The sequence below is a fragment of the Kitasatospora sp. NPDC001309 genome (assembly GCF_042896295.1).
In the GTDB taxonomy this organism is placed as follows: Bacteria; Actinomycetota; Actinomycetes; order Streptomycetales; family Streptomycetaceae; genus Kitasatospora.
In genome coordinates, this window is the sequence record NZ_JBIAXC010000051.1 from 593 (window position 1) to 58,263 (window position 57,671).

Genomic DNA, 57,671 nt, shown 5'->3' on the forward strand with positions numbered 1-57,671 from the left:
CCTTGACTGGTGGTTGCGATCCTTGGTCGCCCCGGGGCGACCGCCACTCCGGACTCGCCCGGGCGGGGCAGCTCGTTCCAGTCGTTGCGATCCTCGACCGCCCGGGAGGGCGACCGCCACCCGCAGAGGTAGGAGCGCTGGCGGCGGTAGCCAAGGAGGTTGCGATCCTCGGCCGCCCGGGAGGGCGACCGCGACGGCTATGACACCGAAACCACCGGCCTTGACTGGTGGTTGCGATCCTTGGTCGCCCCGGGGCGACCGCCACTCCGGACTCGCCCGGGCGGGGCAGCTCGTTCCAGTCGTTGCGATCCTCGGCCGCCCGGGAGGGCGACCGCCACGTGCTGGTCGCTCCAGATCGTCTCTTCCAGGTGGAGGTTGCGATCCTCGGCCGTCCCGAAGGGCGACCGCCCACGCCTCGGCTCCGGCGCGTGCGCCAGCTGGCGCATGTTGCGATCCTCGGCCGACCCAGGGGCGACCGTCACGACCCATGACGGTGGGTCCGTCCTGGCCGATGGTCTTGTTGCGATCCTCGGCCGCCCCCGAGGACGACCGCCACTGGGCCTGCTGGCAGCGGCCGTTGTTACAGCAGGCCTTCGATGTTGTGATCCTCGGCCGCCCCGGAGGGCCACCGCCACCGCCCGGAGCAATGATGCCGGCAGGAGCCGTGGAGCCGTTGTAATCCTCGGTCGCCCCCGACTGCGACCGCTGCTGCTCCCGGAAGAGGACCGTGGGCAAGCGATTGCCCCGCTCCGAAGGACAGCCGTTACCAGCGACGTGATTCTCGTCGACGACGCGCAGGACATGTTGCTATCCTCGGCCGCCCCGAGGGACGACCGCCATTCCCCATTGAGTTGCGCCCGCCACCGACCGGGGCAACGTTGCGGCACTCAACTCTCCCCAAAGACAGCAGCCACGTCGACGACATCTCCCAGGTGTCGGGGGCGGTCAGATTGCGATCACCGATCGTCGAGGAAGATGGACCGCTTCTCTTGGACGGACTCCTCACCATTGTCCCGACAGATGTTGCAAACCTCGGCCGCCCTGGAGCACGACCGCCACCGCGAGTGGCGAGCTCATGGACATGTACTACGCCATGTTTCGATCCTCGACCGCCCCAGAGGGCGACCGCCACCTTGTCGCGGAACCTGGCCGCCTGGCCGTCTCACGCGTTGCGATCCTCGGCCGCCCCGAGGGACGACCGCCGCCGGCCACCGTCGTCCACATGCCGAGGTGATAACGGACGTTGCGATCCTTGGCGACCCGGGAGGGCGACCGCCTCAAGGACGTCGCCCCAGACGTCGGCGGTCTACTCGTCGTTGCGATCCTCGGCCGCACGGGCCGGCGACTGCCACGTACGCCGAGGTCAGCGTCTCGATCTGCTTTTGGGTGTTGCGATCCTTAGCCGACCCGAAGGACAACCGCCACACAGGAGCGGCTGAACCTCGCGCTCGATCTGGCCAGGTTGCGATCCTCGGTCGCCCTGCAGGGCGACCACCACTCACCACGACGGCGCCTTCGTCGTCCCGGCCCATCGAGTGGCAATCTTCGGCCGCCCCGGAGAGCAACCGCTACGACATTGTCCAGGCCCTGGGCCGGGCCGTTCGCCAGTTGCAATCTTCGGCCGCCCCGAAGGGCGACCGCCACGGTTGTGCTGGAGCTTTCCGATCGGGAGGTGCCACTTGTTGCGATCCTCGGCCGCCCCGGAGGGCGACCGCCACGCCGCCCGCACCTCGGCGAGGACAAACTGAGCGGTGTTGCGATCCTCGACCGCCCCCAGCGACTCGTCGGTGATCGCCAGCGACCACGCGGTGTTGCAATCCTCGACCGCCCCGGAGAATGACCGCCACGAGCGGTCACCGCTGTTCACCGCCGGACATGAGGCGTTGCGATCCTCAGCCGCCCCGGAGGGCCACCGCCACCTGCCACCCGCTGTACGCCTCCACCGTCATAGTGCCATTGCGATCCGCGGCCGCCCGGGAGGGCGACCGCCACCGGCAGCGGCACCTCCTGTCCGCACGCGTCATGCACGTTGCGATCCTCGGCCGCCCCGAAGGGCGACCGCCACCCGTCCTCGTGCTGCTGCGCCGGGAGTTCGCGGACGTGTTGCGATCCTCGGCCGCCCCGGAGGGCGACCGCCACGATCGTCGGTCGGCGCGCTCTTCTTCGGGATGAGGTTGTTGCGATCCTCAGCCGCCCGGAGGCCGACCGCCACGCCCGCCTGCTTCGCGTCCATGAGATGGCCAACCTCGTTGCGATCCTCGGCCGCCCCCGAGGGCGACCGCCACACGGCTGGTCATCTTCTTCCCGCCGAGGGTGGCGTTGTTGCGATCCTCGGCCGCCCCGGAAGGCGAACGCCACTCGCGCACGACCACCACGACTACATCGCGGTTGACGGCGTTGCGATCCTCGGCCGCCCCGGAGCACGACCGCCACCTGGCACGGGCAGTACCTGGAGTCGTGCGGCACGATGTTGCGATCCTCGGCCGCCCGAAAGGGCGACCGCCACATCCTCCGCGAAGTCGTTTCGCTCCTCCATGATGAGGTTGCGATCCTCGGCCGCCCCGGAAGGCGAACGCCGCCCTCATCCACGCGGGGGACAACGTGCAAGTGCAGGTGGTTGCGATCCTCAGCGGCCCAAGAGGACATTGGCCTGGCCGCGGCCCGAATGCGGTCCACTGTTGAGTTCTCAAGTTGCGGGGCAGCTGCCTGGGGCTGTTCGGGTCTGGCTAGTCGACCAGTGCGGTAAGAGTGACTCCTTCCGGGACGTCTGCGTCGACAGTGACCTTGTAGTCGGCGTACGAGCGTGCCGCGGTGTGGCCGAGCGGGGTGACGTGCACTCGATCGAGGAGCTTGTGCGCGGGGGTCTGGCCGTAGGCGTCAGAGTGGCTGAAGACCCAGAGTCCTCGCAGGGCCATGGAGGCGCGGGCGGCGGCGCGGTCGTGTTCTAGCATCATCTCGAATGCCTGCCACAGGGCTTGGAGGTCGTCGCTGGTGACACCGGTCTTGGAAGCGAGGGGGGCCGAGAAGTGGCCGGCGCCCCTGTAGAGGCCGTAGGGGACGATGTTCTTGGTGCCCATCTCGGTCTGCTTGGTAGCCAGGTCCTCGACTCGGGTCGGGGTGACGCGGGTGATGGGGACTTCGATCGTGGTGACGGGGTCGATGGACCTGCTGAACGTGAGCTGCAGGGGGCCCTGGACGCGGCCGGCGGTCCGGTCGCGGTTCTTGCCGGTGGTCATGACGGCGCCCATCATGCGGACGTCGTAGAAGGTCTGACACATCCAGTCGCGGGCCTCCGACTCATTGGCGGCGCCGCCGGTGTCGTAGGCGCGCTCGTGTTGGGCGTTGAGGGCGACGCCCGCTTCCACGTAGATGTCGTAGCCGGGGCGGCCGGCGTTCAGGAGGGCGATGGTGTTGCGGATCTTTCGCTTGAGGGCGACGTCGGTGATGTAGCCCTGCATGGTGATGGGGTCGGTGCGGGGGGCGCCGCCGTTGTCGGGGTCGCCGTTGGGGTTGCCGTCGACGATGTCGAAGAGGAACACGAAGTCGTGCTTGCGCGCGGGGTCGAGGTGGGCGGGGACGGTCATGGTGGGTTCTCGCTTCCTGGCGGGTGGGGTGGTCAGGCGGTTTCGGAGTGGGCCGGGGCGGTTTCGATGAGGTCCGTGACGTCGAAGAGCGCACCGTCCTCGGCGGGCTGGGGTTCGGCCGTTTCCGCTGCCTGTTCCTTGGCGGCCTTGTAGGCGAGTGCGGCGGTGATGTCGGCGGCACGCTGGTGCTCATAGCCGAGGACGAAGCGACCCTGCTCGGGGACCGTGAGCAGCAGGGGGACGTCGTCGAGGTGTTGGTAGATGTCGCGCATGCGGGCTTCGAGGGCGTTGGCGGTGGGTGTGTTGCGGCGGCGGATGATGCGGAGGTGGTTTTCGGCGCCGGCGCGGAGGTTGGCGAGGACGGTGGCGGGGCTGCTCATGGCGGTGCCGAAGTATTTGTCGGTGATGGTGGTGTTGACGGTGCGTCCGGTGTCTTTTGCGGCGCGGCGTTGGACGGCGGCGAGGGTGGCGAAGAGGCGGCCGCACATGTAGGCGGGGTCGTTGGCGTCGGGGTCAAGGCCGGGCATGCCGTGCTCCTGGGTGTGGTGGCGGGTGAGGGCGAGGCGTAGGAGGGCGGTGCGGGGGCCGTCGATGCGGCGGTCGGCGCGGATGCGGGCGAGGAGTCGGGGGAGTATCCAGGCGGGGGGTGGTGTGCCGTGGAGGGCGCTGTGGAGGAGTGCTTCGTCGAGGCCTTCGGGGATGGTCTTGGGGTGGTATTTCTTCTCGGTCTTGACCCATCGGGCGCAGGCGAGGGTGAGTCTCCAGAGTGGGTAGGCCTGGTACTGGGGGCCGGTGCCCGGGCTGGGGTGGTCTGCGGTGCCCTGGTGGGTGATGTGGGGTGCCCAGGGGTCGAGATACTGGTGGTCGCGGAACCAGCGGCCGAGGCTGTCCTCGATGATGGGCAGGGGGACGTCGATCCAGTCGCGTACGACGACGCGTGAGGAGTTCGCGCCGAGGGTGGCGGAATAGAACTTGTTGACGTCGGCGGAGTATTCGGTGGTCCCGGTGCCCGGTTTGAAGATCTTCCCGAGGAGGTTGGCGACGTCCTCGGGTTGCGGGTCGTCCAGGGTGCCGAAGTGGTTGCGTTTGACGGGTTCGCGGGTCCACCAGACCGTCACCGCGGTGTCAGCGCGCCTGCGGTGCTTCGGGTCCACGAGGAGTTCACCGAGTGAGGTGGTGGCGGCCGTCCCGCACCTCTCACACAGGGGGGTGGCGGCGAGTCCGGCGGAGACGCCGGCACGGCCTTGTGCGGCGGTGTTCACGCTGACGAGCTGGGTGCTCTTGGCCTGCTTGGCGGGGATGGCGCCCATGGCGATCGAGATCGGAACGGTGGCGAGCAGCGGTCGTTCGTGTCCGCAGACGAGGCACAGGCCCGTGTTGCCGGCTCCTTTGGCGTCGCTGACCTTGTCCGCCCAGAACTGGAGCGCGCTCGGGTGCTGGTGGGCCCACTGGCCGTCGACGCTGATGGCGACCAGGTCGCCGGCGGCCATGTCGGCCGGGATGTCCAGGGTAGTGGCGAAGAAGCGGACGACGGCCTCGGCGGTGGGGTCACCGGGGTTGGCGGCTGCCCACTGGCGGGCGAGGTCGGCGAAGGCCGTGCGGCATTTCGCCGCCCGGGCGGCGTCCTTGTCCTTGACCTCTCCGGTCTTGGGGTCGGCCTTCGGTACGCCGAAGACGTACTGGGCGTTGTCGGCGAGCAGGCAGGGTGCGATGGCGACGGTGCGGGTGGAGGTCGGCACGTCCAGGCGCAGCGCGGGCTGGCCCTTGGGCACTCGCAGGTCCTGGACCTGCGCGTGGTCGCCGTCGAGGAGTACGGCCCATTTGATCGTCGCCGGTTTCGTGTAGGACTGTTCCTGGTCGGCGACGCGTTCGGTGAGGCGTTTCAGCAGCATGGTCAGGCTCCGGTTCGCCAGGAGCCGGCCGGCATGTGGACCTCGTCGTCGCCCAGGGGGCGCCGCGGAACGTGAAGCACGCCGTTGTCCAGGCGGGCGCGGAACCAGTGGTAGGTCTCCTGGCCGCGGTCACCGTACCTGATCGAGTGCAGCATGACGCCGAGTTCCTCGGTGCGCTCGATGGGGTCGGCTTTCGCGTCGGTGGGGCTGCCGGGCCACGATCCGCGCGGGCCGAAGCTCGCGGAGAACTCCCGGCATCCGAGGAAGGGCTGTGAGAAGCACCCGCCGCGTTCGGTGCGGCGCCGCAGCTGCTCCCGGTATTTGGCGGCCGGTGCCTTGGCACGCTTGGTCGGGATGATCTGGGTGTTCACCCGGTAGGCGACGTCGCGCAGCGCGACGGTGTTGCGCTGGTCGCGGTCGTGTTCGACGTCGTAGCGCTCCCTGTGGTCCGCGCGTAGGGCTTTGATGCGGGGTGCGGTGATGACGGACTTGACCTCGTTGCGTCGGATGTTGATCCAGTCGATCGGGGTGAGGACCTCGATCGACTGGATGACGTAGGCCATCTCCGGTTTCCAGAAGATGGCGCTGAGCGCTCCGACGGCCGCGGAGGGCGTCATGACGGGGTAGCTGACCCGTTCGACCTTCAGTTCGGGCCTCGTGAAGCAGGCCAGTGGTCCCCACAGCTCGACGGTCACCGGCGGCTCCGGCCAGCGCGTCTGGGCATGGCTCGGCAAGGTAATCACCCTCTCCAGGGCAATGTGACGATGTGTCAGATACGGACGGTAGCAGCACTAGCACTCCTGTGAAGCTGTTTCCCGAGGGGGCTTGACAGCGTCAGCAGCGCCGTGATGACCACGACCCGTACCGTTGCCGAATGTGTATCAGGGGTCACTGACAATGACGCCCCCGCCGGCAGGCCGACGGGGGCGCGAACGTGCGGATAGACACCAGCACGCCTGTGTTTCGATCCTCGCTGCCCCCTTGCAAGAAGACAGCGCCACTCTGCGGGAGCCTACCCAGCCTGTACCTTCCGAACGGGCTGCCCTGCCGGTCCACGGCCGGACCCTCCGCGCATTCGCGGGGCCTGGAAGGCCCGGACGGGCCTCGCGCGGCGTGCCAACACCCGTCTTCCGAGGGGCGGTCGTTAGGGCCGCCACCGAGTGGGCCGGGCCTCCGCTACCGGCTGAGCGGCTCGATGCCGCGCTGTGGATGGTAAGGGCCGACCCACTCGACGAGGTCATCCACGATGAGCTTCGCGTGCCCGGCTACCAACGCGGCATCCGCCTCGGCCTTGGGGATGCCGGCGATGTGGGGCTGCAGGACGCGCATGGCCTCAGGCCCGCAGGGCTGGCCAGTGCGGAGCATCTCGATGGCGGCACGGGCCGCGGCTCGCTCCTCGGGCTTCAGCTCGGGCCGGACATGGACGACGCTCGCCGTGCTCTCGCCGATCATCACGAACTGCTCCGCCACAGCCGGGAAGTCGAGTTCCCGGCGCAGTGCCTCGATCGGGTTTCCGAGGTTGGCGAGGCCCTGGAGTCGGTATCGGGTCCTGGAGTAGTGGGCGAGTGCTGCGAGGTTGTCCGGGTCGGCCTTGCCGGGGCCGTCGCCGAAGCGGTTGTTGGCGATGCCGAGCGAGAGCATGTATGACCGGTCCGGGATCCTGCCGCTGTCGTGGGCCTTGAAGACGACGACCGTTCCGCGGTGCAGGTTGCCCTCGCGGTTGCAGCGGCCGGCCGCTTGCTGGAGGTTCTCCGGTGGGGCCCAGGCACGGAAGACGATCGGGAAGTCGAGGTCGACGCCGGCCTCGATCAGCGACGTGGACACGACCCGGACGCACTGCTTGGCCGCAAGGAGCGTTCGGATCTCCTCGATCGTCTCTCGGCGGTGTCCCGAGGTCATGCGGGTGGACAGGTGCAGGGCGCCAGCGGGCAGTTGCTGGTGGATAGCGTTGGCGTCGCGGGTGGTGGAGACGACCATCAGCGTCTGCTGGTGCCGGGAGGCTTCGCCGGCCATTTCGGCCAGTGTTGTGTCCTCGCGCCACTTGTAGCGGACGCGTTCGAGAGCCGAGAAGAGCGGCGCCGGGTCGGGGATGACGTGCCGGTGCCCGGTGCCGTCGATGCTGCTGAACTCGGGCTGGGTCGCGGACGACAGCAGCACCGTCGTCCCGAACCGCTCGGTCAGACCCCGTAGTGCCGAGAGGATGGGAACCAGCAGCCGGTCCGGCAGCGCCTGGACCTCGTCCAGGACGATCACCGCACCGGCAAGCCGGTGGAGCTTGCGCATCCTCGACGGCGAGCGACTGAAGAGCGACTCGAACAGCTGCACCGTGGTCGTGATCACGAACGGCGCGTCCCAGTTCTCCGCCGCCAAGCGGGCCCACCCTGCGCCATCGAGATCGACAGAGGAATGGTGCTCGAGGACGTCCCGCTCGCCGAGCATCTTCCGGTACACGGTGGCGTTCTGCTCGGTGATGCTGATGAACGGCACCGCGACGATGATCCGCCGCTGACCGTTGCGCGCGGCGTGGCGCAGCCCGAACGCGGCCCCGGCCAGGGTCTTACCCCCGCCGGTCGGAACGTGTAGCCGGTAGATCCCGGGCACACCATCCGCCGCGGCCACAGCCTGCTCGTAGATGCTCGTGCGGATCTCGTCGATCCGCGACGGATCCCGGCCAGCGAGCATGGCCTTCCGGGCTACCTCGAACCGCTCACAGAGGGCGGCCATGTCTGCGTCCGGGCGGACATACGGAACCCGGCCAAGGCGGTGCGCGCGGGTGTCCAGGCGATCGGCGTCGATGACGCAGCTGAACAGCATCCGGACCATCAGGTCGACATCAGCGAGGTCGTTCTCGCCATCGGGGTCTGACAGCCACTGCGGCACCGCGATCCCCGCAGACTCGATCTCGGGAACCTCCGCCGCGACCCCGCGAATCGCTTCGTCCACAATGCCAGGCCGCGCCCGAAGCTCCCTCAGCAAAGCACGCATCTCACCCCAGGACCGCAAGCCCCCATGGTGCCCCTCCACCACCCCGGCAAGAGGCCCTGGCAAATACTGCGCCGCAAGACGGACCCCCGCCCTCTTGTGGTCGATCCCGACCGTCCCTCCGGAATCGGCAACCTCCACCAGCCGGTCCTGCCACGCACACCCGCCCTTCCCCACATCGTGGACGAGCGCCAAATACTCTGCCGCGGCAGCCATGCCGAACACCGCACCGAACCGAGCAGCCAGTTCAGCCGATCCACGAAGATGATCATCCAGCAGATGCCACAGGCCAGCACCATTGGGCGAGTGTGCATAGAGAGGCTTTTCACGCATGGCCCACAAGGCTACCCATCCGATACGGCACGGGAGTTACGACTGCGATCAGCACCCGTACCAAGTAGCCGCCCAAGCCCAAACCACCCAGATGTGAAGTAGCGATCCCTAGTGCCGGCAACCGCCACCGGTGATGAGGTCGCCCGCGACGTTGATGTCGAACAGGTTTCGCCCCAGACCGCCGACGCCACGCGTGGCGTCGGCGGTCTCCGCGGCTCCCTCATAACAGTTGCAATCCTCGGTTCCCCGAAGGTCGACCGCCCCCGGGGCTCAGGCAGCACATACAGGTGCGTCTCGTCGTTCCGATCCTCGGCCGCCCCGAGAGGCGACCATCACCCGGTCACAGCCCCGCTTGTCCGGGTCGAACGCGATGTTGCGGTCCTCGATCGCCTGGTAGAACGACTGCGCTGGGTGTCGAACGGCGACACCCAGGTGGCCGAGCATCGCGATCCCCGCTCGTTCTCCGGGCCGACCGTCATGTCAAGCCCAGAATGATGCCGTCCGTCTGCCTTGGGCCGTTGCGATCCTCGGTCGCCCAGCAGGGCGACCGCCACGTTCCCGATCGGGAACCCAGCAGGTTCCCACGGGGGTTGCGATCCTCGGCCACCCAGGGGGGCGACCGCCACGCGGTTGAATGCTCGTTGTAAGCACCTCGGTCCATCAGGTTGCGATCCTCAGCCGCCCGGGAGGGCGGCCGCCACGCGGCGTGCGCGGGTATCGTGCCCAGGCACAGGAAGTTGCGATCCTCGGTCACCCGGGAAGGCGACGCCCACCCCCGCGCAACGGCTACTCCGGTGAGGTCATGTTGTTGCGATCCTCGGCCGACCAGGAGGGCGACCGCCACGGACTCGGGGTGGATCAGCTCGCCGGCTCCGGTCTTGTTGCGATCCTCGGTCGCCCGGCAGGACGACCGCCACCTCGACATAGTCGTGCTCATGATCCGGGCGGAGACGTTGCGATCTTCGGCCGCCCGGGAGAGCGACCGCCACCTGGGCGCAGCACGGCGTCCTGCCCGAGAAAGCCGGGTTGCGATCCTCAGCCGCCCAGGAGAGCGACCGCCACCGGCATCCCGCCCTGCCCCGAGCCCCCGGGGCTACGTGTTGCGATCCTCGGCCGCCCGGAAGGGCGACCGCCACTCGACCTCGAATTCGTCATGACGACCACCGGCATGAAGTTGCGATCCTCGGCCGCCCGGGAGGGCGACTGCCACTCGGCGGCCCAGGTTTGGCGGACCACCCGAAACGCGTTGCAATACTCGGCCGCCCTGGAGGGCGACGCCACCACTGCCCAGCACGTGCGTCGAAACCGCAGTACCGGAGTTGCGATCCTCGGCCGCCCCTGCGGGCAACCGCCACAGGTAGCCGCGGCGCGTCTCCCACCCGGGGCTTCGGGTAGTTGCGATCCTCGGCCACCCCGGAGAGCCGCCGCCATGCCAGCGCCAGCGGGCCAGCCGTGCAGGCCGAGGGAGTTGCGGTCCTCGGCTACCCGGACGGCGACCGCCACCTCCCAATAGGCAAGCATGCCAAGCGTACCGGCCGCGTTGCGATCCTCGGCCGCCCCGAAGGGCGACCGCCACCTCCTCAGTGAGATCCATCAGCCCGGATGGGGTGTAGTTGCGAGCCTCTGCCGCCGGGGAGGGCGACCGCCACCCTCGATGATGCCGGACATGTGCGCACCGGAGCCGAAGTTGCGATCCTCGGCCACCCCGGAAGGCGACCGCCACCTTGGTGCCCATGGCGGTGCCGAGCATGCCTTGCGTGTTGCGATCCTCGGCCGCCCGGGAGGGCGACTGCCACGAGCTCCCTCGCCCTGGTGCAGGCGAGCACCGACGTGTTGCGAACCTCGGCCGCCCGGAAGGCGACCGCCACCGGTATCCGGGGGACGCCTCCGCCATCGTGATGAGCAGGTTGCGATCCTCGGCCGGCCCAGAAGCGCGACCGCCACCGGGCGGCCCGGTTGCCTGGGCAGGCGCATTCGGCGTTGCGATCCCCCGCCGCCCGGAAGGGCGACCGCCGCTCCTTCGACTCGCCACAGATCGCAAAGCCGCCGGTGTTGCGATCCCCGGCCGCCCAGAAGCGCGACCGCCACCAGCATCTACACGTATGAGGGCACCACGTCGATGGTGTTGCAAATCTCGGCCGCCCCACAGGGTGACCGCCACAAACGACTGGCTGTCCGGCACCGACTCGTGGTTCCGGTTGCGATCCTCGGCCGCCCGGGAAGGCGACCGCCCCCCGGGGGGGGCAGGCCCGGCAGCGCGGTGGCCCACTTGGTGTTGCGATCCTCGGCCGCCCAGGAGGGTGACCGCCACTGGTGGAGGTCGGCGGCGGTGCCGGGGTGGTAGCAGTTGCGATCCTCAGCCGCCCGGGAGGACGACCGCCATCATATGGCCCGCGAAGATCTCCCAGTCGCCGTCCAGATTGCGATCCTCGGCCGGCCAGGAGGGCGGCCGCCACGAGATCGAGACCCGACCTGGCCAGGTCGCCCGGGTGTTGCGAGCCTCAGCCGCCCGGGAAGAGGACCGGCACCCGCCTACCGGCCGAGTACGGCCACCTCGTCTACGAGTCATTGCGATCCTCGGCCGCCCAGAAGGACGACCGCCACTCCTCCGGGTGGATGCCATCGTGCTGCTTGAGGGCTTTGCGATCCTCGGCTGCCTGGGAGGACGACCGCCACCGCAGGCTGTAGGTCCGCATCTCCGGGTAGTGTGGGGCGTTGCGATCCTCGACCGCCCGCGAGAGCGACCGCCACCGCACGCTGGGTAGACCCGTCCGCGCCGGATACTCAGTTGCGATTCTCTACCGCCCACGAGGGCGACCGCCACATCCTCGACCTGGCGTCCGGGTCCAACTGCTCGGTTCCGGCGCTGCGATCCTTTGCTGCCTAGGGGGGCGACCGCCACGCAGGAGCCGTAGTACTACACCACCGCGGAGAAGGCATTGCGATCCTCGGCCGCCCGCGAAGGCGAGCGCCGGCCCCTGCAGCAGGCAACTCATGGCCACGAACTCGGTGTTGCGAGCCTCGGCCGCCCGAAAGGGCGGCCACCACGCCGACGTTGCGCGACCCGAATCGACGTCGAACACGCGGTTGCGATCCTCGGCCGCCCCGGAGGGAGACCGCCACCTGGGTGTGCACGTCCTCGGCGGCATCACGGAAGTCGTTGCGATCCCCAGCCGCCCAGGAGGGCGACCGCCACTGATCTGGAGCTGGTGAAGGCCGTACAGCTCAATGTGGTTACGATACCCGGCCGGTCAGGAAGGCGGCCGCTACTCCAGTGGGTGTAGTACGGCACCGACATGGCGAAGGAGTTGCGATCCTCTGATGACGCTCTGTGAGATTCAGAGAGCCTCATCACCCTCGGCCGCCCGGGCGGGCGACCGCCACCGGGCCGCCCTTGACGTCCCGCTTGTGAGGGACGATGTTGCGATCCTCAGCCGCCCGGGAGGACGACCGCCACATCCCGGCGACGACCCGCTTCTACGAGGCCGTGATGTTGCGATCCTCGGCCGGCCCGGAAGGGCGACCGCCACTCGTGACCGTCTTGCGGCCGCGGCGGGCCATGAGGTTGCGATCCTCGGCCGCCCGGGAGGGCGACCGCCGCTACCCGCACCGGCGTCTACTACGCGGCCGTCATGGTGTTGCGATCCTCAGCCGCCCGGAAGGGTGACCGCCACGCGGAGGGCGGCTATGCGGGCGTGACGGTCTATGGTGTTGCGATCCTCGACCTCCAAGAAGAGCGACCGCCACGGCGAGCTGGCCGCCCACCTTTCGGACGTTGCACAATTGTTGGGATCCTCGGCCGCCCAGGAGCGCGACCGCCACCGAGACGACGGCGAGCGGTGCGGGGAGACCGACATCGTTGCGATCCCCGGCCGCTCGGGAGGGCAGATCGTAGCGGCCTTCGGGGCATCCCCAGCAGACGTTGCGATCCTCAGCCACCCGAGAGGGCGACCGCCACCACCTGCCGGCGGACTGCAGCCCGCCCGGACGCTGGTTGCGATCCTCAGCCGCCCCGAAGGGCGACCGCCACTCGGAATGGAAGCGTGTTCCAGCCGTCCCGAGGGCTGTTTCGATCCTCGGCCGCCCGAGAGGGCGACCGCCACCAGCCAGGCGTGGGCCTCCACGGGCGCTGCCGTCATGGTTGCGATTCTCGGCGGCCCGGAGGGGCAACCGCCACGGCCAGACAGCGGACCGACGCGATGGAGTAGTCCACGTTGCGATCCACAGCCGCCCCGAAGGCACCGCCACCCCCAGTAAGATCCATCAGCCCGGATGGGGTGTAGTTGCGAGCCTCGGCAGCCCGGGAGAGCTACCGCCGCTGTTGGCGATCGTCTCCAGCCCCTCGTTGATTGCGCGGTTGCGATCCTCGGCTGTCCCAAAGGACGACCGCCACGTCGTCGGCGATCGCGCCGACGGTGGTGAGGGCGTCGTTGCGGTCCTCGGCCGCCCGGGACGACGACCGCCAAGCCGCCTGACCAGCGATGAGAGGCCATGAGGTACCCCAAGGACCCGGAAACGCTTGATCCGGGCATTTCGCTTCGGTGCGCAGCGCGAGTCGCGTGTGCACTTCGGGTCCGAACCTTGTCCGTTGCCTGTCGGCCGACGGCAGTATGGTCTGGGAACTCTGATCGGTATGGAGGACTCAAGCAGCGGCGTGACGCCGCTGTGGGCGCACAGCCGGAACCTATCAGGCCAGCGGCGCACTCTGGAGGAGAACCTGCGCGGATCCGCCTTACTGGCAATGCAGTTCGCAACTGCCTTCGACGCCGGCGAGCTTGCCGAATACCCGGTCTCGGTGCACGACGTCGGCAAGGGGTCCTACTCCTGGCAGCACGGTCTGCACACTGTCGAGGGGACACCGACATGGCTGCTACCGCCCACCTCTTCGAGAAACACCGCCGCCACGCCCTTGCCGCCCGCGCTCTCCGATCGACGACATCCGCTGGCGCAACCACGAGCAGGCGGCGGACACCCACCCACACGGAGGTTTCGGGTCCACAGCGAACCGGGTCACTCGGCTTACGCCGAGCTTCCAACGTGCTCAAGCTGCCGCGCTCGTGCGTGGAGTTCGGCGGGTAGGTACCAGCCTTCGATGGTGGGGGTCATGTAGAGGCGGGCTTTGAGGCCCAGGAGAAGCTGGCGGCGGTGTTCCTGGTCGGCCTGTGTCCAGGTGTCGGCGAAGGTCTGGCCGGTCTCGACCTCGACCCAGGCGGAGGGGCGTTGCGGGAGGGCGGCGAGGCGGCGGCGTTCGTCGACCAGGGTCTCGAGGGCTTCGGAGTACTCGTCGTCGCCGCCGGGGTACTCGAACAGGTTGCGGCGCTTCTCCTCCCGCAGGTCGCGCATGGCCTGGGTGACGTGGTTGAGCTGCTCGGTGCGGTCCTCGCCGGGGATGAACCTGCGCACCGTCATCGCTAGCCCGGCCAGGCGCTCCACCAGGGCGGTGATCGCGGCGGTGACGCGCTCGCCCTTGACGGACTGGCCCTTGCAGGCCGGTTTGCCGGCCGTCTTCGCGCACCGGTAGTACTCATAGATCTTGCCGTTCTTGGCGAGGTTCACCTGCCGGTAGAACCGGTCCCCGCAGCGGTCGCAGTGCGGCACTCCCAGCCAGGGCGAGGCGCCGTTCGAGCGTTCCTTCGTGACCGAGCGCTCGTCCATCGCGGCCTGGACCGCGGCCCACTCCTCCTGCGTGAACAGCGGCTTGGCCATCCGGATCGGCAGGCCCTTGGCGTCGCGGGCGATCTTGCGTGCCTTGACGGAGCGGCCGGTCAGCTTCAGGCCCATTGTCGCCGGGGAGCGGAGGATCTTGCCCACGCTGGTGGGGTTCCAGTGGTTCTACGGCGGTGTCTTGCGCTTGCTCGAGTACGTGTCGCCCTGGTTCTTGTACGCGTGCATCGACGGGGTGTCGAAGCCGGCGGCTTCCAGGGCCATGGCGATCATCCACTGGCTCTGCCCCTCCAGCAGGAGCTTGCCCACGTAGCGGACGGCCTCGGAGGTGACCGGGTCCGGCTCGAGAGTACGGCCGCCGCCGGGCCGGTCCACGATGCGGTACCCGTACGGCGGCTGCCCGCCGGCCCACCGGTCCGTCTTGCGCAGGTGCCTGTGCGCGGCCGAGACCCGGGCCTTGATCCGCTTGAGCTCCATCTCCGCGAAGATCGACGCCAGCATCAGGAAGACCTTGGCCAGCTCGTTCCCGAACGACCGTTCCTGACCCTTGCGGTAGTCCAGGGTGATGCCGTCGTCCGTGAAGACCAGGACCTTGTGGTTCTCCTCCGCCCAGTGCGCCACGTCCGCGCAGTCCTTCGCAGATCGGAACGCCCAGTCGACCTTGGCCCACACCAACGCGTCCCACTCACCCTGCCGCTCGGTCAGCCACGGACCCAGGTCCGGGCGCTTCCACGGCGTGATCTGCGCAGAGACGTCCAGATCCTCGAACGACCCGACGATCTCCCACTCCTTCGACAGCGCGTGCCGGGTCGCTGTCTCTGCCTGGATCAGGTGTGAGACCTTGCCCTCGTTGCCGTGCGTGTCCGACACACGAGAACCCACCACTGCCCGAACCGGCGCCGAAGCCGTCATGATGCTCACAGGAGGTCCCCTACCGCCCGGGCCAGCAGGCACCCTCGAACAGGCTGCGCTCGAACGGGTGGACCTTTTTCGAAAAGGTGTCGTTCCGCCGGAGAGTTGACTATCTGATGGCTAGTCAGAAACTTGCAGACACCTGCATCAAGGCCTACGTCGAGCGGCCGGCCTCCCACACCGAACGGTGGAGCGACCACGCGCCTGTAACGGCCGTCTTCGAAATCAGCCAACTCCTATAGCGCCAAGGTAAGATCGGACAAAATGGCTTCGGACGCCTCGGTCGTCGCACTGCTTGATCAGAGCGACGACCGAGACTGCCATCGACCCGCAGCTGGAATGCGTCGGGATCCCCTTCGGAGTGAGAGTCAGCTAGCGCTCCGGGAAACGACTCGTTTTGTAAAAGCCAGGCCACGAGCGGTCCCGTAGTTGATTGTTGGGACGCTCGAGGCGGGTCGGGTCGACCGGCGGCCTGGCCAGTTGCGCAGCTTGGAGGAGGTTCTGCTGCCATGCGATGCCGACCATCGCGTGGTAGGCGCCGTCGCCCTTGCGACGGCAGTCGCGAAGGATCGTCCAGGTCTTCACTCGAACGAAGACGTGCTCGACGCGGGCGCGGACCTCCTTGTGCTCAGGCCTGTGCTCGGCCTGCAAGTCGGCGAGCTCACCACCGCGTGGCTGACGGCGCGGCATGACCAGGTCCGGACGCCGGCGCAGCGCCGTCACTCCTCCTGCGGCAGGACGAAGCGCAGCCGCATCGCAGTGCTAACGATCTGATAGCTAGTCAGGCCAGACTCGCTGAACGGGTTGGGCAACGGGGTGATCCTCCGGCGCTCGTGGTCGTTGGCGTGGGAGACGTAGACGATCCGGTACTCCACGTCGGGCTGCAGCTGGCTCGCCCGTGCGGCCCGCGTCTCGGTGTCCCCGAGGTGGATGTCGCCGTCCGCGTCAGTGGACGACTTGACCTCGAAGAGCAGCGTGCGCTCGCCGTCCCGGATCAGGAAGTCGTAGCCGAGGCCGTCGTCGCCCAGCCCGTCGGCAAGGACGTGGCGGCGCATCTCCGACTTCCACGACTCCTCGGGCGGCACCCCGAAGTGCCGTTCCAGCCAGGCGCCGACCGCCACCTCGCCGGCGAGGCCGACCGCGACGGGCTTCTCGCCGCTACCGGACTCCCGCGCGCCGCCCGTGCCGTTCCCTGAGCCAGCCGCCGGATCCGCGCTGGCGAGGGATGGCGGCCGCAGGGCCGGGCGCCTCGGGGGTCACCACGTCGACCGGCGTCGCCAGCTGCGCCTCGGTAAGGTCGGCCGCCACTCGGCGTGCGAATTCGCGCAGGTCGTCGCTCCCTATGGGCAGGTGCTCACCGTTGAACTCCAGCGTCGGTGCCTGGGCCCGTCCCGAGGGTGCCGTTCCTTTCCCGTCACGCGGCTCCGACGGCCGTCGGCCCGCCGCTCCGCCCTCCAGGCCGAAGTCGCCGAGGTGCGTCGTGGTCGGCATCCCCTCCGGCCAATGGCCGCGCGAGCGCAGCCAGGCGATCAGCGCCTTGCGGGTGAGCGGCGCGAAGTCGAGAAGTCCCTCCGCCTCCATCTCCCGGGCCACCTGGGCGGCCCCTGGGCAGGTGGACTCCCTGCCACCCCCCTGCCGGGCGAGCCATCGCTCGACCAGGGTTCGAAGTTCCGGCAGCCGGGCGTGCACGAAACCCACGCACAGGTCCCGGACCTCGCTCACCGGCAGCAGGGTCCCCGAGCCCTTGCCCGCCGGGGGCAGGTGCTCGGCAAGCCACCGGTCCGCGTGGTCGGCCATCAGCTTGGCGGGGAGCTCCCAGAGCGTCCGGTGCCACACCGGATCGGGTCCTAGCCCCGGCAGTTCGCGCAGCCGCACGTACTCCCCCAGCTCCCGCCCGGCGCGGTGGGGAGCGGCGAACGCGTCGCGCACCCGGTCCACCAGCCGCGAGCGGTTGCCCTGCAGCCAGGTCTCGAACTGGCGGATGTGCAGGGCGGAGTTGTCGATCGTGGCCAGCCCGAGGGCCTCCCATACGCGGTTGGCACGCTCCAGCGGCACGCCGAGCCGCAGCATCAACCGCTGCCAGTCGTCATCCGGAAGGGAGAGCAGCAGCTCGGCACGGTCTGCGCCGAGCTTCCCCGCCAGCCAGCCGCGCAGTTCCTCACGGCTGTTGAAGGTCTCCTGGAGTTGTTGCAGCTGTTCCGCCAGCTCGACGTCCTCGCAGGCGAGGAGGGGCACCATTCGGGCGCTGCCCGAGCGGGCGGAGGCGCGGTCGGAGAGCACCGCCTCCAGCCGGTGGAGCGGCAGGTCGAGCGCGGCGGCCAGGTCGGCCTCCGTTACCTCGGCGGTTCCCCGGCCCTGCATCCGCTGCCCCAGCTTTAGCAGGGCGAGCTCGAGTTCTGTCGCGAGGTAGGGAGCGCCGACTAGCTCGGCGATGCCCGGCGCGGCCGCCTGGAGGACGGGCCAGTGCGCTCGCGGCGGTGCCTGGACGACGACCAGGCAGGGGTGCTCGGGTTCGTCGTGCAGCACCGAGCGGTCGGTGGCGGCGAGCGTGTGTCCGGAGACATGGGTGACGGCCTCGGTGGCGAGCACCAGGGAGCAGGCTCGCAGGCGCCCGGTGAGCCGGGCGACCGTGACCGTCTCCGGACGCAGGGCGCGGTCCTCGTCGTACTCCACCACCGCGGCCACCAGGGCGGGCAGCCAGGGGCCGGCGAACTCCAGCAGGGGCGTGCTCGGCGCCTGCGGCGCGGGCAGCTGGTCCGCTACTACCTGGACCGCGGCCTCGCTGCACGGACGGGGTTCGAAGCCATCCTGGTCCGCGAGGTAGTCGTGTACCCGGCCGCCCAGGGCCCGGTCGTCCAGCGGCAGCACCGGGACGGGGACCTGGTCGAGCAGCCTGCGCTGCTGGCCGCTGCCCGGGTCCGGCAGGTGCACCGGCTCGGCGGTCTCGCCCTCGGGCGCGGCTGGCAGGACCTCCAGGGCGCCGGCCCGGGAGACCAGGAGGGCTTCGAGGTCGGCCCGCGAGCTGTCCTGGCCCTGGTGGGGCGGCAGCAGCTGCGACCAGGCCCGCTCGTAGGCGCGGCGGATCGCGTTGGCGTGCACCCCGTGGCGCAACTGGGGTGCTTCGAGCAGAAGTTGGGGCAGGTGGCGGAGCCGGTCGAGGGCGGTGCGGGGGTCAGACCAGTGGCGCACGCCCAGCAGGTCGAGCCGTTCCAGCGTTTTGCTGGTCGCCATCTGCCGAAGCCCCGCGGACACAACGGAGAGGTAGGTAGGCGGCTGCTCGCTCTCACTCCACCACCACGCGGCCGAGATCGGCGCGAAGGTGCTCCGGCCCTGGTGGTCCAGGGTCTGCGGATTCCACGGCGCATGGCATAGGAAGGCCGCGAGCGGGGTCGGCCAGGCAGTCCCGGAACCGTCTCTGCCACGCACGAACCGGGTCTCCAAGGCGCTGTCCTGCCATGCGCCCAGGCCGTGGACGATCAGCTCGGCATAGAGCCGGCGGCCCTCGTCCGAGAACTCGGCGTAGGCGTCCTGGCCCGGGAGCTTGGCCAGCTGACGGTACTGGGGCTGGTAGGCGACGGTCGCGTAGAGGCCGCCGTGCCTGTTCGGCCAGGTCTGGGCCGTGGCCACCCACTGCCGGCGCGCCTCAGCCGTACGGTAGATCGACCGGTAGGCGTCGAAGGACCACGGGTAGTTGAGCTGGCTCCCCTTCACCGAGTCCGTGACGGCTAGATAGGTCGGCCGCAGGCCGTGGCGCACGTCCTGGCGTTCCAGGAAACGCTGGAACACCGCCGGGTCGGTACCGCTGCCCTCGCACACCTCTGCGGCCGGCCTCAGGAGTGCGCCGTGGGCCTGCCGGAGGGAGCGGTCCAGGGTCCGGGTCAGGTCCAGAAAGCGGACGAGGGCGTCGTCGACGGCCGAGACCGCTCCCGTCCAGCCCGGGCCGAACATCGCCCGCCAGGTGGGCGACCAGCCTCCCCTGGTAGGGACGAGCAGGCCCTTGATGCGGGCGGCACGCGAGCCCTGAGCGATCCACAGGCGGCAGGCGAGGTGCAGGCACTCCCACCGGGTCTCGTCGTCCTGCCCGTCCTGCCACATCACCGCGGTCATGACGGGCAGCAACGCTGCCGGGGTGTACGTCTGCACGAGCCCCTGCTGTTCGAGCCACTGTCGCCCGGCGGCGCGGCGGCTCCGGGCCTTGCCCCGACCTGCCGACCACGGGATCGCGTCATGGACGAAGGAGAGGTGCTCGCGCACACGGGCGGGCAGCGCGTCGGGCTGGAGCAGGATGTCGCCAGTGCCGGGGAAGAAGACGTGCGCACCACCGGCGGGGACGAGCCGGCCGCCCGTGTCGAGGACGATCCGCTTGCCCCGCAGCGGGGCGGCGTCGGGGAACGACAGCGCCAGGTCGTGGTAGAAGTCGGCCCAGCGCTCGTGGCCGGCGTCCGCTGCGCCGGTGGTCTCGGCCAGCTGTTCGGCCACGGCCTCGGCCCACTGGGCTAGTTGGAAGGTCGAGGGCTCCAGACGCACGTGGAGAAGACGGGCCATCCTCCGGAGCCGTTCGGCGCGCAGCGGGTGCAGGGCGGGGTCGATAATCTCCGCGTCGCCGGTCGCACCGACGGCCTGCGGAGTGAAGACCTCGACGCCCTCGGGCCGCTCGACGAACGTGCCGCGGTCAAGCGAGGTGCGCGAGCCCTCCGGGTGGACCCTCGGGATGAAGGCCACCTCGTTGAGCTTGCGGTCCAGCTTCCGGAACGCCTCCTGCAGCCGCTCCAGCTCGGCGCCGTTCCGGCAGACCAGGTCGATCACGGCCTCGCCTGGCAGCCGCACCCTCCCCTCGTCGACCAGCACGGCAGCCCGGGCGCAGGCCGTGGCCACCTCGTCGAGCAGCAACTGGTTCCACGGCGTCTCGAGGACGAGCGTGCGGCGGCTGACGTGGGAGAAGAACTGCGCGTTGACGTACCCGTCGACCGGGCACGCGGTCGTGGCACCCATCGGCAGGAAGGTGTAGAGCCGGCCGCCCCTCAGCGGTTCGCCCGCCGGGACGGCCACCACCACCTCGGCGGACCCGCGCCACTTGTCCCAGGCCTTGCCCATGTCGCCGCTGGCCGCGATGGCGGCGAGGACGCGCTCCTCCGGCACCCTGCTGCGGACTAGGACCAGGTCCAGCTTCCGGCGCCCACGGCGCAGCGCCACCTCTTCGATCCTGAAGTCGCGGGACCTGTACAACGTGGTCACCCGCCGCCCGAAGACGATGCGCTTCGGGGCTGCGCCGGCCTGGGTGTGGGACACCACGACCGTGGCCAGCCGGTCGAGGAAGAGTTCGAAGGGCGCGCTGTCGTCGGTGAGTTCGCGCAGCTGCCCAGCGGCCGAGTCGCGGGCCTCGGTGTCCTTGAGGGGCAGCCGGACGACAGTGACGATCCCGCGACGGCAGAGCTGCCGCACCGGTTCCGGGACCTCGTCGACGGGCACCGGGAGCATCAGCGCAGAGAGGTTCTCGCGCAGTTTGTCGGCCGCGCCGGGGTCGTCCGGGGCCGCCTCCGCCGCCAGCCGGTCGAAGTCCGACGGCCGGGCGAAACGGAAGCCGTAGCCGTCGAAGGTCCTGGCGCCCGGGCGCGAGACGCTGTAGACCTCCGGGGCCTGGGTCAGCTGACGGACGCTCTTGAAGCCCACGCCCTTGTGCCCGATCCCCTCGTCCGGCCGCTTGGACGACGCCGCGACCCGGCGCAGCGCGTCGAAGCGCTTCGGCGTCACCTCGCGGCCGCCGTTGGCCACGTAGAGGACTCCGTGCTCGCCCTCGGTCTCGTCGAGCAGAATCTCCACCCGCCCGTCGCCCGCCTTGGCCGGGTGCGCGTCGTGGGCGTTCTGCAGCAGTTCGACGATCACTCGCCCCTTGTACTCGGAAGCCAGTACCTCCTCGATCACCGCCTTCAGATCGCGCGAGTCCGTATCGCCCTCCGCCAGGTTCCTCAGGCATGTCCGCGCCTTCTTCACGGACTGCGCCCACACCTGCCGCCGACGGGAACCCGCCGCCCCGGAGTCCTTCAACCGCCGCCTCCACTCGCCGTACGAAATCATCCGCGGCCACGCTACTAGGGCCTGTGTGAGGTTGTGATCAATCTTCGGGTTCTGCCCCACCGCGGGGCAGAACCCGGTAGAACTGTTGGATGTGACGCGCAGGCAACTCACCGACGATCAGTGGCACTTGATTGAGCCATATCTCCCGATCGGCAAGTTCGGGCCGTACCCCGAGCGGCTTCGCGACCAGTTCGAGGGGGTGATCTGGCGGTTCCGTTCCAGTACCCAGTGGCGGGAGATGCCTGACGAGTTCGGCCCCTGGTCCACGGTCTTCGGCCGGTTCCGGGTCTGGCGCGACGCCGGCGTGTTCACTGCCCTGCTCGAAGGCCTGATCGCCGAGGCCGCCCGCGAAGGGAAGACGGACCTGTCGCTGGTGAGCGTCGACTCCACGACCGTCCGCGCCCACCACGACGCCGCCGGGATGCTCGTGGACGAGGAGCTCATGCAGGCCCTGGAGGAGGCCGCGCGCGAGCAGGAGACGGCCCGGCAAATGGGGGCGAACCGCAGGAACAGAACGGACAGGACGAGCACAGAGACGTCCGACGGCGACACCGGCTCCGACTGGCACAGGCCCTGCTCGGCAGATCGCGGGGTGGGCTGACCAGCAAGGTCCATCTCGCGGCCGACCGACGGTGCCGCCCGCTCGCGCTCGTCCTCACCGCGGGACAGGCCGGCGACAGTCCGCAGTTCGTCCCCGTCCTCGCCAAAGTGCGCGTGCGCCTTCCCGTCGGCCGGCCTCGCACCCGTCCCGGCGCGGTCGCCGCGGACAAGGCCTACCCGTCCCGCGCCAACCGCGCCTACCTGCGCAAACGCCGCATCAAGGCAGTCATCCCGGAGAAGAAGGACCAAGCCGCCAACCGCAGGAAGAGGGGCAGCAGGGGTGGTCGACCCGTCAACTACGACACCGACCTCTACAAAGAGCGAAACACCGTCGAGCGTCTAATCAACAAAGTGAAGGCCTGGCGAGGCATCGCCACCCGTTTCGACAAGACGCCCGAGAGCTACCTCGCAGGCCTCCACCTCCGCGCCTCGATGATCTGGATCGACGACCTCCTACGACCACCCAACTGATCACAACCTCACACAGGCCCTAGCTCGTCCGCGTGTCGAGCTTGGCCGCCTCTCGACGCAGAGTCGCATTGGATACACCCTCGCTCCTCTACACGGCGCGGAGAGGTCGCCCCGCCCCACCTGGCGATCGATGCCCTCGCGCCTCCAGACAGCGACACGCGTCCTTCGAGTGCCTCGCGCACCCGCGAGGGCCGTATTGCCTCCTCTGGCAGGACTGGATCTGGGCGGTCGCCTCTCGTTGCTTCTCGTCTGACTGCCGTCCTTGAGGATAAGCCGCTCCAGAGAGGCTGCTTTAAGGCACAGCCGATCGCCTCCACCAGACGCTCCGACAGCCCCAGGTCCGCCTGGAGGCCCCGTGCCGCTGCTGGAGTTGGAGAACCCGGCCTTCACCCGAGCCACCTGGCGACCCCCTGCAGACCTACCGTACGCGCCTAGCAGCCCCAAACACCTGTGCCCCGGACAGCGATGGGGATCCAGGTGCGTGCGAGGATCATCGCGGCGCCGGATCATCCCATTGCTGCGGCGTCACAGCTCGGTCACTGGTCCGCTTGCACCGGTCGGTGGCCGACCACTGACCGACACCGCGCATGGCAGGACGACCGGCCATGGCTGGCACCTCGCTCCCCTACATCTGCTCCCGCCAGGGCCCACTGGGTGAACCGTCTGCCTCCAACCCGAACGGCCATCGCCGCAGATTCTCACTGCCACCAGCGAGTCCGGTGTCCGCGGCCCGCCGGTAACAGTCCCTAGCCCCCAGCACATTCCCCCGCTCCTCCCATAGTTCCCCGAGGTCGAGTAGCGTGAAGCAACCGCCTGTATCGGATGCCCGCTGGTAGTACTGCTCGGCCCCCACGACGTCGCCCACCTCCTCCAGGAGTTGCCCGAGACGGACCAGGGCGGAGGAGTCGCCTGCGTCGGCGGCCCGTTGGTAGTACTCCCGCGCGCCCTGCGGATCACCTGCCTCCTCCTGCATCTCGGCAAGGCGGAACAGAGCGGCAAGATCATCATTCTTTGCGGCCTGCTGATAGCACTCTTCGGCCCACGCGACATCACCCGCCCGCTCCAGCACTTCGCCGAGTTCAACAAGGACGGAGGGGTCGCCGGTATCGGCAGCCCGTTGGTAGTACTCCCGGGCGCCGTCCGGGTCACCGGCCTTCTCCAGCAGCTCCGCCAGGTTGATCAGGCTGGAGACATTGCCGGCGTCGGCGGCCCGCCGGTAGTACCTCTCGGCTCTTTCGATATCCCCTGCCCACTCTCGCCCCTGGGCCAGCTGGAGCAGTGCGAAGCTGTCGCTGGTGGCGGCAGCCTGCCGGAAGTACGACTCGGCCAACGCGACATCACCCGCCCTCTCCAGCACTCTGGCGAGCGCGACCAGGACGGTGGGATTTCCGGTACCGGCAACGCGTTGGTAGTACTCCCCGGCGCCGTCCGGGTCACCGGCCTTCTCCCGCAGCCACCCGAGGTGGAGCAGAGTTGAGATGTCACCAGCGTCGGCAGCGCGCCGGTAACACTCATCGGCGCCCTCCGCGTCTCCTGCCTTCTCCCGCAACCGTCCGAGGTGGAGAAGAGCTGAGATGTCACCAGCGTCGACAGCGCGCCGGTAACACTCATCGGCACCCTCCAGGTCTCCTGCCGTCTCCCGCAACCGTCCGCGATGAGACAGAGCAGAAGAGTCGCCCGTATCAGCGGCCCGTTCCAGGAGCTGATCGGCCCATCGCAGACGCCATCTGGCCTCGGCTGCTCGGGCAAGGTGCATAAGGTCGTCCGGACGAGTGAGGTGAGTACTGGCGGCGTGCCAGAAGGAGGCGGGCGGGCAGAGCCCGCGGCGGCGATCGCGGCCGTGCTGTTCCAGATAGTCGGCGAGCCGCAGAGCAGGACCGCCGGGCGGGGTGCCGGGTACGCCCGGCCCCGGGGCACTTCGCTGGGGCCGGGGGTTGACACGGTGCAAAGGTGCTTGGTGTCCATGGACGGTGCGGGCGACATCAGCATAGGCGGCCTCGGCCCAGTTGTCGGTGAGGCGGTCGTACTCGTGGTCGGTGAGGTAGTCGAGGGCGGCGTCGGTGAGGAAGGTGCGGGGCAGGTGGAGGCCGACGCCGAGTCGGCGGGCATCCATCGCCGCCTCCAGCAGTGCCCTGACCGGCGGGGCGGCACTCTCGTAGCGGCGCAGCAACTCCGGTGCCCCGGCGAGCTCCTGGGCCAGGCGGCCGTGCCCGCCCGCCCGTTGCAGGGCGTCAAAGAGCAGGGCATCGCCAGCGCTCGCGAGGGTGCCAGCGTCACGCAGGGCGGTGGGTTCGAAGGTGTCGGGGACGGCGAGGGTACGTCCGCCCAGCAGTTCGCGGACCCGGGTGTGCGGGTCCGGTCGGCCGGGTTTGGGAAGTTTGCTATAGGTGTCGGCGTACTCGGGCCACAGGGTACCCAGGACCAGGATGGGGCCGCGTCCGGGGGCAGTGAGCAAGGAATGCAGTGCAGCGGCGACACGCTCACCGTGGTGCGGGTCACCAAGGTAGTGCTGTGCCTCATTGAGCCAGACCACGGTGCGTGGGCCGACCCGGTCGAGATCGGCGAGCGCGGCCTCCGCCCGGGTCGGGTCGTACGGGTGCCACAGCCACCATCCCTGTTCCGCGAGAGGCTGCACTGCTTCCCAGCAGGCCCGTGTCTTGCCAGTCGAGGACGCTCCCACCAGCATCACCAGACGACTGCGCCCTGTGCCTGCGTCTCGCGCCGTCTCGGCCAGCACCGCGTCGTGGGCACGCGCCACGTACCCAGACAGCGGCGGTCGCGAGCCAGGTGCACCGGTTCCGGCTGGGTGGACCTCCAGATCGTGCGGGTCGTGCTGGTCGATCGGGCGCCCGGGCCGGCCGGTCACCGACATGGTGAGGCCAGCCTGGCCGCTCGCCTCTCGCCATAGGTCCAGTGCCCGTTCCTTCTCCCCTTCGGACAGGCGCAGCACCCGAATGATGGCGCGGACCGTCGGTTCGGACGGTGGTTTCGGACCGGGTAGGAACGCCGCGGAAACGGTGGTGCGCCCAAGCCTTGCCTGGATGGCAAGGTCGCTCTTGGACATCCCCAGCCGGCACCGTCGGCTCTCCAGCAGTTGGCGCAGTTCGCCGAGCGCTGCTGCCCGCCGGTCCTGGCCCCCACCCCCCACGCGCATCTGACCTCCACCATGTTCACCCGCGTGCAACTTCGTTCGGCGCACACTGGCGACCACCATCCCGAGCACGATCGGTCACGTCAACTTCCCACCACTCAGTGGAGGTCACCGTGCCCTCGATCGCCGTCGTCCTACTCGGCCTCGCCCTGGTCGTCGTGGTCGCCCTGCTGGTCGCTACCGCCGCGGGCGTTCTCGCCCGACTCGACGGAGCGACCTACCCAAGCGCCCTCACCCGTGGCGCCGTCGCCTTCGCCACCACCCTCACCCTCGCTGCGGCCCTCACCGGCGCGCTGACCCAACTCCTGCCGTGACATCTCGGGAGGAGACGGTCGTCAGGGCGGCGCCGCTGCTCCAGAGGGAAACCTTACGATCCGCGACCGCCCCGGAAGGCGACCGCCATAGCGTCTTGATCCGGTCATACGGGACGCCGTTGTTGTTTAGATCCTCGGCAACCCTGGTGGGCGACCGCCACCTGGCCCCCGTCCACAGCCGGCGGACACAGGCTCTCGTAGGGCCAAAAGACGCTGGGTAGTAGCTTGCCGGAGGTCGGGTCAGCGGTCCCGATAGAGGTCTTCGTCTGGCTCCCAGAACGAGTCGAAGGCTTCCGGCGGATCGTCGAGGACGACTTCGTCGTTGAGGTCTCCCAGCTCCGAAAGCTCGTCCTCGACCTCTAGGCCGCATGCAGAACACTCGAAGATATAGGGAGTGAACAGCACGACGGTCTCAGGCCTGTCATCGAGGTGGAGGCTGCCGACGAGCCAGCCGTCCGAGCCGCAAGCAGGGCATGGCTTGAGCAGGCTGTGATCCATCGCAAGCACGCCGTACTGCCGTGTGATCGTCGCCAGCACGACCTCCCGCTCCTTCGGCTCCAAGTGGCCGTATCGCTGTTCGAAGACGGCTCTTGCCCTGGCGAGCTTGCCTTCCAAACGGATGCGAGTGGCCCGGACGCGCTCCTCAATCAGCCGGTCGTGCAGGGGCCGGTAGCTGCCCCAAAAGGTGTCCGGATCTATCTTCAGTTCGGTGAGCAAGGGGTCGATCAGTCGAAGGCAGGTGGTGAACACAGTCTGGACCTCGCCAGACTCATGGACGCCGCTGTGAGCGACACCGTTGCGCGCGTTCGCAACCGGTTCGAGTGCCTGCTTGTTAATGGGAATCTGGTTGCGAAGGATCTTGTGTACTCGGGCGTGAGCTTCGACCAGCCCGATGGTCTTCGCCCGGCTCGCGGGGATGGACGTGTGTGCGCCGTGGCCGGTGGCATGCAGGAGCGAGTCGAAGTCTCGCGCGTCGACGATCAGGGCCGGGTGTAGAGAGGTCAGGTATGCCTTGAGAAGGTGCTCAGCGGCGATCCCGGCGTGGTGGACCGCGAAGTCGTATGACTCCGCTCCCTCCGAGAACGCCGTCAGTGCGGCGGTCATCCACCGCTGGGATGAGAGCTTGAGCTGTTCAGAGCGCATGGGCTGGACTCTATAGCTGGATGGCCGAAGCGAGACGGTGGGTTTCTCGCTGGTGGGATCTTGGAAGCGAGCGGTCGGCAAGATTTGGGCCCAGTCGGTCATTGACTGCCCCCTGGAAGGCCCAACGAGTGGGCGCTCTCCTCGCCGACCAGCCGGCCTGCAGGGCGAGGCCCAGGTCGGGCTCAGCCGCGCTGAATCCTGCGAAGGTCGGCGAGCGTAAGCTCCTGCGTCGCGGTTGCCGCCTTGCTGGAAGTCCAGGCCAGCAGGTTGCGATCGGGCTGCTCATCGTAGGCACGGTCCAAGGGACGTGTGTCCCGGCCGTCCGTCTCGATGAGCTGGCGGATGTAGGAGGCCAGCGCGGTCGGGCCGCCCCCGTTGTAGCCGACGCTGTAGCCGCTCGCCCGGCCTTCCGGAATGATCGACAGCAGACCGCTGCTCGTCCTGATCCAGATGTAGGCGCCCCCGTCGATGATCATCGACGCGAACGATTCCCCGGCCCGGAGTCCGGCCGGCGCGAAGGTGCGGTACGTCCAGTTCTCGATGTTGCCGCTGACAGTCCGGTAGTGGTGTGCGACAACCGGCAGGCCGAACTCCGGGTCCATGAAGGTCTGATGGCAGACACATCCGTCCTCGGCGATCGCGGACGGGCTCTCGCGGTCCTCGTACACACATGGGTGGAACAGGCTCGGGATCTTGCTGTTCTCGACCAGCAGCGTATGCAAGGGGTTCGGCTCGCATTCCCTGAGGCGGCTCAGCCACTCCTTGACGTAGCGAGTCGGCTGTTCGAAGGTGGCGGCGGCATGGAGTCCGGAGGTGACGATGCCGCGCTCGGGTTCGGTGTACAGGACGAAGTGAGACCAGCCCTTGTTGGGGGCGTAGGTGGTCTGCAGGTCGTGCTGGGTCTTGCTCAACTGACTGTTCTCCCTAGGCCAGTAGCCGACTCGTCGCAGCAGGTAACTGCGACCATGCCACGGTGCCCCAAAGGGGGCGATACCGAAAAGCGTTTCCCAGCCAACCTCACGAGGTCTTGGCGACAGCGCGACGGTTTCGTTGCTGTGATCGTTCTCTGAGGTGTCCAGCCATCCGTCATCCGGGGGAATCCCCGTGTGCCTGCGCTCCGCCGCTATCCTCCTCGTCGCCGCGGCCCTCCTGGGCGTAACCACCTCGCCAGTCCACGCCGCGCAGCACCACCGCGCGCTGGCGACACCATCCTCTACCAGGCGGTCGGCAACCTGCCCGTCGCCCTGAGGACCGACCTATACCGAATTGCCAGTGCGCTCCAGTTGCCCCACGCGTGCTTCGAGTTCGGCGGGTAGGTGCCAACCGTCGGTGGTGGGTGTCATGTAGAGGCGGGCTTTGAGGCCGAGGAGGAGCTGGCGGCGCCTTTCCTGGTCGGCTTGTGTCCAGGCGTCGGTGAAGGTCTGGCCGGTGTCGACTTCCACCCAGGCGGACGGGCATTGCGGGAGGGCGGCGAGGCGGCGGCGTTCGTCGACGAGGGTTTCGAGGGCTTCGGAGTACTCGTCGTCGCCGCCGGGGTAGTCGAACAGGTTGCGGCGCTTCTCCTCGCGGAGGTCCTTCATGGCCTGGGTGACGTGGTTGAGCTGTTCGGTGTGGTCCTCGCCGGGGATGAACCTGCGCACCGTCATCGCCAACCCGGCCAAGCGCTCCACCAGGGCCGTGATCGCGGCGGTGACGCGCTCGCCCTTGACGGACTGGCCCTTGCAGGCCGGCTTGCCCGCGGTCTTCGCACACCGGTAGTACTCGTAGACCTTTCCGTTCTTGGCGAGGTTCACCTGCCGGTAGAACCGGTCGCCGCAGCGGTCACAGTGCGCAACACCCAGCCAGGGCGAGGCGCCGTTCGAGCGCTCCTTCGTCACCGCGCGCTCGTCCATCGCCGCCTGGATCGCAGCCCACTCCTCCTCGGTGAACAGCGGCTCGGCCATGCGGATCGGCAGACCCTTGGCGTCGCGGGCGATCTTGCGCGCCTTCACGGAGCGGCCGGTCAGCTTCAGGCCCATCGTCGCCGGCGACCGTAGGATCTTCCCCACGCTGGTCGGGTTCCAGTGGTTCGACGGCGCGGTCTTGCGCTTGCTCGTGTAGCTGTCGCCCTGGTGCTTGTACGCGTGGGTCGCGGGGGTGTCGAAGCCGGCGGCTTCCAGGGCCGTGGCGATCATCCACTGGCTCTGCCCCTCCAGGAGCAGCCTGCCCATGTAGCGGACCGCCTCGGACGTCACCGGGTCAGGCTCCAGCGTCCGCCCGCCACCGGGGCGGTCGACGATCCGGTACCCGTACGGCGGCTGCCCGCCCGCCCAGCGGTCCGTCTTCCGCAGGTGCCTGTGCGCGGCCGTGACGCGGGCCTTGATCCTCTTGAGCTCCATCTCCGCGAAGATCGACGCCAGCATCAGGAACACCTTCGCCAGCTCGTTCCCGAACGACCGTTCCTGACCCTTGCGGTAGTCCAGGGTGATGCCGTCGTCCGTGAACACCAGGACCTTGTGGTTCTCCTCCGCCCAGTGCGCCACGTCCGCACAGTCCTTCGCCGACCTGAACGCCCGGTCCACCTTCGCCCACACCAACGCGTCCCACTCACCCTGCCGCTCGGTCAGCCACGGACCCAGGTCCGGACGCTTCCACGGCGTGACCTCCGCGGAGACGTCCAGATCCTCGAAGGACCCGACGATCTCCCACTCCTTCGCCAGCGCGTGCCGGGTCGCCGTCTCCGCCTGGATCAGGTGCGACACCTTGCCCTCGTTACCGTGCGTGTCCGAGACACGCGAACCCACCACCGCCCGAACCGGCGCCGAAGCCGTGATGATGCTCACAGGAGGTCCCCTACCGCCCAGGCCAGCAGGCACCCTCGAACAGGCTGCGCTCGAACGGGTGGACCTTTTTCGAAAAGGTGTCGTTCCGCTGGCGCATCGACCTCCAGGTCGCCACCCCGGGCCTCGCCGACAGGACCGTCGAGGCCTACGTCGAACGCGCCGCTTCCCACGCCGAGCGCTGGAGCGACCACGCGCCGGTGACCGTGGTGTTCGACCACCAGTTCTGACAGCTCTCCACGGGCAGGGCTCCCAGGAGACCGGGAGCCCTGCCCGGACATCTCGACCGCACCGACTCGGACAGCGGGCCGCCGGCCTTCCGGGCGTACGGGGCCGCCTCGCTGCCGCAGTGCCGGGTGGTCGTGCCGTCGTGGGCCCGGGAGCCCTTGGGGACGAGCCCGACGACGTCCAGGTCGGACGTCGCATCGGCGACCGTCGGCGCCAAGCCCGCCGCCGAGCCCGCCGCCAAGTCCGTCGGCACGCCGAGCCCTTGCGCGTCAGCGTGCACGCCGTCCCGTACCGCTGGAGCGAGCCGTCCCCGGCCTCCACGCCCCAGGAGTCCGACCTACCGCCCCCGGCGTGGCAGATCGGCCCTCGTCAACTATCCTCCCGAATCAGCTTGTTGACGTGAGCACACCCGATTGTCTCGCCAAATTGCCCATTCGAGGCAGTACTTGATTATCGTTCACAGTACTCTCATATCGACGGGGATCGACCGGCGGCGACTCGCGCAAACCTCCTCGGGCGAAACCCGCCCGCCACTCAATCCGGCTGTGGCACAGCGCATTTGATCACGGCCGTCGCACCGCCGGCCCGTCGGGGCGCGGAGGCCGGGCTCGGGACGATCAAGAACGTGCAGCATTCAATGAGCGCGTGCTCACGTGAGCCGGATCACGCGGAGCCCCCGACCGCCGAGCGGGGCGTCGCCGGGCCGATTGGCCTGCGCCCTGGGGATACTGGGGATCCGCGGCAGCCGGGCATCCCCTCGGCCGATGCGATCGCATGTCAGCGCGCCATACCAAGAGGTGCGCCGTCGATCCAGACCTTCTATCCCGACGATTTACAAGTATTCTGTCTCCAACCGTGCGGAAACTCTCCGGGACCGGTCCTGGGATCAAGGGGTTTCCGCCGGGCGGTCGAAGCGTTTTTCGTTACTGGGAGTGACTTATGGCGGATGGTCACACAATGGATTTCAGTGTCCTCGGCCCGTTAGCAGTACAGGCTGACGGAATATCGGTGAATCCGGGCTCGGCGCGCCAGCGGGCGGTATTGTCCGCCCTCCTCCTCACTCCGGGTCAGCCCGTGACGGCGGAGCAACTCGCCGAAGCCGTCTGGCCGAGGAATCCTCCGAACGACGTCATGACGAACCTGCACAGCTACGTGTCGAATCTCCGGCGGATCCTGGAGCCGAACCGGCCACCCCGCTGCCGCGACACCGTTCTGAGGCGCGAGCCGAACGGCTACGTACTGGCGGTGGACACCGACTGCATCGACGCGACGCTCTTCGAACGCCTTCTGCACGACGGCCGGCGGCTGCTCCAGGCGGGACTGCACCAGAAGGCCGGGCGGACGCTGGGGAGCGCATTGGCGCTGTGCCGGGGAACGGCCTACCCCGAGGTGAGCGACTACGCGCTCGGGGCCCAAGCGGCCGCACGCTTCGAGGAGTTGCGGCTGCTGGCACTGGAGAGCCTGTGGGAGGCGAGGCTGTCCGAAGCGCGGGACTACTCGGTGGTCGCCGCCGAACTACCGGCGCTCACCTCGCGATTCCCGACCCGGGAGCGGTTCAGCTGGCTGCTGATGAAGGCCCTGTACCGGTCCGGTCGGCGGGCCGACGCGATCGACGCGTACCACCGGACCCGACGGACCCTGGCGGACGAGTACGGCGTGGACCCGGGCGCCGAGTTGCAGGAGCTGTTCGGCTCGATCCTGCGCGGCGACCCCGTCGCGGGCTGCGCATGAGCACGCCGCGACGATAGGCCCCCGACAACGGCCCGGTGGCGACGGCTGACACAGCCGTCGCCACCGGGTCCGCATTTTCGCCACCTCGATGACATGCTCATGCAATTTCGCTTGCCTTGCAGGCAACTCACGCTCGCGACCCGGGTTCCGCCCGCACTCCAAGGCTCCTCCAAGTGGACTCCAAGTCGACTCCAAGTCACTGCCAAGATCATCCTGGCAGGCTCTCGGTCAACCGAGCCGCTGGATCGAGATGAGGCGTCGGCAGCCCTCTCGCCCGAGCCGCTGGGTGGACAGCGACCGCACGCATGCGGCACGCGCAGTAGCCGTCCGCTCCGCCGGACCGGCGAGCACATCAGGACCACGAGGAAAGCCGAGTAGCCAGTGCCGCAGACGAGTTGTGAGCACGACCCGGTCGCCGTCGTCGGGCTGTCCGGCCCGACGCCCGGAGCCGACAGCGACCAGCAGGGCTACGACGGCCCTGACGGCGGCCCCGCGTTCTTCGGGCTTCCGGCCGCCCTGGCCGCCGAACTCGGCCCCGCGGACTGGAGGTTGTCGGAGCTCGCCTGGAGCGCGCTGGAGGACGCCGGGATCCTCCCCGCCTCGCTGCGCGGAAGCCGAACCGGTGTCTTCCTCGCACCGTCGTCGCCGGACCGATCGGCGCAGCAGTCACCGCAGCACTCGCCGGAGCGCCTTGCCGCCGTACTGGGCCTCCACGGTCCGCAGGCCGCTCCCGGACCGTCGGAAGCACCGGTGCAGGCCGCCGTCGCGCTCGCCGCGGAGGCGCTGCGCCGCGGGGAGTGCGACCTCGCCCTCGCCGGCGGCACGGTCCTCGCCGTGCTCCGGCGGCTGCCCGACGCGCGACGCGACGGCGCCCGGGTCCTGGGTGTGGTCGCCTGCGGCCGACCCGCGTCCGGCCCGGGTGTCCTCGAACTGCTCGGCGCCGTACCGGCCGATCCCCCGGCAGCCCCCGGGGCACGGCCCGCCGCCCGGCCGCTCCTCGTCACGGAGCGCACACCCCTGGTCCTCTCCGCCCGCAGCGACGCCGCCCTGCGGGCCCAGGCGCAGGCGCTCCGCGAGCGGCTGGCGGCCGACCCGGGCCTCCGGCTCGCCGACGTCGGCCACTCGCTCTCCACCACCAGGACGGCGTTCGAGCAGCGCGCCGTCCTGGTCGCCGAGAACCGCGTGGACGCCCTGCACGGACTGCGGGCCGTCGCCGAGGGCGGGTTCGCGCCGTCACTCGTCCGCGGGACGGCGGACACCGGGCGCGGAGTCGTCTTCGTCTTCCCGGGCCAGGGCACGCAGTGGCGGGGCATGGCCCTCGACCTGCTGGAGTCCTCGGAGCTCTTCCGGGACCACATGAAGGCCTGTGAGGACGCCCTCGCACCGTACGTCCCGTGGTCACTGGCCGACGTGCTGCGCGAGGCCCCCGGCGCCCCCGCCCCGGTGGCGGTGGACGTCGTCCAACCCGTCCTGTTCGCCGTGATGGTCTCGCTCGCGGCGCTGTGGCGCGCCGCCGGCGTGGCACCGGCCGCCGTGGTGGGCGCCAGCCTGGGTGAGATCGCGGCCGCCCACGTCGCCGGTGCGCTCACCCTGGAGGAGGCCGCCCAGGTCGTGGCGCTGTGGAGCCGGTCGCAGGCCGCCGCAGCAGGACAGGGCGATCTGGCCTCCGTCCTGCTGCCCCGCGAACAGCTGGCGCCACGGCTCGCCCGGTGGCAGGGCCGACTCGTCGTCGCCGGGACCAACGGCCCGCGATCCACCCTGTTCTCCGGTGACCGGGGGGCCGTGGACGAGCTGCTGACCGAACTGGCAGCCGAGGGGGTGCGGGCACGACGTCTGAGCAACGGACTCGCCGCACACTCCCCCGCACTCGGCCTCGACCGCGACGGCATCCTCGACGGCCTCGCCGCGATCCGCCCGCGCAGCTCCGCCGTACCGTTCTACTCCTCCTCGACCGGCGGGCTCCTGGACACCGCGGCCCTGGACGCCGCGTACTGGCTGCGGAACATCACCAGCGAGATCCGCTTCGAGGACGCCACCCGCGCGCTGCTGGCCCACGGGCACCGGCTCTTCCTGGAGGTGAGCCCGCACCCCGGCCTCCTCGGCGGCCTCCAGGAGACCCTGGACGACGAGGGCCTGACGGGCGGCGCCGTCGTCGTCGGCACCCTGCGCCGCGACCAGGGCGGGGCGGACCGGTTCCTCAGCTCGATGGCCGAACTGCACGTCCGAGGGGCCGCACCGGACTGGGCGGCCGCCCTCGGCGGATCCGGCGCACAGCGGGTGCCGCTGCCGACGTACCCGTTCCGCGCCGCCCGCCCGGACAGCGCACGCCCGGACAGCGCACGCCCGGACACCGCCCACGCGGGCGCCGTCGACGCGACCGCCGACCGGGCCCGCACCGCACCACAGGACTGGGTCCGTGACCTCGTCCGCGCCGAGATCACCGCGCTGTGCGGCCACGCGGCGGCAGCCACCCCCGAGGACCGGCCGCTCCGGGACCTCGGGTTCGACTCCGCCATGGCTGTCGAGCTGCGCAACCGGCTCATGGCGGCGACCGGTCTGGCCCTGCCCCTCACCCTGCTCTTCGACCACCCGACGCCGAAGGCCCTGAACCGCCACCTGCTCGCCCGGCTCACCGGAGAGGACGACGCCCCGGAGGCGGAGGCGACCGCCGACGGACAGCCGCCGGCCGTCGGCCACGACGCGGCCGGCGAGCAGGAGCCGATCGCGATCGTCGCGATGGCCTGCCGCTTCCCCGGCGAGGTCCGCAGCCCCGAACAGCTCTGGCGGCTCGTGGCGGACGGCCGCGACGCCGTCTCCTCGTTCCCCGACAACCGGGGCTGGGAGCTGGACTCGCTGTACGACCCCGACCCGTCCCGCAGCGGCCACACGTACACCCGTCAGGGCGGCTTCCTGCACGACGCCGACCGGTTCGACGCCGCCTTCTTCGGGATCAGCCCGCGCGAGGCGCTGGCGATGGACCCGCAGCAGCGGCTGCTGCTGGAGACCTCCTGGGAGGCCTTCGAGCGGGCCGGCATCGCCCCCGAGTCCCTGCGCGGCAGCCGGACCGGCGTGTACGTCGGCGCGATGACCCAGGACTACGGGGCCCGCATGCACGAGGCGAGCGACCTCGTCGAAGGGCACGTCCTGACCGGCACCACCGTGAGCGTCCTGTCCGGCCGGCTGTCGTACGTGTTCGGCCTGGAGGGCCCGGCGATCACGGTGGACACCGCGTGCTCCTCCTCGCTGGTCGCACTCCACCTGGCCTGCCAGTCGCTACGCAGGGGCGAGTGCTCGACCGCCCTCGCCGGCGGCGCGGCGGTCATGGCCGCCCCCGGCATGTTCGTCGAGTTCAGCCGCCAGCGCGGCCTCGCCCCCGACGGGCGCTGCAAGGCCTTCGCAGCCGCCGCCGACGGCACCGGCTGGGGCGAGGGCGTCGGCGTCCTCCTGCTGGAACGGCTCTCCGACGCCCAGCGCAACGGGCACCCGGTCCTCGCCGTCATCCGCGGCTCCGCCGTCAACCAGGACGGCGCCTCCAACGGGCTCTCCGCGCCCAACGGGCCGTCGCAGCAGCGGGTGATCCGGGCCGCCCTCGCGGACGCCCGGCTGGCCGCGGCCGACGTGGACGCGGTGGAGGCGCACGGGACGGGCACCCGACTGGGCGACCCGATCGAGGCGCAGGCCCTGCTCGCCACCTACGGACAGCGGCGGTCGGCCGAACGGCCGCTGCTGCTGGGCTCGTTGAAGTCCAACATCGGCCACACCCAGGCGGCCGCCGGGGTCGGCGGCGTGATCAAGATGGTGCTGGCGATGCGCAACGGCGTGCTGCCGCGCACCCTGCACGTCGACGAGCCCTCCCCGCACGTGGACTGGTCCTCCGGCGCCGTCGAACTGCTCACCGAGGCACGGGAATGGCCGGCCGGGGAGCGGACCCGACGAGCCGCCGTGTCCTCGTTCGGGATCAGCGGGACCAACGCGCACGTCATCCTGGAAGAGGCGCCCGTCGCCGAGGAGCCGACGCCCACGACGCCCGCCCCGGCGGTCGTGCCGTGGGTGCTGTCCGCCCGGGACGAGCGGGCCCTGCGCGCCCAGGCCGAGCGGCTGCGGGCGGCGGTCGAGGCTCACCCGGAGTGGGAGCCGGCCGCGGTGGCCGCAGCGCTGGTGTCGGGCCGGACCGTGTTCGAGCAGCGGGCGGTGGTGATCGGGGAGGACCGCGCGGAGTTGTTGAGCGGACTCATAGCCGTCGCCGAGGGAACCGCCCCCACCGGCAGCGGCAGCTTCGAGCGTCCGGTGTTCGTGTTCCCCGGACAGGGCTCGCAGTGGATCGGCATGGGCGCCGAACTCCTCGACACCTCACCCGAGTTCGCGGGATCCATCGCCCGCTGCCAGGAGGCGCTCGCGCCGCACATCGACTGGTCGCTGACGGACGCCCTGCGCGGCACCCTCGACCTCGGGCGGGTCGACGTCGTCCAGCCCACGTTGTTCGCCGTCATGGTCGCCCTCGCCGAGCTCTGGCAATCCCTCGGCATCCACCCCGCCGCCGTCATCGGCCACTCCCAAGGCGAAATAGCCGCAGCCACCATCGCCGGCGCCCTCACCCTCGAAGACGGCGCCCGCATCGCCGCCCTGCGCAGCCGCGCCATCCTCGCCATCAGCGGACAGGGCGGCATGGCGTCCATTCCCCTCGGCCACCAGGACACCGTCGAGCTGTTGAAGGCCTGGGACGGACGGCTGAGCGTCGCCGCCCACAACGGCCCCACCACCACCGTCATCGCCGGCGACCACGACGCCCTCGACCAACTCCTCACCCACTGCGACGAAACCGGCATCCGCGCCCGCCGCATCGACGTCGACTACGCCTCCCACACCCACCACGTCGAACAACTCCGCGACCAGCTCGCCACCGAACTCGCCGGCATCACCGCCAAACCCGCCGACATCCCCTTCTACTCCACCGTCACCGGCAAGCGGATCGACACCACCCAACTCAACGCGGACTACTGGTACACCAACCTCCGCCAGCCCGTCCTCCTCGAACCGACCCTCCGCGGCCTCGCCACCCACGGTCACACCAGCTACCTCGAAATCAGCCCCCACCCCGTCCTCACCCCCGCCATCGAGGAAACCCTCGACACCGCAACCCCCACCCTCGTGACCGGCACCCTCCGCCGGAACGAGGGCGGCCTCCGCCGACTGCTCACCTCGGCCGCCGCGATCCACACCCACGGCCACCCCGTCGACTGGACGGCCCTGCTCCCCACCGACGGTCCCCACCAGGTCGACCTGCCCACCTACCCCTTCCAGGGCGAACGCTTCTGGCTGACCGCGCCCACAGCGGCCAACCCCCGCACCGCCGGACTCGACACCGCCGAGCACCCGCTGCTCGCCGCCGCCGTCCCGCTGCCGGACGACGAGGGCATGTTCCTCACCGGCCTGCTCTCCCTCACCACCCACCCCTGGCTCGCCGACCACGCCGTCTTCGGCACCGCGCTCCTCCCCGGCACCGCCCTCGTCGAACTCGCCCTCCACGCCGGCCGTCAGGTCGACTGCGAGCACCTCGAAGAGCTGACGCTGGAAGCGCCGCTCGTCCTCCCCGAACAGCAGCCCGTCCGGTTCCAGGTCCGCGTCGGTGTGCCCGACGAGGCCGGCCGACGCCCCGTCACCATCCACTCCGTCCGCCACTCCGCCCAGCACACCGGGGACGGCTGGACCAGGCACGCGACCGGGATCCTGGCAGTGGAGGGCCCGGGCCACGCAGGGGCCGCGGACGGGTCGCAGCCCTGGACAGCGACGCTCGATCCGGCCGACGCGCTCTACGACCGGCTGGCCGACGTCGGTTTCGACTACGGTCCGGCGTTCCAGGGCCTCCGGGCCGTCGGTCGGCACGGCAACGAGATCCTGGCCGAGGTCGCGCTCCCGCGCGAACGCCACGACGACCGCTTCGACCTGCACCCGGCCCTCCTGGACGCGGCCCTGCACGCCTGCCTGCTGGAGGGATCGGACGGCGTCCGCCTGCCGTTCGCCTGGTCCGACGTCGTCCTCCACCCCACGGCGGCCACCTCGCTCCGCGTCCGGCTCACCCCGACCGGCCCCGACACCGTCTCCCTCACCGCCACCGACGAGGCCGGAAGCCCGGTCGTCTCGGTCGGCTCGCTGACGCTGCGGCCGGTGACGCCCGAGCAGTTCAGCGCCGCCTCCCACAGCCGCCACCAGTCGCTGTACCAGGTGGACTGGGTACCGCTGCCGCCCGGCGCCGACGCACCCGACGAGGCGCCGTTCCTCCTGGGCACCGACGACACCGACGGTACCGACGACACCCGCGACTCCGCCTACGCCGGCCCCGCCGATCTGCTCGCGATCCGGGCCCCGCTGCCGACCACGGTCGTGGCGGCCTTCGGGCCCGGGGAGGGAGCGTCCGTCGAGAACGTCCACGCGGCGGCCGGGCGCGCCCTGGACCTCGTCCGGGCCTGGCTCGACTCGGAGCGCTTCGCCGACGGCCGGCTCGTGCTGCTCACCCGTGGCGCCGTGGCGGTGGATCCGGCCGACGACGTCACGGACCTGGTCCACGCCCCGCTGTGGGGCCTGGTCCGCTCCGCCCAGTCGGAGAACCCCGGCCGCCTCGTGCTGGCCGACCTCGACGACCACCCCGACTCCTACCCGGCCCTGGTGCGGGCGCTCTCCTCGGCGGAACCCCGACTGGCAGAGCCCCAGTTGGCGGTACGCGAAGGCCGCGTCTCGGCCGCCCGGCTGGCCGTCGCGGCGCCCGGCGCAGCGGAGGCCCCGGCCCCGTTCGGCCCCGCCGGCACCGTGCTGGTGACCGGGGGCACCGGCCTGCTCGGCGGCCTGCTCGCCCGCCACCTGGTGACCCGGTACGGCGTGCGCCACCTGCTGCTCCTCAGCCGGCGGGGGCCCGACGCCGACGGTGCGGCCGAGCTGCGGGACGAACTCACGGCGGCGGGCGCCACGGTGACGGTCGCGGCGTGCGACACGGCCGACCGGGAGGCACTCGCCGCGGCCCTGGCCCAGGTGCCCGCCGAACAGCCGCTGGCCGCCGTGGTCCACACGGCGGGCATCCTGGACGACGGTGTGCTGACGGCCCTGACCCCCGACCGGGTGTCGGCCGTCCTGCGGCCCAAGGTCGACGCGGCGTGGCACCTCCACGAACTGACCCGCGGCAGCGACCTCCGCGCGTTCGTCCTCTTCTCCTCGGCCGCGGGCGTCCTGGGCCAGGCCGGCCAGTCGAGCTACTCGGCGGCCAACGCCTTCCTCGACGCCCTGGCGCAGCGGCGCCGCGCGGAGGGCCTGCCCGCGCACTCCCTGGCCTGGGGACTGTGGGCGGAGTCCAGCGGGATGACCGGCCACCTGGCCGAGGCCGACCTCCGCCGCCTGAGCCGTACGGGCCTCGCCCCCATGCCCTCCGACGAGGGACTCGCGCTCTTCGACGCGGCCCTGCGGACGGACCGCGCGGCGCTGGTTCCGGCCCGGCTGGACACCGCGGCCCTGCGGGTGCAGCCCGAGGTGCCACCGGTGCTCCGCGGCCTGGTCCGGGCCCCGAGGACGCGGGACACGTCCGCCCCGCAGACCGGGACCTTCCGGCAGCGGTTCGCCGCTCTGGAGGCGCCCGCGCGCGGCCGCGCCCTGCTCGACGTGGTCCGGGCCCAGGTGGCGGCCGTGCTGGGCTACGCCTCTCCGGACCGGGTCGAACCCGATCGCGGCTTCCTCGACCTCGGCCTCGACTCCCTCACCGCGCTCGAACTGCGCAACCGGCTCGGCCGGGAGAGCGGCACCCGGCTGCCCGTCACCCTGATCTTCGACCACCCGACCCCGGCCGCGGTCGCCCGCCACCTGGAGAACGAGGTGTTCCCGGCCGACCGGACAGCGGAGCAAGCGGAGGAACCGGCACCCGAGGAGGTCGACGAGGCCGAGTTCCGACGGGCCCTGGCGACGGTCCCGCTGGCCCGCTTCCAGGAAGCCGGGCTGGTCCGCACCCTCCTCCAACTCGCGGACCCGGCAGGCGAACCGACGGACGCCGACGAGCCGGACCACGGCAGCGCCCTCGACACGATGGACCTGGACAGCCTCATCCGGGTCGCCCTCGGCGACAACTGATCACGCCGCACCACCCCTCTACGGCACGGAGTTTCGGAGTTCGCGATGACCGTATCCAGTGAAGAAGTCGTCAAGGCGCTACGGGCTTCCCTCAAGGAGGCCGAACTGCTGCGGCAGCAGAACCGGAAACTGACCGCTGCGGCCTCCGACCCGATCGCCATCGTCGGCATGGCCTGCCGCTACCCGGGGGGCGTCACCTCGCCCGAGGGCCTCTGGCAGTTGGTCGCGAGCGGCGGCGACGCCGTCACCGCCTTCCCGGAGGACCGCGGCTGGGACCTGGACGCGCTCTACGACTCCGACCCCGAGGCGGTCGGAAAGACCTACGCCCGGGCCGGCGGCTTCCTCCACGAGGCCGCGCTCTTCGACCCGGACTTCTTCGGGATCAGCCCGCGCGAGGCGCTCGCCATGCACCCGCAGCAGCGGCTGCTGCTGGAGACCTCCTGGGAGGCCTTCGAGCGGGCCGGCATCGACCCGGCCTCCGTCCGCGGCAGCCGGACCGGTGTGTTCGCCGGCGTGATGCACCAGGACTACGCCGCGCGGCTGCGCCGCACCCCCGACGACCTCGAGGGCTACCTGATGACGGGCAGCCTGGGCAGCGTGGTGTCCGGGCGGGTCGCGTACAGCCTGGGCCTGGAGGGGCCCGCGATCACCGTGGACACGGCGTGCTCCTCGTCGCTGGTCGCGCTGCACCTCGCCGGACAGGCGCTGCGCAACGGGGAATGCACGATGGCCCTCGTCGGCGGCGTCACCGTGATGACCGGACCGGGCGGCTTCGTCGAGTTCAGCCGTCAGCGGGCGCTGTCCCCCGACGGGCGCTGCCGGGCCTTCGCGGCCGCCGCCGACGGCACCGGCTGGGCGGAGGGTGTCGGAGTCCTGCTGCTGGAACGGCTCTCCGACGCCCGGCGCAACGGGCACCCGGTGCTCGCCGTGGTCCGCGGCTCGGCCGTCAACCAGGACGGAAGCAGCAGCGGGTTCTCCGCGCCCAACGGACCCGCCCAGCAGCGGGCGATCCGGGACGCGTTGAAGAACGCCCGGCTGGCCGCGGCCGACGTGGACGCGGTCGAGGCGCACGGCACCGGCACCCGGTTGGGTGACCCGATCGAGGCGCAGGCGCTGTTCGCCACCTACGGCCAGGACCGGCCGGCCGAACGGCCGCTGCTGCTGGGCTCGTTGAAGTCCAACATCGGCCATGCGCAGGCCGCGGCCGGGGTCGGCGGCGTGATCAAGATGGTGATGGCGATGCGGCACGGCGTACTGCCGCAGACGCTGCACGTCGACGAGCCCACCCCGCACGTCGACTGGTCCTCCGGTGCCGTCGAACTGCTCACCGAGGCACGGGAATGGCCGGCCGGGGAGCGGACCCGACGAGCCGCCGTGTCCTCGTTCGGGATCAGCGGGACGAACGCGCACGTGATCCTGGAGGAGGCGCCGGCTGCTTCGCCCGCCGCCTCGGCGGAGGACTCCGCCACCGACTCGCCGTTCCCCGTGGTGCCGTGGGTGCTCTCCGCCCGCGACGAGCAGGCGCTGCGCGCGCAGGCTGAACAGTTGGCCGCGTTCCTCCAGGAGCGCCCCGACACCGACCTTCGGGCCGTCGGCCACACCCTGCTCACCGGACGGGCCCACCTGGACCACCGGGCCGTCGCCATCGGCGAGAACCGTGAGGAACTGCTCAACGCTCTCGCCGCCATCGCCGACGGCACCGCCCCCACCGGCAGCGGCAGCTACGACCGTCCGGTGTTCGTGTTCCCCGGACAGGGCTCGCAGTGGATCGGCATGGGCGCCGAACTCCTCGACACCTCACCCGTGTTCGCCGCCTCCATCGCCCGCTGCCAGGACGCCCTGGCCCCGCACATCGACTGGTCGCTGACGGACGCCCTGCGCGGCACCCTCGACCTCGCACGCGTCGACGTCGTCCAACCCACCCTGTTCGCCGTCATGGTCGCCCTCGCCGAACTCTGGCAGTCCCTCGGCATCCACCCCGCCGCCGTCATCGGACACTCCCAGGGCGAGATCGCCGCCGCCACCATCGCCGGCGCCCTCACCCTCGAAGACGGCGCCCGCATCGCCGCCCTGCGCAGCCGCGCCATCCTCGCCATCAGCGGACAGGGCGGCATGGCGTCCATTCCCCTCGGCCACCAGGACACCGTCGAGCTGTTGAAGGCCTGGGACGGACGGCTGAGCGTCGCCGCCCACAACGGCCCCACCACCACCGTCATCGCCGGCGACCACGACGCCCTCGACCAACTCCTCACCCACTGCGAGAACTCGGACATCCGCGCCCGCCGCATCGACGTCGACTACGCCTCCCACACCCACCACGTCGAACAACTCCGCGACCAGCTCGCCGAACAGCTCAGCGGCATCACCCCCAAGCCCGCCGACATCCCGTTCTACTCCACCGTCACCGGCGAACGGATCGACACCACCCGCCTCGACGCGCACTACTGGTACACCAACCTCCGCCAACCCGTCCTCCTCACCGACGCGCTGCGCTCCGCCCTCGCCGACGGCCACCACACCTTCATCGAGGCCAGCCCCCACCCCGTCCTCACCACCACCGTCCAGGACACCGCCGAAGCCGCCGACCAGCCCGCCGTCACCACCGGCACCCTCCGCCGGAACGAAGGCACCTGGACCCGACTCCTCACCTCGGCCGCCCACCTCCACACCCACGGCCACCCCGTCGACTGGACCCTCTTCCTCGCCCCCGGCACCCACCCCGACCTCCCCACCTACCCCTTCCAGCACCAGCACCTGTGGATCGAGGACACCGCCGTCGCCTCTGCCTCCCCGGCGGGGTACAGCACCCAGGACGCGGGTTTCTGGGAGGCCGTCGAGGAGCAGGACGTCGCCGCCGTGGCCGCGACGCTGCAGGTGGACGACGACGAGCGACGGCGGTCGCTGAGCGCCCTGCTGCCCGCGCTCTCCTCGTGGCACCGGCAGAGCCGCGACCGGTCGGCGGTGGACGACTGGCGGTACGGGATCGCCTGGAAGCCCGTGCCCGAGGGCGCCGCGTCCGCCCTCTCCGGCACCTGGCTGGTGGTCGTTCCCGCGGGCTGCGCGGACGACGCCTGGGTCACCGGAGCCGTACGCCTCCTCGGCCTGCGCGGCGCCCGGCCCGTGGTCCTGGAGGCGGGCGCGGCCGACGCGGACCGCGACGTGCTGGCCGCGCGGCTGGGCGAGGTGCTCGACGACGGCGGGTCCGGCCCGGCCGGCCTGCTGTCCTTCCTGGGACTGGACGCCCGCCGCCACCCCGGGAAGCACACCGTGACGAGCGGCCTCGCGCTGACGCTGGCGCTGGTCCAGGCCCTGGCCGACCTCGGCCTCCGGGCGCCGCTGTGGTGCGCCACGCGCGGCGCCGTGTGCGCCGGACCGTCCGACGGCCCGGCGGATCCGGTGCAGGCCCAGTTGTGGGGCCTCGGCCGGGTCGTCGCCCTTGAGCAGTCGCAGCTCTGGGGCGGACTGGTCGACCTGCCCGAGGAGCCCGACGAGCGGGCGCTCGGCCGGCTGGCCCGGGCGCTCTCGGGATCCTCCGGGGAGGACCAGGTGGCGGTCCGTCCGGCCGGCCTGTTCGCGCGGCGGATGGTCCGTGCGCAGCTTGGCGCCGCCAAGCCCGTCCGGGGCTGGCGTCCCGGGGGCACGGTGCTGGTCACCGGCGGCACCGGGAGCCTCGGCCCCCGGCTCGCGCGCTGGCTGGCCGACCACGGCGCCGAGCACCTCGTCCTGGCCAGCCGCTCGGGCCCGGACGCCCCGGGCGCCGCCGACCTGGCCGCCGAGTTGGAGGGTCGGGGCGTGGCCGTCACCCTGGCCGCGTGCGACGTGGCGGACCGCGACGCGGTCGCCGGGCTGCTCGACCGGCTGCGGGCGGACGGCCACACGGTGCGGGCCGTCCTGCACACGGCCGCGTTCATCGAACTGACCTCCGTCGCCGACACCGCCCTGGAGAGCCTCGACCAGGTGCTGGCCGCCAAGGTGGACGGCGCCCGGCACCTGGCCGACCTGCTCGACCCGGACCAGCTCGACGCCTTCGTCCTGTTCTCCTCGATCGCCGCCTTCTGGGGCAGCGGCGACCACGCCGCCTACGCGGCCGCCAACGCGGCGCTCGACGCCCTCGCCGAACAGGGCCGCGCGCAGGGCCTGCCGATGCTGTCGGTCGCCTGGGGCGTCTGGGAGGACGCCGTCAACACCTGGAAGAACCTCGGCGACCCTGACGTCGAACGCACCCGTCGCCGCGTGCGCGGACAGGGTCTGCCGCTGATGGCCCCCGAGCTGGCGATCGCCGCCCTGCAGCAGGCGCTGGACCACGACGACACCTTCGTCGCGGTGGCCGAGGTCGACTGGCAGCGCTTCGTCCCGTTGTTCACCGCGGTGCGCCCGAGCCCCCTGCTCACCGGACTCCCCGAGGCGCGTGCCGTGCTGGCGTCGTCCGCCGGGACGGCGACCGGTGCGGCGGCCGACGCGGCCGGCTCCGGCTCCGAGCTCCGGCGGTCCCTCGCGGACCTGTCCGAGCCGGACCAGGTCCGCGCGCTCACCGACCTCGTCACCGCGCACGCCGTCGCGGTGCTGGGGCACAGCACCGCGGACGGCATCCGGCCCGACCGGGCCTTCAAGGACCTGGGGTTCGAGTCGCTGACGGCGGTCGAACTGCGCAACCGGCTGGCCTCCGCCACCGGCCTGCGCCTCCCGGCGACGCTGGTCTTCGACTACCCGACACCGACCGCGCTCGCCAGCCAACTGCGGCGCGACATCCTGGAGTTGGGGGCACCGGAGCTGCCCGCCCCGGCCGGGACCGCCACCCCGGCGGGCGACGGCGCGGATGACGACGAGGCGATCGCGATCGTGGGCACGGCCTGCCGCTTCCCCGGTGGCGTGACGACGCCCGAGCAGCTGTGGCAGCTGCTCGCCACGGACGGCGACGTCGTCTCCGACCTGCCCACCGACCGCGGCTGGGACCCGGACGCGGTACCCGGCCAGCAGGGCGGCTTCGTCCGGGACGTGGACGGGTTCGACGCCGCGTTCTTCGGGATCAGCCCGCGCGAGGCGCTGGCGATGGACCCGCAGCAGCGGCTGCTGCTGGAGACCTCCTGGGAGGCCTTCGAGCGGGCCGGCATCGACCTGACCGCCCTGCGCGGCAGCCGGACCGGCGCCTTCGTCGGCGCCATGCAGCACGGGTACGGCGTCCGTTCGGCCGACGCATCGGCCGCCATCGAGGACTACGTCATCACCGGCAGCGTCACCAGCGTCATCTCGGGCCGACTGGCCTACGCGTTCGGCCTGGAGGGGCCGGCCATCACCGTCGACACCGCGTGCTCGTCCTCCCTGGTCGCGCTCCACCTGGCCGCCCGGGCCCTGCGGGCCGGCGAGTGCTCGATGGCCATCGCGGGCGGTGCGGTGGTGATGCCGACCCCGGACTCGTTCATCGGGTTCAGCCGCATGGGCGCGCTGTCCGAGACTGGCCGCTGCAAGGCGTTCTCCGACGATGCCGACGGGTTCGGCCTCTCCGAGGGGGTCGGCGTGGTGCTGGTCGAACGGCTCTCCGACGCCCGCCGCAACGGGCACCCCGTCCTCGCCGTGATCCGCGGCTCGGCCGTCAACCAGGACGGCGCCTCCAACGGGCTGGCCGCCCCCAACGGCCCGTCGCAGCAGCGGGTGATCCGGGCCGCCCTCGCGGACGCCCGGCTCACCACCGCCGACGTGGACGCGGTCGAGGCGCACGGTACCGGCACCCGGCTGGGTGACCCGATCGAGGCGCAGGCCCTGCTCGCCACCTACGGCAAGGACCGGCCCGCCGAACGGCCGCTGCTGCTGGGCTCGTTGAAGTCCAACATCGGCCACACCCAGGCCGCGGCCGGGATCGCCGGTGTGATCAAGATGGTGCTCGCCCTGCACAACGAGGTGCTTCCGCGCACCCTCCACGTCAGCGAGCCCACCTCCCACGTCGACTGGTCCGCCGGTGCCGTCGAACTGCTCACCGAGGCACGGGAATGGCCGCAGGAGGACGGGCGTCCGCGACGGGCGGGCGTCTCCGCTTTCGGGATCAGCGGGACGAACGCGCACGTGATCCTGGAGGAGGCGCCGGCTGCTTCGCCCGCCGCCTCGCCGGAGGACTCCGCCACCGACTCGCCGTTCCCCGTGGTGCCATGGGTCCTCTCCGCCCGCGACGAGCAGGCGCTGCGCGCCCAGGCAGGACAGTTGGCCGCGTTCCTCCAGGAGCGCCCCGACACCGACCTGCGGGCCGTCGGCCACACCCTCCTCACCGGACGGGCCCACCTGGACCACCGGGCCGTCGCCATCGGACAGAACCACGCCGAACTACTGAGCGGCCTCGCTGCCATCGCCGACGGCACCGCCCCCATCGGCAGCGGCAGCTTCGAGCGTCCGGTGTTCGTGTTCCCCGGACAGGGCTCGCAGTGGATCGGCATGGGCGCCGAACTCCTCGACACCTCACCCGTGTTCGCCGCCTCCATAGCCCGTTGCCAGGAAGCGCTCGCGCCGCACATCGACTGGTCGCTGACGGACGCCCTACGCGGCACCCTCGACCTCGCACGCGTCGACGTCGTCCAGCCCACCCTGTTCGCCGTCATGGTCGCCCTCGCCGAACTCTGGCAGTCCCTCGGCATCCACCCCGCCGCCGTCATCGGCCACTCCCAGGGCGAGATCGCCGCAGCCACCATCGCCGGCGCCCTCACCCTCCACGACGGCGCCCGCATCGCCGCCCTGCGCAGCCGCGCCATCCTCGCCATCAGCGGCCACGGCGGCATGGCGTCCATCCCCCTCGGCCACCACGACACCGTCGAGCTGTTGAAGGCCTGGGACGGACGACTCAGCATCGCCGCCCACAACGGCCCCACCACCACCGTCATCGCCGGCGACCACGACGCCCTCGACCGACTCCTCACCCACTGCGACGAAACCGGCATCCGCGCCCGCCGCATCGACGTCGACTACGCCTCCCACACCCACCACGTCGAAACCATCCGCCAACACCTCGCCACCGAACTCGCCGGCATCACCCCGACGGAAGCCACCATCCCGTTCTACTCCACCGTCACCGGCGAACGAATCGACACCACCCAACTCAACGCGGACTACTGGTACACCAACCTCCGCCAACCCGTCCTCCTCACCGACGCCCTCAACTCCGCCCTCACCGACGGCCACACCACCTACCTCGAAATCAGCCCCCACCCCGTCCTCACCCCGGCCATCGAGGAAACCCTCGACACCACAACCCCCACCCTCATCACCGGCACCCTCCGCCGGAACGAGGGCGGCCTCCACCGACTGCTCACCTCAGCCGCCGCGATCCACGCCCATGGCCACCCCGTCGACTGGACCCCCTTCCTCACCCCCGGCACCCACCCCGACCTCCCCACCTACCCCTTCCAACGCGAACGCTTCTGGCTGACCGCACCCACGGCGACGAACCCCCGCACCGCCGGACTCGACTCCGCCGAGCACCCGCTGCTCGCGGCGGCCGTCCCGCTGCCGGACGACGAGGGCATGCTCCTCACCGGCCTGCTCTCCGCCGCCACCCACCCCTGGCTCGCCGACCACGCCGTCTGGGGGACCGTTCTCGCCCCCGGCACGGCCCTCGTCGAACTCGCCCTCCACGCCGGCCGCCGACTCGGCTGCCACCACATCGAGGAGCTCACCCTCCAGGCGCCGCTCGTCCTCCCCGGCCAGGACGGCGTCCGCGTCCAGGTCCGCGTCGGCGCGGCGGACGCCACCGGGCGTCGCGCTCTCACCGTCCACTCCGCCGTGGACGGTTCGGAGGCCGGCGGCGCCTGGACCTGCCACGCGACCGGCACCGCCTCGCCGACCGAGCCGTCCGAGCCGACCGCCGGCTGGGCGTCCGGCCGCGTCTGGCCGCCGGCCGGGGCCGAGCCGGTCGAACTCGACGGCCTCTACGAGCGGCTCGCCGTCGACGGCCTCGGGTACGGTCCCGCGTTCCGAGGGCTGCGCGCCGCCTGGCGGCTCGGCGAGGAGGTGTACGCCGAGGTGCGGCTGCCGCGCGAACAGCACGACGCGGCCGCCGAGTTCGGCCTGCACCCCGCCCTGCTGGACGCGGCCCTGCACACCACGCTGATCGACGGCGCGGAGCAGGTGAGGCTGCCGTTCTCGTGGACCGGTGTCACCCTGCACGCCGCCGGCGCGACCGCGCTCCGGGTGCGGCTGACTCCGACCGGTCCGGACGAGCTGTCGCTGGCGGTGGCCGACGAGACCGGTCTGCCGGTCGCCACGATCGACTCGCTCGCCGTCCGGCCGGTCTCCCGGGCGCAGCTCGGCTCCGCCTCCCGTCGCTCCGGCGCCGACTCGCTGTTCCAGCTGGCGTGGCACGAGCTGCCCGGCCGTACGAACGCGGGCACGGTCCGCCACGCGGTACTCGGTTCCGACGCGTTCGGCGGAGACGGCCATCCGGATCTCGCGGCCCTCGCCGACGCGATCGGCGCCGGCGCACCGGTGCCCGAGGCCGTCGTGCTCCCCTGGACGTCGGAGCCCGGCGGGGACACCCTGTCCGCGGACGCGGCCGGGCGGGCGGTGGAACGGGCGCTGTCCCTGCTCCAGTCCTGGGTGGCCGACGACCGGTTCGGCGGCGCCCGCCTGGTGGTGGTGACCGCCGGCGCCGTCGACACCTCGCTCCGGGCCGTGTCCCCCGACCTGGCGGCGGCCGCCGTCTGGGGTGCGGTGCGGTCGGCGCAGGCCGAGCACCCGGGCAGGTTCGTCCTGGTGGACCTCGACGGCCCCGCGGCCGACGACCGGACCGCGCCGTCGGCCGCGCTGTCCGCCGTACTGCCGGCCGTGCTGCCGGCCGTGCTGGACGGTGCCGAGCCGCAGTACGCGGTCCGGGCCGGGCGGGTGCTGGTGCCCCGGCTGGCACGGCTGCACCCGGCCGACGATGTCGCCGCCACCGCCCTGGACCCGGAGGGCACCGTGCTGATCACCGGGGGTACCGGCACGCTGGGCGCCCTCGTCGCCCGGCACCTGGTCGACACGTACGGCGTCCGGCACCTGCTGCTGGTCAGCCGGCAGGGCCGGCAGGCGCCCGGCGCCGCCGAACTGGCCCTGTCCCTGGCCGGGTCGGGCGCCGAGGTGACCTTCGCCCCGTGCGACGCGGCCGACCGGGAGTCGCTGGCCTCGGTGCTCGCGGCCGTCCCGGCGCGCCACCCGCTGACCGGGGTGGTGCACGCGGCCGGGGTGCTGGACGACGGCACCCTCGCCTCGCTCACCCCGGAGCGGGCCAGGGCCGTGCTGCGCCCGAAGGCGGACGCCGCCTGGAACCTGCACGAGCTGACCCTGAACGCCAAGCCGGCGATGTTCGTGCTGTTCTCGGCCGCGGGCGGGCTGCTCGGCAATGCCGGGCAGGCCAACTACGCCGCCGCCAACGCCTACCTGGACGGCCTGGCCGCCCACCGCCGCGCGCTGGGCCTGCCCGGGGTGTCGATGGCGTGGGGGCTGTGGTCGGCGGCCAGCGCCATGACCCGCGGTCTGAGCGAGGCGGACCGGTCGCGGATGCGGCGCTCGGGCGTGCTGCCGATGTCCACGGCGGCGGGCCTGGCGCTGTTCGACACCGCGCTCGCCCAGGACCGGCCGTTGGTGCTCCCGGTCCGACTGGACCTGCGCGCGCTCCGCGAGGGCGGCTCGACGCGGGACCTGCCGCTGCTGCGGGCCCTGCTCGGCACGGCACCGCGGCGCGCGGCCCGCTCCGAGGCGCCGGCCGCAACCGGCGCCGGGCTGTCGCTCGACGGCCTGTCCGCCGCCGAACGGTCGCACACCCTCGTCGAGTTGGTGCGGGTCCAGGTGGCCGCGGTGCTCGGCCACGCCTCGCCGGAGGCGGTCGGCACCGGGCGCGGCTTCCTGGAGTCCGGGTTCGACTCGCTGCGCGGAGTGGAGCTGCGCAACCGCCTGGCCACGGCCACCGGCCTGCGCCTGCCCGCGACGCTGGTCTTCGACCACCCGACGCCGGCCGCCGTCGCCGAGCACCTCGGCGAGCTGCTCCGGCAGCGCGACCGGACGGCCGCCGCACCGGCCCCGCTCGACCTCGACGCCCTGGAGGCGGGTCTGCGCGACCTGGCCCCCGCGGACCGGGCCGCGCGTGAGCGGCTCGCCGAGCGGCTGCGCGGGCTGGCGGCGCAGCTGCACGCGCCGCAGGCCGAGGCGGCGCCCGAACTCCCCTCCGATGAGGAGGAGTTCGCGGACATCACGCTCGACGAGATCCTCGACATCGTCGACAGCGAACTGCGGAACCCGTGACCATGCCCACCCCGGGCCCACCGTCGGACCCGTCCTTGAACTCGGACCCGTCGTTGAACAGAGAGGCGCACAGCGGAATGACGAGTAGCGAGAAGGTCGTCGACGCGCTCAAGCGGCTGACCGTCGACCTGCGCCGGACCCGCCGGCGGCTCCAGGAGGTCGAGGAGGGGGCCCGTGAGCCGATCGCGATCGTCGGCATGGCGTGCCGCTACCCCGGCGGGGTCGCCTCCCCGGAGGACCTGTGGCGCGTGGTGGCCGAGGAGCGGGACGCGATCTCGCCCTTCCCGACGGACCGCGGCTGGGACGGCGGCCTGCACGACCCCGACCCGGCCCGACACGGCACGGTGTACGTCCGCGAGGGCGGCTTCCTGCACGACGCGGCCGAGTTCGACCCGGCGTTCTTCGGCATGAGCTCCCGCGAGGCGCTGGCCACCGACCCGCAGCAGCGGCTGCTGCTGGAGACCTCCTGGGAGGCCTTCGAGCGGGCGGGGATCGCCCCGGAGACCCTGCGCGGCAGCCGGACCGGCGTCTTCGCCGGGGTGATCTACCAGGACTACGCCTCGCGGCTGCGCCGGGTGCCGGGTGAGTTCGAGGGCTACGTCGGCAACGGCAGTACCGGCAGCGTCGCCTCCGGCCGGGTCGCGTACACCTTCGGCCTGGAGGGTCCGGCCGTCACCCTCGACACCGCGTGCTCGTCGTCCCTGGTGGCCCTGCACCAGGCGGCGCAGGCGCTGCGGAGCGGCGAGTGCTCGCTCGCCCTCGCCGGCGGTGTGACCGTGATGGCCTCGCCGATGGCGCTGGTCGAGTTCAGCCGGCAGCGGGGCCTGGCGCCCGACGCGCGCTGCAAGGCGTTCTCGGCCCGGGCCGACGGGACCGGCCTGGGCGAGGGCGTCGGGATGCTGCTGCTGGAACGCCTCTCCGACGCCCGGCGGAACGGCCGGCACGTCCTCGCCGTGATCCGGGGCAGCGCGGTCAACCAGGACGGCGCGAGCAGCGGCCTGACGGCCCCGAGCGGGCCCGCCCAGCAGCGGGTGATCCGGCAGGCGCTGGAGAACGCCGGGCTGTCGGCGCGGGACGTGGACGCGGTGGAGGCGCACGGCACCGGGACCACGCTCGGCGACCCGATCGAGGCCCAGGCGCTGCTGGCCACCTACGGCCAGGAGCGGGCCGGGGCGGAGCCGCTGTGGCTCGGCTCGGTGAAGTCCAACATCGGGCACGCCCAGGCGGCGGCGGGGGTGGCCGGCGTCATCAAGACGGTGATGGCGATGCGCCACGGCGTGCTGCCGCGCACCCTGCACCTCGACGGGGCGAATCCGCACGTCGACTGGGAGGCCGGCGCGGTGTCCCCGCTGACCGCCGCCCGGCCGTGGCCGGTGAGCGGGCGGCCGCGCCGGGCCGGGGTGTCGTCCTTCGGGGTGAGCGGCACCAATGCGCACCTCGTCCTGGAGGAGGCCGAGCCGGAGCAGGGCGGACGTCCCGAGCCGGCGGGACGGGCCGGGTCGGAGCCGGCCGACCCCGGCCCGGCCCGCAGGGCGATGCTGCCGTGGGTGCTCTCCGGCCGGACCGAGGCCGCGCTGCGCGCGCAGGCCGCACGGCTGTCGGAGCACCTGGACGGGCACCCCGGCCGGTCCGCCGCCGAGGTGGGGGCGGCGCTGGCGCGCACCCGTGCGACCTTCGAGCACCGGGCCGTCCTCCTGGGGACGGACCCGGCCGGGTTCCGGGCGGGCCTGGCCGCGCTGGCGGCGGGCGAACCGGGGCCCGGCCTGGTCCGGGGCGTCGCCCGGGGGGACGCCCGGGTGGTGTTCGTGCTGCCGGAGCGGCCGGCGGAGCGCACCGACGGCGTACTGCGCCTGCTGGACGCCTCGCCGCTGTTCGCGGAGCGGCTGGCCGCCTGCGACGCGGCGCTCGTGGAGGTCGCCGGCTGGTCCGCCACGCAGGTGCTGCGCGGGGCCGAGGGCGCGCCCGACCCGGCCCGCCCGGAGGTCGACCGCGCGGTGGGATGGGCCGTGCTGGTCGCCCTCGCCGGGTGGTGGCAGGGGCACGGGGTGGACCCGGCCGCCGTGGTCGCACCGGGCGACGGCGCCGGCGCGGCTGCGGGAGCCTGCGTCGCGCAGGCCCTCTCGCTGGCGGAGGGGGCGCGCGCGGCGGTGTCCGGCGGGCCGGTCGACCCCTCCGGTGCCCGGGTTCCGCTGCTGCCGGGCGATCCGGACGACGCGGTGCGCGACATGCTGGAGCGCGGCCACACCCGGTTCGTCGCCCTCGGACCCGAGCAGGCCGCCCGGATCGCGGGCGCCGCGGACGGGAGGGTCCGGGTGGTCGGCGGCCCCGAGGGCCCCTTCGGCGACCCCGACGAGGCCCTCGCCGCCCAGGACCGGCTCCTCGCGGCCCTGGCCGAGCTGTACGTCCACGGCGGGCCGGCCGACTGGTCGGCGGCGTTCCCCGCCGCCGGGCTGCGCCCGGTCGACCTGCCGACCTACCCGTTCCAGCGCCGCCGCTACTGGCTGGAGGACGGACCGGCCGACCCCGACGTGGCCGCGGCCGGGCTCGCCCCGGCGGACCACCCGCTGCTCCGGGCCGCGGTGGAACTCCCCGCCGACGGAGGGCTGCTGTTCACCGGACGGCTGTCACCCGGCGAGCTGCCCTGGCTCGCCGACCACACCGTGCACGGGCGGGTGCTGCTCCCCGGCACCGCGGTGGTCGAGCTGGTCCGCTGGGCGGGCGCCCGGACGGGCTGCGCGCACATCGAGGAGCTGACCCTGCACGCCCCGCTGGAGCTCCCCGGCCGGGAGACCGCCCCGGAGGGCGGCGTCCGGATCAGGCTGGCCGTCGGCGTCCCGGACGGAGCCGGCCGCCGCCCGGTGGAGCTGTCCTCCCGCCCGGCCGGGCCCGAGGACGCCCCCTGGCGTCGGCACGCCACCGCCACGGTGTCCGTCGAGGAGCCGGCCCCGTCGTCGGACCTGGTCTCCTGGCCGCCGGCCGGCGCCGAGCCGGTCGAGCTCGACGGATGCTACCGCCGCTTCGCCGGCCTCGGCATCGACTACGGTCCCGCCTTCCGCGGGCTGCGCGCGCTCTGGCGCCGCGGCGAGGAGGTGTTCGCCGAGGTGGCCCTGGCCGAGGCGGACCGGGCCGACGCCGCGCGGTACGGCCTCCACCCGGCCCTGCTGGACGCCGCGCTGCAGGCCGGTGCCGCCGCTGCGCCGACCGCGGGGCCGGTCCCGGTCCCGTTCGCCTGGCACGGCGTCTCGATCCGGGGGACGGGCCCGACCGCGCTGCGGGTGCGGCTCGCGCCCGCCGGACCGGACGCGATGACCGTCGAGGCGGCCGACCCGGCGGGTGTCCCGGTGGCGTCGGTCACGAGCCTGCGTTCCCGGACACTGCACGGTGACGCCACCGGCTCCCCCCTGCTGTGGCGGGTCCGATGGGCGCCGGTACCGGCACCCGCGCAGCCGTCCGCCGTGCGGACGGCGGTGGTGGGCGCCGGGCTGCCGACGGCCTCCGCGCTCCGCTACCCGGACCTCACGGCCCTGGCCGCGGCCGGGACACCGGTGCCGGACGTGGTGCTCGCACCCCTCCTGCCGGCCGGCGGCGAGCTGCCGGCCGCCGTCCACTCCGCCACCGCCGACGCGTTGTCGCTGGTGCGGGCCTGGCTCGCCGAGCCGCGGTTCGCCGCCGCGCGACTGGTCGTGGCCACCCGGGGCGCGCAGGCCGCGGGGGCCGACACCGCGTCACCCGACCTGGCCTCGGCGGCGGTCTGGGGACTGCTGCGGTCGGCCCTGTCCGAGCACCCCCGGCGTTTCGGCCTCCTGGACCTCGACGCGGCGGATCCCGCCGATCCCGCCGAGGCCGACCTGACCCGGGCGCTGGTCCTGGCCCGGGACGAACCGCAACTGGCGCTGCGCCGGTCCGACCTCCTGGCACCACGGCTGGTGGAGGCGGAACGGCCCGCCGGCGACAGCCCCTCCCCCGCCCCCTCCTTCGACCCGAACGGCACCGTCCTGGTCACCGGCGGCACGGGCACGCTCGGCTCGCTGCTCGCCCGGCACCTGGTCGTCCGCGGTGCCCGGCACCTCCTGCTGGCCGGGCGGCGGGGGGAGCGGGCGCCGGGCGCGGTCGAACTGGTCGCGGAGCTGACCGCGCTGGGGGCCGACGTCACGGTGGCCGCCTGCGACGCCTCCGACCGTGCGGCCCTGGCCGGCCTGCTGCGTTCGATCCCCGGGGAGCACCCGTTGACGGCCGTGGTGCACGCGGCCGGCGCGACCGACGACGGCCTGCTGACCGCGCTCACCCCCGAACGGCTCGATGCCGTCCTGCGGCCGAAGGTGGACGCGGCCTGGCACCTGCACGAGCTGACCCGCTCGCTGGGACTGGACGCCTTCGTCCTGTTCTCCTCCGCCTCCGGCGTCCTCGGCACCGCCGGCCAGGCCAACTACGCCGCGGCGAACGCCTTCCTGGACGCGCTCGCCCGGCAGCGCCACGCCGAGGGCCTGCCGGGCCTGTCCCTCGCGTGGGGAATGTGGGCCGAGCGCAGCGCCCTGACCGAGCGTCTGAACACCCAGCAGACAGCCAAGTTGGAGCGGAACGGGTTCGGCGCCCTCTCCGCGGAACAGGCACTTGATCTCTTCGACACCGCCCGTATGATGATCACTGAGCCGGTGCTGGTCCCGGTCCGGCTGGACCCCGTGGCGGTGCGGGGCCGGGCCGAACGGGGACAGGTCCCGTCGCTGCTGCGGGAACCGGTCGCGGAGCCGACTCCCGCCGCGGCTGCGGCAGCGGTTCCGGCGTCAGCGGTTCCGGCGGCGGACCCGGCGGCCGGCTTCGCGCAGCGCCTGCGGGCGATGCCGGAGTCCGAACGCCGGAGGGCCCTGCTCGACCTCGTCCGCACCCACGCGGCGGTCGTGCTGGCCGAGTCCGGCCCCGAGGACATCGACCCCGGTCAGGGCTTCGTCGACCTGGGCTTCGACTCGCTCGCCAACCTCGAACTCCAGGACCGGCTCCAGGAGGCCACCGGCCTCCAACTGCCCAGCACCCTGGTCTTCGACCACCCCACCGCGACGGCTCTGGCCGATCACCTCAGCGCCCGGTTCGGCGCCGAGGAGATGACGGAGGTGGGCCCCGCGCTCGCGGAACTCGACCGGCTGGAGGCGTTCCTGGCGCCCTTCACCGACGACGACCAGGCCCGGACGGCGATCACCCACCGGCTGAGGGACCTCCTCTCCCGCTGGGACGACGACGGCCGGGACGGCGCCGACCGAACCGACCTCGCCTCGGCGACCGACGACGAACTCTTCGACGTACTCGACCAGTTGCGCGCCCGCTGAGGGCCGAACCCCGCACGGATCGACCCCCGCACCGGCTTTAGGAGCAGGCTCAAGTGGCACATGAAGACAAGCTTCGCGAGCACCTCCGGTGGGCTGCCGCCGAACTCGGCGAGGCACGCCGCCGGGTGGCCGAGCTGGAGGCCGCCGACCGCGAGCCGATCGCGATCGTCGGAATGAGCTGCCGCTACCCGGGCGGGGTCCGGACCCCGGAGGAGCTGTGGGAGCTGGCGGCCGCCGGACGGGACGCCGTCGGTGCGCCACCCGCCGAACGCGGCTGGCGCACCGAGGACTTCTACGACCCCGACGGCCTGCGCCCCGGCACCTCCTACGTCTGCGAGGGCGGCTTCCTCGACGACGCCGACCGGTTCGACCCCGGGTTCTTCGACATCAGCCCGCGCGAGGCGCTCGCCATGGACCCCCAGCAGCGGCTGCTGCTGGAGACCGCGTGGGAGGCGTTCGAGCGCGCGGACATTCCCCCCGCGACGGTGCGCGGCACCCGGGTCGGGGTGTTCACCGGCCTGATGTACCACGACTACGGCACCCGGCTGACCTCGGTGGACGAGTCGGTCGCGGGCTTCCTGGGCAGCGGCACCGCGGGCAGCGTCGCGTCCGGACGGATCGCCTACGCGCTCGGACTGGAGGGGCCGGCGGTGACCGTGGACACGGCCTGCTCCTCCTCCCTGGTGGCCCTCCACCTCGCCGCCCAGGCCGTCCGGCGCGGCGACTGCACGATGGCGCTGGCCGGCGGCGTCACGGTGATGGCCACGCCCGACACCTTCGTCGAGTTCAGCCGGCAGGGCGGCCTCGCCCGGGACGGGCGCTGCAAGTCCTTCGCGGCCGCCGCCGACGGCACCGCCTGGGGCGAGGGCGCCGGCATGCTGCTGGTCGAGCGGCTCTCCGACGCCCGCCGCAACGGGCACCCGGTGCTCGCCGTACTGCGCGGCTCCTCGGTGAACCAGGACGGTGCCAGCAGCAGCCTCTCCGCGCCCAACGGCCCCTCGCAGCAGCGGGTGATCCGGGCCGCCCTCGCCGAGGCCGACCTGTCACCGGACCTGATCGACGCGGTGGAGGCGCACGGCACGGGCACCCGGCTGGGCGACCCGATCGAGGCGCAGGCCCTGCTCGCCACCTACGGCAAGGACCGGCCGGCCGAACGGCCGCTGCTGCTGGGCTCGTTGAAGTCCAACATCGGCCACACCCAGGCCGCGGCCGGGGTCGGCGGCGTGATCAAGATGGTGCTGGCGATGCGGCACGGCGTACTGCCGCGCACGCTGCACGTCGACGAGCCGACCCCGCACGTCGACTGGTCCTCCGGTGCCGTCGAACTGCTCACCGAGGCACGGGAATGGCCGCGGACGGGGCGGCCCCGGCGGTCGGCCGTGTCCTCGTTCGGGGTCAGCGGGACGAACGCGCACGTGATCCTGGAGGAGGCACCGGCGGAAGAACCGGCCGAGCAGCCGAGCGAGCAGCCGGCGGTTGCTCCGGCTGCGGTCGGCGGCGCCGCGCTGCCGTGGGTGCTGTCCGCCCGGGACGAGCGGGCCCTGCGTACCCAGGCCGAGCGGCTGCGGGCGGCGGTCGAGGCTCACCCGGAGTGGGAGCCGGCCGCGGTGGCCGCGGCCCTGGTGTCGGGCCGGTCGGCGTTCGAGCAGCGGGCGGTGGTGATCGGCGAGGACCGCGCGGAGCTGCTGAGCGGCCTCACCGCCGTCGCCGACGGCACCGCCGCGCCGGGGGTCGTGGTGGGCGGCGGAAGCTTCGAGCGTCCGGTGTTCGTCTTCCCCGGACAGGGCTCGCAGTGGATCGGCATGGGCGCCGAACTCCTCGACACCTCACCCGTGTTCGCCGCCTCCATCGCCCGTTGCCAGGAGGCGCTGGCGCCGCACATCGACTGGTCGTTGACGGACGCCCTGCGCGGAACCCTCGACCTCGGGCGGGTCGACGTCGTCCAACCCACCCTGTTCGCCGTCATGGTCGCCCTCGCCGAACTCTGGCAGTCCCTCGGCATCCACCCCGCCGCCGTCATCGGCCACTCCCAGGGCGAGATCGCCGCCGCCACCATCGCCGGAGCCCTCACCCTCGAAGACGGCGCCCGCATCG

17 protein-coding genes and 5 pseudogenes (1 of these 22 cut by a window edge) are annotated in these 57,671 nt (G+C 71.8%); 8 read left to right on the forward strand and 14 right to left on the reverse strand.

Annotated elements, in window-relative coordinates; all coding sequences use genetic code 11:
• Nucleotides 1–2,726 precede the first annotated feature (2,726 nt).
• From cas7c to ACFY2K_RS35920, 10 genes and pseudogenes are all read right to left on the reverse strand, one after another.
• Complete coding sequence (gene cas7c / locus ACFY2K_RS35875; RefSeq protein ID WP_387716853.1) at nucleotides 2,727–3,584, reverse strand: type I-C CRISPR-associated protein Cas7/Csd2; 858 nt, start codon at nucleotides 3,582–3,584, stop codon at nucleotides 2,727–2,729.
• Between the two features lie 32 nt (nucleotides 3,585–3,616).
• Nucleotides 3,617–5,476: a type I-C CRISPR-associated protein Cas8c/Csd1 gene (gene cas8c / locus ACFY2K_RS35880; RefSeq protein WP_387716855.1), complete on the reverse strand. Its 1,860-nt coding sequence runs from the start codon at nucleotides 5,474–5,476 to the stop codon at nucleotides 3,617–3,619.
• 2 nt (nucleotides 5,477–5,478) lie between these two features.
• Nucleotides 5,479–6,171 carry a type I-C CRISPR-associated protein Cas5c gene (gene cas5c / locus ACFY2K_RS35885; protein ID WP_387716857.1) on the reverse strand — a complete coding sequence of 231 codons (693 nt, stop codon included), beginning with the start codon at nucleotides 6,169–6,171 and terminating at the stop codon, nucleotides 5,479–5,481.
• A 481-nt stretch (nucleotides 6,172–6,652) separates the two neighbouring features.
• Nucleotides 6,653–8,791: a CRISPR-associated endonuclease Cas3'' gene (locus tag ACFY2K_RS35890; RefSeq protein WP_387716859.1), complete on the reverse strand. Its 2,139-nt coding sequence runs from the start codon at nucleotides 8,789–8,791 to the stop codon at nucleotides 6,653–6,655.
• A 5,019-nt stretch (nucleotides 8,792–13,810) separates the two neighbouring features.
• The gene (locus ACFY2K_RS35895; RefSeq protein ID WP_387716880.1) at nucleotides 13,811–14,446 is read right to left on the reverse strand and encodes a recombinase zinc beta ribbon domain-containing protein; all 636 of its coding nucleotides are present in this window, start codon (nucleotides 14,444–14,446) and stop codon (nucleotides 13,811–13,813) included.
• A pseudogene (locus ACFY2K_RS35900) lies at nucleotides 14,447–14,605 on the reverse strand (recombinase family protein); the annotation flags it as partial. It lies immediately after the preceding gene.
• A gap of 18 nt (nucleotides 14,606–14,623) precedes the next feature.
• Nucleotides 14,624–15,367: a recombinase family protein gene (locus ACFY2K_RS35905; protein WP_387716882.1), complete on the reverse strand. Its 744-nt coding sequence runs from the start codon at nucleotides 15,365–15,367 to the stop codon at nucleotides 14,624–14,626.
• Between the two features lie 486 nt (nucleotides 15,368–15,853).
• A pseudogene (locus ACFY2K_RS35910) lies at nucleotides 15,854–16,091 on the reverse strand (IS5/IS1182 family transposase); the annotation flags it as partial.
• On the reverse strand, nucleotides 16,087–16,422 hold the full coding sequence (locus ACFY2K_RS35915) for a protein NO VEIN domain-containing protein (RefSeq protein ID WP_387716884.1): 336 nt from the start codon (nucleotides 16,420–16,422) through the stop codon (nucleotides 16,087–16,089). The pseudogene ACFY2K_RS35910 and the gene ACFY2K_RS35915, both read right to left, overlap by 5 nt.
• Before the next feature lie 103 nt (nucleotides 16,423–16,525).
• Entirely contained in the window at nucleotides 16,526–21,250 is a 4,725-nt protein-coding gene (locus ACFY2K_RS35920) for a sacsin N-terminal ATP-binding-like domain-containing protein (RefSeq protein ID WP_387716861.1), read from the reverse strand.
• A 283-nt stretch (nucleotides 21,251–21,533) separates the two neighbouring features.
• On the opposite strand from ACFY2K_RS35920, the pseudogene ACFY2K_RS35925 reads away from it, so the two are divergent.
• A pseudogene (locus ACFY2K_RS35925) lies at nucleotides 21,534–22,513 on the forward strand (IS5 family transposase).
• Between the two features lie 625 nt (nucleotides 22,514–23,138).
• Here the strand turns inward: ACFY2K_RS35925 and ACFY2K_RS35930 are convergent.
• Nucleotides 23,139–25,577 (reverse strand): tetratricopeptide repeat protein, encoded by a 2,439-nt coding sequence (locus ACFY2K_RS35930; protein ID WP_387716863.1) that lies wholly within the window; start codon nucleotides 25,575–25,577, stop codon nucleotides 23,139–23,141.
• 200 nt (nucleotides 25,578–25,777) lie between these two features.
• Here ACFY2K_RS35930 and ACFY2K_RS35935 point away from each other — a divergent pair, with 200 nt between their 5' ends.
• Nucleotides 25,778–25,978 (forward strand): hypothetical protein, encoded by a 201-nt coding sequence (locus ACFY2K_RS35935; RefSeq protein ID WP_387716865.1) that lies wholly within the window; start codon nucleotides 25,778–25,780, stop codon nucleotides 25,976–25,978.
• Between the two features lie 240 nt (nucleotides 25,979–26,218).
• On the opposite strand, the gene ACFY2K_RS35940 is transcribed toward ACFY2K_RS35935, so the two are convergent.
• From ACFY2K_RS35940 to ACFY2K_RS35950, 3 genes are all read right to left on the reverse strand, one after another.
• The gene (locus tag ACFY2K_RS35940; protein WP_387716867.1) at nucleotides 26,219–27,121 is read right to left on the reverse strand and encodes a hypothetical protein; all 903 of its coding nucleotides are present in this window, start codon (nucleotides 27,119–27,121) and stop codon (nucleotides 26,219–26,221) included.
• A 182-nt stretch (nucleotides 27,122–27,303) separates the two neighbouring features.
• The gene (locus ACFY2K_RS35945) at nucleotides 27,304–28,032 is read right to left on the reverse strand and encodes a hypothetical protein (RefSeq protein WP_387716868.1); all 729 of its coding nucleotides are present in this window, start codon (nucleotides 28,030–28,032) and stop codon (nucleotides 27,304–27,306) included.
• A gap of 345 nt (nucleotides 28,033–28,377) precedes the next feature.
• Nucleotides 28,378–29,943, reverse strand: a complete 1,566-nt coding sequence (locus ACFY2K_RS35950) for a recombinase family protein (protein WP_387716870.1) — start codon at nucleotides 29,941–29,943, stop codon at nucleotides 28,378–28,380.
• Nucleotides 29,944–30,032: 89 nt separating this feature from the next.
• Between ACFY2K_RS35950 and ACFY2K_RS35955 the strand changes: the two are divergent.
• From ACFY2K_RS35955 to ACFY2K_RS35980, 6 genes and pseudogenes are all read left to right on the forward strand, one after another.
• Nucleotides 30,033–30,170, forward strand: a pseudogene (locus ACFY2K_RS35955) (exodeoxyribonuclease III); the annotation flags it as partial.
• A 955-nt stretch (nucleotides 30,171–31,125) separates the two neighbouring features.
• Nucleotides 31,126–31,899, forward strand: a complete 774-nt coding sequence (locus ACFY2K_RS35960; RefSeq protein WP_380591853.1) for a BTAD domain-containing putative transcriptional regulator — start codon at nucleotides 31,126–31,128, stop codon at nucleotides 31,897–31,899.
• Between the two features lie 381 nt (nucleotides 31,900–32,280).
• Nucleotides 32,281–40,005 carry an SDR family NAD(P)-dependent oxidoreductase gene (locus ACFY2K_RS35965; RefSeq protein WP_387716872.1) on the forward strand — a complete coding sequence of 2,575 codons (7,725 nt, stop codon included), beginning with the start codon at nucleotides 32,281–32,283 and terminating at the stop codon, nucleotides 40,003–40,005.
• 45 nt (nucleotides 40,006–40,050) lie between these two features.
• Nucleotides 40,051–50,259 carry a type I polyketide synthase gene (locus ACFY2K_RS35970; protein WP_387716874.1) on the forward strand — a complete coding sequence of 3,403 codons (10,209 nt, stop codon included), beginning with the start codon at nucleotides 40,051–40,053 and terminating at the stop codon, nucleotides 50,257–50,259.
• A 77-nt stretch (nucleotides 50,260–50,336) separates the two neighbouring features.
• Complete coding sequence (locus ACFY2K_RS35975; RefSeq protein WP_387716876.1) at nucleotides 50,337–55,577, forward strand: type I polyketide synthase; 5,241 nt, start codon at nucleotides 50,337–50,339, stop codon at nucleotides 55,575–55,577.
• A 62-nt stretch (nucleotides 55,578–55,639) separates the two neighbouring features.
• Nucleotides 55,640–57,671, forward strand: a pseudogene (locus ACFY2K_RS35980) (SDR family NAD(P)-dependent oxidoreductase); its annotated part runs 4,463 nt beyond the window's last position; the annotation flags it as partial.

Coding starts and splice junctions, on each gene's coding strand:
- cas7c (WP_387716853.1), bottom strand. CDS start 3,584: ATGACCGTCCCCGCCCACCTCGACCCCGCGCGCAAGCACGACTTCGTG.
- cas8c (WP_387716855.1), bottom strand. CDS start 5,476: ATGCTGCTGAAACGCCTCACCGAACGCGTCGCCGACCAGGAACAGTCC.
- ACFY2K_RS35890 (WP_387716859.1), bottom strand. CDS start 8,791: ATGCGTGAAAAGCCTCTCTATGCACACTCGCCCAATGGTGCTGGCCTG.
- ACFY2K_RS35895 (WP_387716880.1), bottom strand. CDS start 14,446: ATGGACGAGCGCTCGGTCACGAAGGAACGCTCGAACGGCGCCTCGCCC.
- ACFY2K_RS35905 (WP_387716882.1), bottom strand. CDS start 15,367: ATGACGGCTTCGGCGCCGGTTCGGGCAGTGGTGGGTTCTCGTGTGTCG.
- ACFY2K_RS35915 (WP_387716884.1), bottom strand. CDS start 16,422: ATGCGCCGCCACGTCCTTGCCGACGGGCTGGGCGACGACGGCCTCGGC.
- ACFY2K_RS35930 (WP_387716863.1), bottom strand. CDS start 25,577: ATGTCCAAGAGCGACCTTGCCATCCAGGCAAGGCTTGGGCGCACCACC.
- ACFY2K_RS35940 (WP_387716867.1), bottom strand. CDS start 27,121: ATGCGCTCTGAACAGCTCAAGCTCTCATCCCAGCGGTGGATGACCGCC.
- ACFY2K_RS35960 (WP_380591853.1), top strand. CDS start 31,126: ATGGATTTCAGTGTCCTCGGCCCGTTAGCAGTACAGGCTGACGGAATA.
- ACFY2K_RS35970 (WP_387716874.1), top strand. CDS start 40,051: ATGACCGTATCCAGTGAAGAAGTCGTCAAGGCGCTACGGGCTTCCCTC.
- ACFY2K_RS35975 (WP_387716876.1), top strand. CDS start 50,337: ATGACGAGTAGCGAGAAGGTCGTCGACGCGCTCAAGCGGCTGACCGTC.